Source organism: Streptomyces sp. NPDC093544, assembly GCF_040683495.1.
In the GTDB taxonomy this organism is placed as follows: Bacteria; Actinomycetota; Actinomycetes; order Streptomycetales; family Streptomycetaceae; genus Streptomyces.
Window position 1 is genome coordinate 1 of the sequence record NZ_JBFBEA010000024.1, and the last position, 54,874, is coordinate 54,874.

55 protein-coding genes and 2 pseudogenes (1 of these 57 cut by a window edge) are annotated in these 54,874 nt (G+C 70.3%); 36 read left to right on the plus strand and 21 right to left on the minus strand.

From position 1 onward, the window contains the following. Positions 1 to 199: 199 nt before the first annotated feature. The 11 genes from AB0N66_RS31510 (at position 200) to AB0N66_RS31560 (ending at position 10,886) form a co-directional block, all read left to right on the plus strand. Positions 200 to 1,768, plus strand: a complete 1,569-nt coding sequence (locus tag AB0N66_RS31510; RefSeq protein WP_365441622.1) for an arabinogalactan endo-1,4-beta-galactosidase — start codon at positions 200 to 202, stop codon at positions 1,766 to 1,768. Positions 1,769 to 2,034: 266 nt separating this feature from the next. Continuing rightward, positions 2,035 to 2,322 (plus strand): helix-turn-helix domain-containing protein, encoded by a 288-nt coding sequence (locus AB0N66_RS31515; RefSeq protein ID WP_365441624.1) that lies wholly within the window; start codon positions 2,035 to 2,037, stop codon positions 2,320 to 2,322. A 311-nt stretch (positions 2,323 to 2,633) separates the two neighbouring features. Then, positions 2,634 to 3,068 carry a fluoride efflux transporter CrcB gene (crcB, locus tag AB0N66_RS31520; RefSeq protein WP_365441626.1) on the plus strand — a complete coding sequence of 145 codons (435 nt, stop codon included), beginning with the start codon at positions 2,634 to 2,636 and terminating at the stop codon, positions 3,066 to 3,068. After that, positions 3,065 to 3,439 carry a DUF190 domain-containing protein gene (locus AB0N66_RS31525; RefSeq protein WP_365441413.1) on the plus strand — a complete coding sequence of 125 codons (375 nt, stop codon included), beginning with the start codon at positions 3,065 to 3,067 and terminating at the stop codon, positions 3,437 to 3,439. Before crcB (AB0N66_RS31520) ends, AB0N66_RS31525 begins: the two co-directional genes overlap by 4 nt. Positions 3,440 to 3,441: 2 nt before the next feature. Beyond that, positions 3,442 to 3,816, plus strand: a complete 375-nt coding sequence (gene crcB / locus AB0N66_RS31530) for a fluoride efflux transporter CrcB (RefSeq protein ID WP_365441415.1) — start codon at positions 3,442 to 3,444, stop codon at positions 3,814 to 3,816. 72 nt (positions 3,817 to 3,888) lie between these two features. Further along, on the plus strand, positions 3,889 to 4,722 hold the full coding sequence (locus AB0N66_RS31535) for an undecaprenyl-diphosphate phosphatase (RefSeq protein ID WP_365441417.1): 834 nt from the start codon (positions 3,889 to 3,891) through the stop codon (positions 4,720 to 4,722). 118 nt (positions 4,723 to 4,840) lie between these two features. Beyond that, the gene (locus AB0N66_RS31540) at positions 4,841 to 5,518 is read left to right on the plus strand and encodes a FadR/GntR family transcriptional regulator (RefSeq protein WP_365441628.1); all 678 of its coding nucleotides are present in this window, start codon (positions 4,841 to 4,843) and stop codon (positions 5,516 to 5,518) included. A gap of 118 nt (positions 5,519 to 5,636) precedes the next feature. Then, a complete protein-coding gene (locus tag AB0N66_RS31545) occupies positions 5,637 to 6,656 on the plus strand; it encodes an asparaginase (RefSeq protein ID WP_365441630.1) in 1,020 nt (339 codons plus the stop codon). Between the two features lie 320 nt (positions 6,657 to 6,976). Beyond that, positions 6,977 to 7,909: a glutaminase gene (locus tag AB0N66_RS31550; RefSeq protein WP_365441419.1), complete on the plus strand. Its 933-nt coding sequence runs from the start codon at positions 6,977 to 6,979 to the stop codon at positions 7,907 to 7,909. A 146-nt stretch (positions 7,910 to 8,055) separates the two neighbouring features. Beyond that, the gene (gene mptB / locus AB0N66_RS31555; RefSeq protein ID WP_365441421.1) at positions 8,056 to 9,444 is read left to right on the plus strand and encodes a polyprenol phosphomannose-dependent alpha 1,6 mannosyltransferase MptB; all 1,389 of its coding nucleotides are present in this window, start codon (positions 8,056 to 8,058) and stop codon (positions 9,442 to 9,444) included. Then, positions 9,441 to 10,886 (plus strand): glycosyltransferase 87 family protein, encoded by a 1,446-nt coding sequence (locus AB0N66_RS31560; protein ID WP_365441423.1) that lies wholly within the window; start codon positions 9,441 to 9,443, stop codon positions 10,884 to 10,886. The genes mptB and AB0N66_RS31560 overlap by 4 nt, the downstream gene beginning before the upstream one ends. 11 nt (positions 10,887 to 10,897) lie before the next feature. Here the strand turns inward: AB0N66_RS31560 and AB0N66_RS31565 are convergent. From AB0N66_RS31565 to AB0N66_RS31575, 3 genes and pseudogenes are all read right to left on the minus strand, one after another. Continuing rightward, positions 10,898 to 11,794 (minus strand): annotated as a pseudogene (locus AB0N66_RS31565) (serine hydrolase); the annotation flags it as partial. Positions 11,795 to 11,883: 89 nt separating this feature from the next. Next, positions 11,884 to 13,026 (minus strand): transcription termination factor Rho, encoded by a 1,143-nt coding sequence (gene rho / locus AB0N66_RS31570; protein WP_365441425.1) that lies wholly within the window; start codon positions 13,024 to 13,026, stop codon positions 11,884 to 11,886. Between the two features lie 304 nt (positions 13,027 to 13,330). Beyond that, positions 13,331 to 14,176 carry a class I SAM-dependent methyltransferase gene (locus tag AB0N66_RS31575; RefSeq protein ID WP_365441427.1) on the minus strand — a complete coding sequence of 282 codons (846 nt, stop codon included), beginning with the start codon at positions 14,174 to 14,176 and terminating at the stop codon, positions 13,331 to 13,333. Positions 14,177 to 14,362: 186 nt separating this feature from the next. Between AB0N66_RS31575 and AB0N66_RS31580 the strand changes: the two genes are divergently transcribed. Genes AB0N66_RS31580 through AB0N66_RS31590 form a run of 3 tightly spaced genes read left to right on the plus strand, consistent with a single transcriptional unit; the run spans position 14,363 to position 16,694 of the window. Then, positions 14,363 to 15,100, plus strand: coding sequence for a nuclear transport factor 2 family protein (locus AB0N66_RS31580; protein ID WP_365441429.1), 738 nt, complete (start codon positions 14,363 to 14,365; stop codon positions 15,098 to 15,100). Further along, the gene (locus AB0N66_RS31585; protein WP_365441632.1) at positions 15,097 to 15,438 is read left to right on the plus strand and encodes a YciI family protein; all 342 of its coding nucleotides are present in this window, start codon (positions 15,097 to 15,099) and stop codon (positions 15,436 to 15,438) included. The genes AB0N66_RS31580 and AB0N66_RS31585 overlap by 4 nt, the downstream gene beginning before the upstream one ends. Next, positions 15,429 to 16,694, plus strand: coding sequence for an RNA polymerase sigma factor (locus AB0N66_RS31590; RefSeq protein WP_365441634.1), 1,266 nt, complete (start codon positions 15,429 to 15,431; stop codon positions 16,692 to 16,694). The genes AB0N66_RS31585 and AB0N66_RS31590 overlap by 10 nt, the downstream gene beginning before the upstream one ends. A gap of 76 nt (positions 16,695 to 16,770) precedes the next feature. Here the strand turns inward: AB0N66_RS31590 and AB0N66_RS31595 are convergent. Then, positions 16,771 to 17,064: pseudogene (locus AB0N66_RS31595) on the minus strand (MFS transporter); the annotation flags it as partial. Between the two features lie 157 nt (positions 17,065 to 17,221). On the opposite strand from AB0N66_RS31595, the gene AB0N66_RS31600 reads away from it, so the two are divergent. From AB0N66_RS31600 to AB0N66_RS31615, 4 genes are all read left to right on the plus strand, one after another. Next, the gene (locus AB0N66_RS31600) at positions 17,222 to 17,677 is read left to right on the plus strand and encodes a MarR family transcriptional regulator (protein ID WP_365441431.1); all 456 of its coding nucleotides are present in this window, start codon (positions 17,222 to 17,224) and stop codon (positions 17,675 to 17,677) included. 206 nt (positions 17,678 to 17,883) lie between these two features. After that, positions 17,884 to 18,765, plus strand: coding sequence for a polyphosphate polymerase domain-containing protein (locus AB0N66_RS31605; protein WP_365441433.1), 882 nt, complete (start codon positions 17,884 to 17,886; stop codon positions 18,763 to 18,765). Continuing rightward, positions 18,762 to 19,439, plus strand: coding sequence for a DUF4956 domain-containing protein (locus tag AB0N66_RS31610; protein WP_365441435.1), 678 nt, complete (start codon positions 18,762 to 18,764; stop codon positions 19,437 to 19,439). Before AB0N66_RS31605 ends, AB0N66_RS31610 begins: the two co-directional genes overlap by 4 nt. Then, positions 19,439 to 21,061 carry a CotH kinase family protein gene (locus tag AB0N66_RS31615; RefSeq protein WP_365441437.1) on the plus strand — a complete coding sequence of 541 codons (1,623 nt, stop codon included), beginning with the start codon at positions 19,439 to 19,441 and terminating at the stop codon, positions 21,059 to 21,061. The genes AB0N66_RS31610 and AB0N66_RS31615 overlap by 1 nt, the downstream gene beginning before the upstream one ends. 114 nt (positions 21,062 to 21,175) lie before the next feature. On the opposite strand, the gene AB0N66_RS31620 is transcribed toward AB0N66_RS31615, so the two are convergent. Next, positions 21,176 to 22,765 (minus strand): alpha-amylase family glycosyl hydrolase, encoded by a 1,590-nt coding sequence (locus AB0N66_RS31620; protein ID WP_365441439.1) that lies wholly within the window; start codon positions 22,763 to 22,765, stop codon positions 21,176 to 21,178. 54 nt (positions 22,766 to 22,819) lie between these two features. Between AB0N66_RS31620 and AB0N66_RS31625 the strand changes: the two genes are divergently transcribed. The 3 genes from AB0N66_RS31625 to AB0N66_RS31635 all read left to right on the plus strand — a co-directional run bounded on the left by AB0N66_RS31625 (position 22,820) and on the right by AB0N66_RS31635 (position 26,431). Next, a complete protein-coding gene (locus AB0N66_RS31625; RefSeq protein WP_365441441.1) occupies positions 22,820 to 23,875 on the plus strand; it encodes a methyltransferase domain-containing protein in 1,056 nt (351 codons plus the stop codon). A gap of 152 nt (positions 23,876 to 24,027) precedes the next feature. Continuing rightward, positions 24,028 to 24,987 (plus strand): thioesterase family protein, encoded by a 960-nt coding sequence (locus AB0N66_RS31630; RefSeq protein WP_365441443.1) that lies wholly within the window; start codon positions 24,028 to 24,030, stop codon positions 24,985 to 24,987. Next, on the plus strand, positions 24,977 to 26,431 hold the full coding sequence (locus tag AB0N66_RS31635) for an MFS transporter (RefSeq protein WP_365441445.1): 1,455 nt from the start codon (positions 24,977 to 24,979) through the stop codon (positions 26,429 to 26,431). The genes AB0N66_RS31630 and AB0N66_RS31635 overlap by 11 nt, the downstream gene beginning before the upstream one ends. A 107-nt stretch (positions 26,432 to 26,538) precedes the next feature. On the opposite strand, the gene AB0N66_RS31640 is transcribed toward AB0N66_RS31635, so the two are convergent. From AB0N66_RS31640 to AB0N66_RS31650, 3 genes are all read right to left on the minus strand, one after another. Beyond that, on the minus strand, positions 26,539 to 27,360 hold the full coding sequence (locus AB0N66_RS31640; RefSeq protein ID WP_365441447.1) for an alpha/beta hydrolase: 822 nt from the start codon (positions 27,358 to 27,360) through the stop codon (positions 26,539 to 26,541). Between the two features lie 428 nt (positions 27,361 to 27,788). After that, positions 27,789 to 28,514 (minus strand): GntR family transcriptional regulator, encoded by a 726-nt coding sequence (locus AB0N66_RS31645; protein ID WP_365441449.1) that lies wholly within the window; start codon positions 28,512 to 28,514, stop codon positions 27,789 to 27,791. 182 nt (positions 28,515 to 28,696) lie between these two features. Further along, positions 28,697 to 29,863, minus strand: coding sequence for a serine hydrolase domain-containing protein (locus tag AB0N66_RS31650; RefSeq protein ID WP_365441451.1), 1,167 nt, complete (start codon positions 29,861 to 29,863; stop codon positions 28,697 to 28,699). A 194-nt stretch (positions 29,864 to 30,057) separates the two neighbouring features. On the opposite strand from AB0N66_RS31650, the gene AB0N66_RS31655 reads away from it, so the two are divergent. Then, positions 30,058 to 31,098 carry a phosphatidylinositol-specific phospholipase C domain-containing protein gene (locus tag AB0N66_RS31655; RefSeq protein ID WP_365441453.1) on the plus strand — a complete coding sequence of 347 codons (1,041 nt, stop codon included), beginning with the start codon at positions 30,058 to 30,060 and terminating at the stop codon, positions 31,096 to 31,098. 16 nt (positions 31,099 to 31,114) lie between these two features. Here the strand turns inward: AB0N66_RS31655 and AB0N66_RS31660 are convergent, their stop codons facing one another. Next, positions 31,115 to 32,080 (minus strand): acetylxylan esterase, encoded by a 966-nt coding sequence (locus AB0N66_RS31660; protein WP_365441455.1) that lies wholly within the window; start codon positions 32,078 to 32,080, stop codon positions 31,115 to 31,117. A gap of 236 nt (positions 32,081 to 32,316) precedes the next feature. Here AB0N66_RS31660 and AB0N66_RS31665 point away from each other — a divergent pair, with 236 nt between their 5' ends. Then, complete coding sequence (locus AB0N66_RS31665) at positions 32,317 to 33,210, plus strand: universal stress protein (RefSeq protein WP_365441457.1); 894 nt, start codon at positions 32,317 to 32,319, stop codon at positions 33,208 to 33,210. A 31-nt stretch (positions 33,211 to 33,241) separates the two neighbouring features. Here the strand turns inward: AB0N66_RS31665 and AB0N66_RS31670 are convergent, their stop codons facing one another. Both AB0N66_RS31670 and AB0N66_RS31675 read right to left on the minus strand, forming a co-directional pair. Next, entirely contained in the window at positions 33,242 to 34,009 is a 768-nt protein-coding gene (locus AB0N66_RS31670; RefSeq protein ID WP_365441459.1) for a ferredoxin reductase, read from the minus strand. Next, positions 34,002 to 34,607 (minus strand): sulfite oxidase-like oxidoreductase, encoded by a 606-nt coding sequence (locus AB0N66_RS31675; protein ID WP_365441636.1) that lies wholly within the window; start codon positions 34,605 to 34,607, stop codon positions 34,002 to 34,004. The genes AB0N66_RS31670 and AB0N66_RS31675 overlap by 8 nt, the downstream gene beginning before the upstream one ends. 268 nt (positions 34,608 to 34,875) lie before the next feature. On the opposite strand from AB0N66_RS31675, the gene AB0N66_RS31680 reads away from it, so the two are divergent. Next, on the plus strand, positions 34,876 to 35,796 hold the full coding sequence (locus tag AB0N66_RS31680; protein ID WP_365441461.1) for an NADP-dependent oxidoreductase: 921 nt from the start codon (positions 34,876 to 34,878) through the stop codon (positions 35,794 to 35,796). Beyond that, positions 35,793 to 36,485: a GNAT family N-acetyltransferase gene (locus tag AB0N66_RS31685; RefSeq protein ID WP_365441463.1), complete on the plus strand. Its 693-nt coding sequence runs from the start codon at positions 35,793 to 35,795 to the stop codon at positions 36,483 to 36,485. Before AB0N66_RS31680 ends, AB0N66_RS31685 begins: the two co-directional genes overlap by 4 nt. Here the strand turns inward: AB0N66_RS31685 and AB0N66_RS31690 are convergent, their stop codons facing one another. Beyond that, positions 36,486 to 36,977, minus strand: coding sequence for a MarR family winged helix-turn-helix transcriptional regulator (locus AB0N66_RS31690; RefSeq protein WP_365441465.1), 492 nt, complete (start codon positions 36,975 to 36,977; stop codon positions 36,486 to 36,488). 300 nt (positions 36,978 to 37,277) lie between these two features. Between AB0N66_RS31690 and AB0N66_RS31695 the strand changes: the two genes are divergently transcribed. From AB0N66_RS31695 to AB0N66_RS31705, 3 genes are all read left to right on the plus strand, one after another. Further along, positions 37,278 to 38,060: a putative protein N(5)-glutamine methyltransferase gene (locus tag AB0N66_RS31695; protein WP_365441467.1), complete on the plus strand. Its 783-nt coding sequence runs from the start codon at positions 37,278 to 37,280 to the stop codon at positions 38,058 to 38,060. A gap of 129 nt (positions 38,061 to 38,189) precedes the next feature. Beyond that, positions 38,190 to 40,205: an NADPH-dependent 2,4-dienoyl-CoA reductase gene (locus AB0N66_RS31700; RefSeq protein ID WP_365441469.1), complete on the plus strand. Its 2,016-nt coding sequence runs from the start codon at positions 38,190 to 38,192 to the stop codon at positions 40,203 to 40,205. A 31-nt stretch (positions 40,206 to 40,236) separates the two neighbouring features. After that, the gene (locus tag AB0N66_RS31705) at positions 40,237 to 40,782 is read left to right on the plus strand and encodes a PadR family transcriptional regulator (protein ID WP_365441471.1); all 546 of its coding nucleotides are present in this window, start codon (positions 40,237 to 40,239) and stop codon (positions 40,780 to 40,782) included. A gap of 56 nt (positions 40,783 to 40,838) precedes the next feature. On the opposite strand, the gene AB0N66_RS31710 is transcribed toward AB0N66_RS31705, so the two are convergent. Next, positions 40,839 to 41,372, minus strand: coding sequence for a hypothetical protein (locus tag AB0N66_RS31710; RefSeq protein ID WP_365441473.1), 534 nt, complete (start codon positions 41,370 to 41,372; stop codon positions 40,839 to 40,841). 232 nt (positions 41,373 to 41,604) lie between these two features. Further along, complete coding sequence (locus AB0N66_RS31715) at positions 41,605 to 42,582, minus strand: fibronectin type III domain-containing protein (protein WP_365441475.1); 978 nt, start codon at positions 42,580 to 42,582, stop codon at positions 41,605 to 41,607. Positions 42,583 to 42,968: 386 nt separating this feature from the next. Between AB0N66_RS31715 and AB0N66_RS31720 the strand changes: the two genes are divergently transcribed. Beyond that, positions 42,969 to 43,670 (plus strand): glycoside hydrolase family 75 protein, encoded by a 702-nt coding sequence (locus AB0N66_RS31720; RefSeq protein ID WP_365441477.1) that lies wholly within the window; start codon positions 42,969 to 42,971, stop codon positions 43,668 to 43,670. A gap of 26 nt (positions 43,671 to 43,696) precedes the next feature. On the opposite strand, the gene AB0N66_RS31725 is transcribed toward AB0N66_RS31720, so the two are convergent. From AB0N66_RS31725 to dhaK, 3 genes are read right to left on the minus strand one after another with little or no spacing between them, the layout of a single operon-like run. Then, entirely contained in the window at positions 43,697 to 44,131 is a 435-nt protein-coding gene (locus AB0N66_RS31725; RefSeq protein ID WP_365441479.1) for a PTS fructose transporter subunit IIA, read from the minus strand. Next, a complete protein-coding gene (gene dhaL / locus AB0N66_RS31730; RefSeq protein WP_365441481.1) occupies positions 44,124 to 44,723 on the minus strand; it encodes a dihydroxyacetone kinase subunit DhaL in 600 nt (199 codons plus the stop codon). The genes AB0N66_RS31725 and dhaL overlap by 8 nt, the downstream gene beginning before the upstream one ends. 46 nt (positions 44,724 to 44,769) lie before the next feature. Further along, positions 44,770 to 45,762, minus strand: coding sequence for a dihydroxyacetone kinase subunit DhaK (gene dhaK, locus AB0N66_RS31735; RefSeq protein ID WP_365441483.1), 993 nt, complete (start codon positions 45,760 to 45,762; stop codon positions 44,770 to 44,772). 106 nt (positions 45,763 to 45,868) lie between these two features. Between dhaK and AB0N66_RS31740 the strand changes: the two genes are divergently transcribed. Continuing rightward, positions 45,869 to 46,081, plus strand: coding sequence for a hypothetical protein (locus AB0N66_RS31740; protein WP_365441485.1), 213 nt, complete (start codon positions 45,869 to 45,871; stop codon positions 46,079 to 46,081). 32 nt (positions 46,082 to 46,113) lie between these two features. Here the strand turns inward: AB0N66_RS31740 and AB0N66_RS31745 are convergent, their stop codons facing one another. Both AB0N66_RS31745 and AB0N66_RS31750 read right to left on the minus strand, forming a co-directional pair. Further along, the gene (locus AB0N66_RS31745) at positions 46,114 to 47,664 is read right to left on the minus strand and encodes a carboxylesterase family protein (protein ID WP_365441487.1); all 1,551 of its coding nucleotides are present in this window, start codon (positions 47,662 to 47,664) and stop codon (positions 46,114 to 46,116) included. A 162-nt stretch (positions 47,665 to 47,826) separates the two neighbouring features. Next, positions 47,827 to 48,198 (minus strand): helix-turn-helix domain-containing protein, encoded by a 372-nt coding sequence (locus AB0N66_RS31750; protein ID WP_365441489.1) that lies wholly within the window; start codon positions 48,196 to 48,198, stop codon positions 47,827 to 47,829. A gap of 83 nt (positions 48,199 to 48,281) precedes the next feature. Here AB0N66_RS31750 and AB0N66_RS31755 point away from each other — a divergent pair, with 83 nt between their 5' ends. After that, positions 48,282 to 49,190, plus strand: a complete 909-nt coding sequence (locus tag AB0N66_RS31755) for an NAD(P)-binding domain-containing protein (protein ID WP_365441491.1) — start codon at positions 48,282 to 48,284, stop codon at positions 49,188 to 49,190. Between the two features lie 35 nt (positions 49,191 to 49,225). On the opposite strand, the gene AB0N66_RS31760 is transcribed toward AB0N66_RS31755, so the two are convergent. Next, complete coding sequence (locus AB0N66_RS31760; RefSeq protein WP_365441493.1) at positions 49,226 to 50,161, minus strand: DUF3152 domain-containing protein; 936 nt, start codon at positions 50,159 to 50,161, stop codon at positions 49,226 to 49,228. Positions 50,162 to 50,322: 161 nt separating this feature from the next. Here AB0N66_RS31760 and AB0N66_RS31765 point away from each other — a divergent pair, with 161 nt between their 5' ends. From AB0N66_RS31765 to AB0N66_RS31785, 5 genes are all read left to right on the plus strand, one after another. After that, positions 50,323 to 51,021, plus strand: coding sequence for a response regulator transcription factor (locus tag AB0N66_RS31765; RefSeq protein WP_365441495.1), 699 nt, complete (start codon positions 50,323 to 50,325; stop codon positions 51,019 to 51,021). Between the two features lie 43 nt (positions 51,022 to 51,064). After that, on the plus strand, positions 51,065 to 52,582 hold the full coding sequence (locus AB0N66_RS31770) for a HAMP domain-containing sensor histidine kinase (RefSeq protein ID WP_365441497.1): 1,518 nt from the start codon (positions 51,065 to 51,067) through the stop codon (positions 52,580 to 52,582). Continuing rightward, positions 52,579 to 53,250, plus strand: coding sequence for a hypothetical protein (locus AB0N66_RS31775; RefSeq protein WP_365441499.1), 672 nt, complete (start codon positions 52,579 to 52,581; stop codon positions 53,248 to 53,250). The genes AB0N66_RS31770 and AB0N66_RS31775 overlap by 4 nt, the downstream gene beginning before the upstream one ends. 10 nt (positions 53,251 to 53,260) lie before the next feature. Further along, entirely contained in the window at positions 53,261 to 53,683 is a 423-nt protein-coding gene (locus AB0N66_RS31780; RefSeq protein WP_365441501.1) for a PPOX class F420-dependent oxidoreductase, read from the plus strand. Positions 53,684 to 53,876: 193 nt separating this feature from the next. Then, the gene (locus tag AB0N66_RS31785; protein WP_365441503.1) at positions 53,877 to 54,767 is read left to right on the plus strand and encodes an NAD(P)-dependent oxidoreductase; all 891 of its coding nucleotides are present in this window, start codon (positions 53,877 to 53,879) and stop codon (positions 54,765 to 54,767) included. A gap of 90 nt (positions 54,768 to 54,857) precedes the next feature. Here the strand turns inward: AB0N66_RS31785 and AB0N66_RS31790 are convergent, their stop codons facing one another. Further along, on the minus strand, positions 54,858 to 54,874 hold the final stretch of the coding sequence (locus tag AB0N66_RS31790) for a type 1 glutamine amidotransferase domain-containing protein (RefSeq protein ID WP_365441505.1). 679 nt of this gene lie beyond the right edge of the window; only the last 17 of its 696 coding nucleotides appear in the window; the start codon falls outside the window, past its right edge; its stop codon occupies positions 54,858 to 54,860.

Consider the following 54,874-nt stretch of genomic DNA (forward strand, 5'->3'; position numbering starts at 1 on the left):
ATCTCCGTACCTGGGGGCTGCCGCCCCCAGACCCCCGCTGTCGGCCTGAACGGCCTCGTCCTCAAACGCCGGACGGGCTGAAACGGGGCGTAGCCCCGGAAGTACGGGACGGGCAGGGGCGGCGGGGGCGAAGAACCCCTCCCGAAGCCCCAACCCCGGGGCACCCATCCCCATCACGTCGAAGGGACGACGGACGATGATGTTCCATCCCAGACGCACACTCAGGGCCCTGCTGCTGCCGCTGGCCGCCGGGCTCGCCCTCACCGCCCTGCCCGCGCAGAGCGCCCACGCGGCGAGCACGCTCACCAACAGCGGTTTCGAGTCGAACGGCGCCGCCACGGCGACGCCGACCGGCTGGTCGACGTACTCGGCGGCCGGGCAGAGCGCCGCCTCGTTCACCGAGTCCGGTGGCCACGGCGGGAGTTACCGACTCACCCACTGGTCGGCCTCCGCCTACAAGGTGGAGACCTACCAGTACCTCTCCGGGCTGACCAACGGGAATTACACCCTCACCGCGTGGGTGCGCTCGGGCGGCGGCCAGAACTCCGCCTACCTCGCCCTGAAGAACTGCGGCAGCGCGGAACAGCGCACCGACCTGCCGGTCTCCGCCAGCGGCTGGCTCCGGATCGTCACCTCCATCGCCGTGACGAACAACCAGTGCACGATCAGTGTCAACTCCGACGCTGAAGCGGGCAATTGGATCAACGTCGACGACGTGACATTCACGTCCGGCTCGACAGGCCTCGCCATCAAGGGTTCTGACGTCTCGTCACTCGCCAAGAGCGAGGCCCTCGGCGGCGTCTACAGGACCAGCTCCGGCGCGACCGGCGACGCGCTCGGCATCCTCAAGTCCGCAGGGCAGAACTACGCACGCCTCAAGGTCTGGGTGAACCCCGTCGACGGTTACAACAACAAGACGCGCGTGCTGGCCATCGCCAAGCGGGTCAAGGCACAGGGCATGAAGCTGCTCGTCGACTTCCACTACTCGGACACCTGGGCCGACCCCGGCGCCCAGACCAAGCCGGCCGCCTGGTCCGGACACTCGTACAGCCGGCTCAGGACTGACGTGTACAACCACACGTACGACGTCCTGGGCGCCCTGAAGGCGCAGGGCACCACGGCCGACATGGTGCAGGTCGGCAACGAGATCAACGGCGGCATGCTCTGGTCCGAGGGCTCGACGAGCAACTGGTCGCAACTCGCGGGGCTGCTGAACTCCGGCTACGACGCGGTGAAGGCGGTCAACTCGTCCACCACCGTCGCGCTGCACCTCGCCAAGGGCGGCGACCTCGCGGGCACCCGCTGGTGGTTCGACAGCGCGGTCGCGGGCGGTGTGAAGTTCGACGTCATAGGCCTGTCGTACTACGGCTACTGGCACGGCACGCTCACCGACTTCCAGACAACCCTGGACGACGCGGCGGCACGCTACGGCAAGCCGGTCTACCTCGCCGAGACGGCCTACCCGTTCCGGCTGGACAGCGAGGACTCGACCGAGAACATCATCGACCTCAGCAGTGAGCTGGTCTCCGGCTACGCGGCCTCGACGGCCGGGCAGACGAAGTGGATGAAGGACGTGGCGAGCATCGTGGAGGCCGTCCCGAACGGTCGCGGCCTCGGCATCTTCTACTGGGAGTCCACCTGGACCGCCGTCACCGGCAACGGCTGGGATCCGACGGACTCCGCGTCCGGCAACGGCTGGGAGAACCAGGCACTCTTCGGCTACGACGACAAGGCCCTGCCGGCCATGTCGTGGTTCAGCCACCGCTGAGCAGCTGAGACAGCGTCGGCTCCCAGGACCACAACCGGGTCCTGGGAGCCGACGTCAGCAAGAGGACATCTGCGACGTCCGAGTGGAGAAGTCGCTTCGGCGGAATTCGCCGACAACGTCCCGCGGTAGCCGACAACATCCCGCGGGAACCGGGCCCCCGGGCTTTCCCGGAGGCGTTCGGCCTTCGCGAGCGTTGCCGAAGCCCGTGCGCGTCGCCCCGGGCTGCGGGACAGTTACGGGAGACCGCCGTGACGGAGGGGGACGAGATGCTGAAGGTTCCCGTCAGTGGACAACGCCTGGAGATCCTGGAGTGGCTGCGGGACCCTGTCGCGCACTTTCCTCGGCAGCGGCACGGCGACCTCGTCGAGGACGGCGTCACCCCGGCGACCCTCGCCGCCAAGCTCGGTGTGAGCCGTGCCGTCGCGCGCACCCACCTCGATCTCCTCACCGGGATCGGGCTGCTGCGCACCAAGAAGATCAGACGTCGCACCTTCTATCGCCGCGACGAGTACCGCATCGCCGAGGTCAGCCACTTCTTCGAGAAGGGCTGGTAGGAGCCGCCGGCTTCCACGGAGCCGCCCGTTTCTACGGAGCCGCCGGTTTCCACGCGTTCGGTCCGGTCGGTTTCCACGGGTCCGGCCGGGCGTGCGGGGCCGGTTCCCCCGGCGTTACGCTGTTCACCGGCCGCGATCTTGCCTCGCGGCGCGGCGGTGGGGCCCGCCGTACCCGAACCGCGGCGACAGCGCCGCCAACGGTCCCTACTTGCGATGGAGTGTGCTCGGGCGACCGGGCCCCGGCGAGTAGGAGACGTACGCACATGACAGCCCCGCAGCCAGAGCGAGCCGATCGAGCCGATCGAGCCGGGATGCCCGCGCGGCCGGTGTCCCCGTGGCAGGGCCAGGGACCGGTCGTCGCGATGGTCGCGCTGGGCGGCGCGATCGGCGCCACGGGCCGCTACGGCGCGTCGCTGTTGTGGCCGTCCCAGGCGGACGGATTCCCCTGGACCACGTTCTGGGTCAATGTCGTCGGCTGCGCGGTGATCGGCGTCTTCATGGTGGTCATCACCGAGGCGTGGGCGGCCCACCGGCTGGTGCGGCCGTTCTTCGGCACCGGAGTACTCGGCGGATTCACCACGTTCTCGACGTACGCCGTCGACATCCAGAAGCTGGTCGACGAGGGCCACCCCGGGACCGGCCTCGCCTACCTCGCCGCGACCCTGTTCGCGGCGCTCGCGGCGGTATGGCTGGCGGTATCGGCGGCACGTCGTGCCCTGGCGTGGAGCAGACGGAGGCAGCGATGACAAGGCTGACGGGCCGCGCCCTGCGCGTGACCATCTTCATCGGCGAGAACGACATCTGGCACCACAAGCCGCTCTACTCGGAGATCGTGCACCGCGCCCGCGCGGCGGGCCTCGCGGGCGCGAGCGTCTTCCGCGGTATCGAGGGCTTCGGTGCCTCCTCGCTGATCCACACCTCGCGGCTGCTCTCGCTCAGCGAGGACCTGCCGGTGGCCGTCGTGATCGTGGACACCGAGGAGCGAGTACGCGCCTTCCTGCCGCAGCTCGACGACCTTGTCTCCGAGGGGCTGGTGATCCTCGACGACTGCGAGGTCATCCGATACGTCGCACGGGAAGCGAAGCAGGGCGAAACGGGCAAGGAAGGTAAGAAGTAGTTGTGAACTGGCTGCTGGTGATCATCGGTGCCGCAGTCGGCGCGCCCCTGCGCTATCTGACCGATCGTGCGGTGCAGGTGAAGCACGACACGGTCTTCCCCTGGGGCACCTTCGCCGTCAACGTCACGGGCTGTCTGATCCTGGGCCTCCTGACCGGCGCGGCCTCGGCGGGCAACGCCTCCTCCCACCTGCAACTGCTGATCGGCACAGGCCTGTGCGGGGCGCTGACCACGTACTCGACCTTCTCGTACGAGACGTTGCGGCTGACCGAGACCGGCGCCGGGTTCTATGCCGCCGCGAACGTGATCGCGAGCGTGACAGCGGGCCTCGGCGCGGCGTTCGCCGGGGTCTCATTGGCGCAAGCTGTGTGGTCGTAGACCGCGGGCACTCACCCGTGCGCTGTAAGACGGTCTACAGCACTGTCGATCAACTCCACAGAACTGGATCACATGAGCGTCATCAACGTCGGGCAGGCCGTCGTCCTCGGAGCCGTCGAGGGAGTGACCGAGTTCCTTCCCGTCTCTTCCACCGGCCATCTCAAGATCACCGAGGGGCTGATGGGCATCCCGGTCGACGACAACGCGGTGGTCGGGTTCTCGGCGGTCATCCAGGTCGGCGCGATCGCCGCCGTGCTCGTGTACTTCTTCAAGGACATCGTGCGGATCGTCTCCGCCTGGGGGCGTGGCCTGCGCCATCGCGAGGAGCGCTACCACCACGACTACAAGTTCGCCTGGTGGGTCATCTACGCGACCATCCCGATCGTGATCGTGGGCCTGGCGGCGAAGCCGCTCATCGAAGGGCCGCTCGCCTCGCTGTGGGTGGTCGCGGCCTCGCTGATCGTCGGCAGTGGCGTGATGTGGGTGGCGGACCAGATGGGCCGGCACAAACGCGGTGAGGACGACACCACGTTCAAGGACGCGATGCTGGTCGGCGGCTCCCAGATCCTCGCCCTGCTCTTCCCGGGCTTCTCGCGCTCCGGCGCCACCATGTCCACGGCGCTCATCCTCGACCTCGACCGCGTCGCCGCCACCCGGCTCTCCTTCTTCCTCGGCATTCCCGCCCTGACCGGCGCCGGGCTGTACGAGCTGAAGGACGCCCTGGGTACGGGTGTCGGGGCCGCCCCGCTCGCCGTCGGCACCCTCGTCTCCTTCGTGGTCGCGTACGGCTCCATCGCCTGGCTGCTGAAGTTCATCGCCAGGCACTCCTTCAACGCCTTCGTGATCTACCGGCTCGTGATCGGCGTCGCACTGTTCGGCCTGCTCGGAGCGGGTGTGCTCAGCTGAAGCCGCCCCGGTGAATCTCTCCGACGGTTGACAGCCGCCTCCCGTTCCGCGGAGGATCACACCCGTGAACCTGTCAGACAGCCAGACAGGTGGTTCGGTACCGCGGCGCGTCAGCGCCATGGAAGCGGTGCTCACCCACCTCCGCGGCGCCATCGAACGCGGCGAGTACGCCGTCGGCGACAAGCTCCCCTCCGAGGCGGAGCTCTGCCGCCGCCTCGAAGTCAGCCGCCCCGTGCTCCGCGAGGCGCTGCGGGCCCTCCAGGTCATGGGCCTCACCGTGTCCCGCACCGGCAAGGGCACCTTCGTCCTCGCCAACGCCGTCGAGGAGCCCACCTTCGGCGACTACGCGGCCAGCGACCTCATCGAAGTCCGCCGCCATGTCGAGATCCCCGTCGCCGGGTACGCGGCGGTGCGCCGTACCCCGGAGAACCTCGACCACCTCGCCCAGCTCCTGGAGCGCATGGAGGGGGAGACCGACACCACCGCCTGGGTGGCGATGGACACGATCTTCCACATCGCCATCGCCGAGGCCTCCCAGAACCCGGTCTTCCGCAAGGTCATCGAGGAGATCCGGGACGCACTGGCCCGCCAGTCGGCCTTCCTGAACGAACTCGGCGGCCGCCGTGAGCAGTCCAACCGTGAGCACCGCGCGATCGTCGAGGCGCTGTTCGACGGCAGCGAGCGCGACGCGGTGGAGGCCATGTCCCATCACCTGGACCGCGTCGAAACCACCCTCACTTCCATCGTGCATCCCGGGCGCACGGACACCCCCACGAAAGGCGGACCCGAGGCGTGAGCAAGCAGTCCCTGAAGCAGGAAACACCGGCGACGTCCGGCCATGTCGGCGTCGGCCGGTACGGAGTGCGCACCCGGGTCTCCGGGATACCTACCGGAGTGGACGCGTGAACCTGCCCATGACGTACGGCAGTTCACTCGCGGCGGCTCCGGTGATCCGCGAGCCCCTGCACGCACCCGTCGCCCATCTCGTACGCGGCGGTGTCATCGAAGGCATCCACTACGGCTCGGTGGTCGTGCTGGCCGCCGACGGCACCGTGGACCTCCAGATCGGCGACATCGAGGCCGCCTTCTACCCGCGCTCGGCGGTCAAACCCCTCCAGGCGGCGGCGATGCTGCGGGCCGGGCTGCCGCTCGACGGCGAGCTGCTCTCGCTGGCCGCGGCCAGCCACTCCGGCGAGGAACGGCATCTGGCCGGGACCCGGCGGATCCTGGAGCTGGCCGGAGTTCCGGAGGACCGGCTGCGCAATGTCCCGGACCTGCCGTTCGACCCGGTCGTCCGCGAGGCCTGGATCCGCGAGGGACGGCTGCCCTCCCGGCTCGCGCAGAACTGCTCGGGCAAGCACGCCGCCATGCTGTACACGGCCAAGCTCAACGGCTGGTCGCTCGACGACTACCTCGACCCGGCGCACCCGCTCCAGCAGGCCATCGCGGAGATCGTCGAGGACCTCACCGGGCAGGCGATCGCGCGGGTGACCGTCGACGGGTGCGGGGCGCCCCTGTTCTCCATCTCGCTGCACGGACTCGCGCGCGCCGCCGCCAGGATCACCACCGCCGCCCCGGGCACCCCCGAGGCGCAGGTGGCCGACGCGATGCGTGAGCACGCCGAGATGGCCTCCGGCTCCGGGCGCGACGTCGCCGCGTTGATGAGGGCCGTGCCGGGGCTGCTCAGCAAGGACGGCTTCGAAGGCGTGCAGTTCGCGGCACTGCCGGACGGCCGGTCCGTCGCCGTGAAGATCGCCGACGGCGCCGACCGGGCGCGGGTTCCGGTGGCCGCGGCGGCGCTCGCCCGCGCCGGCGTCGAGCCGACGGCGCTTGCCGGGTTCGCGGGGGAGCCGTTGCTCGGCGGCGGCAAGCCGGTCGGCAGCATCCGGCCCGTCCGCTCGCTCGACCCGCTCACCCGGCCCACGTACGCCTGACGCCGCGACCGAGCGATCCAGGGACTGTCCCCAACCCGCACACCGGATCACCCGGCCCACGTACGCCTGACGCCGCGACCGAGCGATCCAGGAACTGTCCCCCAACCCGCACATCGGCTACACGCCGCCACCGACATCGCCAACGAGGCACTCGGCGCGAAGGCCGCGGAGTCGTCGAACTCGTCCTGGAGAAGGGCCTGTTGCTCGCCGAACGCCTTGCGGCCTGCGCCGGCCCGGGGGCGCTCGCGGGCAGCGGCATTCCGTGGACGACCCATTGGGCGCTCTGAGCTGAGGAGCACCAGGACCGGTCGGGCGGCACAATGGTGATCATGTCCCCGTCGCTGACCTTTCAGCCGGTCCTGGAACGCATCGCCATCGAGATCGCGCAGACCCCCGGGCGCGGGAGGCCCGCCGACTACATCCCGGCGCTCGCCGCCTGCGACCCGCGCCGCTTCGGCATGGCCGTCGCCGAGCTCGACGGCACGGTGTACGGCGTGGGGGACTGGCGCCAGCCCTTCTCCACGCAGTCCATCACCAAGGTCTTCACCCTCGCCCTCGACCTGGCCCGCGAGGGCGACGAGTTGTGGGAGCACGTCGGCCGTGAGCCCTCCGGCAACGCCTTCAACTCCCTGGTGCAGCTGGAGTACGAGAACGGCATCCCGCGCAATCCGTTCATCAACGCGGGCGCCCTCGTCGTCACCGACCGGCTCCAGACACAGACCGGAGACGCGGCCGGGTCCCTGCTCAACTTCCTGCGCGCCGAGAGCGGCAACCAGAGCCTCACCTTCGACAAGGAGGTCGCTGCCTCCGAGGCCGCGCACGGCGACCGCAACGCGGCTCTCGCCCACTTCATGGCGTCGTACGGCAATATCGACAATCCCGTGCCGGTGCTTCTGGACCAGTACTTCCGGCAGTGCTCGATCGAGGCTTCCTGTGCCGATCTGGCACTGGCCACCGGATTTCTGGCCAGGCACGGCATCCGGTCCGACGGTTCTCGGCTGCTCACCCAGAGCCAGTCCAAACAGGTCAACGCGGTGATGCTCACGTGCGGCGCCTACGACGCGGCAGGCGAGTTCGCGTACCGCGTGGGGCTGCCGGGCAAGAGCGGTGTCGGCGGCGGGATCATCGCGGTGGTACCGGGACGGTGCACGCTGTGCGTGTGGAGTCCGGGCCTTGACCAGCGCGGCAACTCGGTGGCGGGCGTCGCGGCTCTGGACCGTTTCACGACGCTGACAGGGGTGTCCGTTTTCTGATCCGCCACCGCGGCGGGGGCTGTCCGCGCCAGGATCCGGCCCCCGTGGCGCGGACCGCACACGGAGGTCACGCGTAGGCCGCCGTGCGGAGAGAAGTACGTCGCTTTACGGCCACCCGGCATTGACACGCTTCCCGAGTGTTGGCCATGGCCTTTCCCGTCGATCTCCGCCGCTGTCAGGCCCTCGGTCTGGCCGGCTCCGCCTTTCTCGCGCTGGGCGGTGAGACGGCCGGAGCCCTGCCCGCGCGGGAGTTCCTCGCCCCCGAGTCCGCTCAGGCCGTACTCGGTCTGGTCGGCGTGTACTTCGGCGTCGTCCTGCTGATAGCGGCGTGGGTACTCCTTGGCACCGTCGTGCGGGGCCCCGAACCGCCGACTCCGCGGTCCCTGCTGCTGGTTCTGGCCGTCTGGGCGGCGCCGCTGCTGCTCGCGCCGCCGCTGTTCAGCCGGGATGTGTACAGCTATCTCGCACAGGGCGCGATGGTCGACGCGCACATCGACGTGTACGCGCACGGGCCCGCTCAGCTCGGCGGTCCGCTCGCCGACGAGGTGGCGCCGGTGTGGCAGCAGAGCATGACGCCGTACGGACCGGTCTTCCTCGCCGTCGCCTCCGCGCTGTCCGGACTCACGCGCGGGGAGATCCCCGCCGGACTGCTCGGCATGCGTCTGGTCGCCCTGCTCGGCGTCGCGCTGATGGCGGCGGCGCTGCCCCGCCTCGCCCGGCACAGCGGTGCGGATCCGGCCGCCGCGCTGTGGCTGGGCGCCCTCAACCCCCTCGTTCTGCTGCACCTGGTGGCCGGCGCGCACAACGACGCCCTCATGCTCGGACTGCTCGGCGTCGGACTGGTGGCCGCGCGCGGCCGGTGGCCCGTTCTGGGCGTCGTGCTCGTCACCCTCGCGGCGCTGGTCAAGGCTCCCGCCGCGCTAGGCCTGCTGGCGGTGATAGCGCTGCGCGGGCGGCGGGGGCTCGTGCCGTCCACCCTGACCACCACCGCCGGCGCCCTCGCCACCACGGCCCTGGTGACCGCCGTCACCGGTACGGGCTACGGCTGGATCGCGGCCCTCAAGACCCCCGTCTCCCCGCACAACTGGTCGCTCACCAGCCTGCTCGGCCGTGCCACCGGCACCCTGCTCGAAGAACTCGGCAGCGGGCTCGCACCCCTGGCCGTCCCCGCCTGGCACACGGCCGGACTCGTGGTGACCGTGCTCATCGTCCTCTTCATATGGCTGCGCCTCAGGCCCGGACCGATCTACGCACTGGGCCTGAGCCTGGCCGCCGTGGCCGTGTTCAGCCCGGCGATCAGGCCCTGGTACGCGCTGTGGGGGCTGTTCCTCATCGCCGCCGCGGCGCCCAGCGGTTCGGTACGCCACCGGGTCGCCGCCGCGAGTGGAGTGCTCGCCCTGGCCGTGCTGCCGAGCGGGTATGCGCCGGACGCCCAACAGGTGGTCCTGGCCGTCTCGGGCGGACTCCTCGCCCTCGTCGTGCTCTGGCAGGCCCATCAAGCGGCGCGGGCGCCGGTACTGGAGCGCACCGCATGAGACGCCCCCGCACCTTTCCCGGTTCCTATGGCCTCTCTCCCAGACTTCCCCGCACGGACCGGGGCCGCCTGTTCCTGGTTCTGGGACTCGCCGCCGCCGTCACCGGGTTCACCGCCACCGTGCCGCTCCTGCGCGACTGGTTCGACCTGCGCGTCTACTACGGGACGATCGACGCCTGGGCACACCACGACGGCCGGATCTACGACTACCTCGTGCCCGGGACGACGTACGGCTTCACCTATCCGCCGTTCGCGGCCCTCAGCATGCTGCCGATGGCGCTGGTCGGATTGCACACCGCGATCGCCATCGGGCTGTTGCTCAACCTCGCGGCGCTCGCCGCCGTGGTGTGGATCCTGGTCGGGCCCGCGCTGCGCCGGTACGGCTGGTTCGGCTTCGCCATGGCGGCCTGCCTGCTTGCCCTGTTCGAACCGGTCCGCGACACCTTCAGCTTCGGGCAGGTGAACCTGCTGCTCCTGGCCCTCGTCCTGAGCGACGCGTGGCTGCTGTCCACCGGCCGGGGCCGCCGGGCGGGCGTCGGCATCGGGCTCGCCGCCGCCATCAAGCTCACCCCCGCGATCTTCATCGGCATGTTGCTGCTCGCCCGTCGCTGGCGCGCCGCCGGCGTCGCGACCGCCGTCGCCGCGGCGGCCACCGTCCTGGCAGCCAGGGTGGCGCCGGACGCCTCGCGCTTCTACTGGACCCACGCGCTGTGGGACACGGACCGCATCGGGCGCCTCGGCTATGTCTCCAACCAGTCCTTGCAGGGCGTCCTGGCCCGGCTCGTGGCACCGGGCGAACCGAGCAAGGCCCTCTGGGCGACGTCCGCCCTGGTGGTCCTGTGCGTCTGGGCCTGGCGGACTTCGCGTGCCGTGGCCGACGAGGACTGGATCGCCGCGTTCGCCCTCACCGGCCTTACCGCGTGTCTCGTCAGCCCGATCACCTGGGTGCACCACCTCGTCTGGCTGCTGCCGTCCTTCGCCGTGCTGCTGCGAAGGCACCGGCCGCGCATCGCGGGAATCCTCTACGCGATCCTGTGCAGCAGCGTGGTGTGGCTGTGGTTCCAGGACGCGTCCGGCCTCGACGCTTTCGTCGGCAGCAACGCCTATACGTGGATCACGCTCGGGCTGCTCCTGTGGCTGCCGGTCGGTCAGCCGGGCGTCGGCCGTCCGCCTCTGTTCCGCAGGGCCAGGGCCACGCATCCCGCGCCCAGACAGGCCGCGCCCGCGATCGCCGCGGCAGCGGCGGGCCACCCGAGTCCGCCGGGTCCATCGGCCGTGGGCAGCGCGGCCGGCCGGGCGGCCGACAGCGCGGCCGGTCCTGCCGTCGGCACGGGACGCGTGTCGAGGAGCGAGCCGACCGGATCGACGCGCCCTGACGCCTTGAAACCCCAGTCCAGCAGTGAGCGGGCCTCCTCGTACACCGCGAACCCGCCGCCCTCCTGAGGGTTCATCACGGTGACGATCACGGTGTGCCCGCCCCGGCGCGCGGCGGCCACGAGTGTGCTGCCCGCGTTGCTGGTGGAGCCGTTCTTGACCCCGATCAGGCCCGGGTACGGCTCCACCCCGTCGGCGCCGGTCAGCAGCCGGTTGGTGTTCTCGATCTCGTACGACCAGCCGCCCCCGCCGGGGAACCTGGCCTCGGCGGTGGAGCAGTAGCGCGCGAATTCGGCGTTGCGCAGCCCGGCCCGGCCGAACACCGCCAGGTCGTACGCCGACGAGACCTGCCCCGGCGTGTCGTATCCGTCGGGGGAGCGGACATGCGTGTCGAGGGCGCCCAGAGCCCGGGCCTTGGCCTGCATGTGGGCGGCCGTGACGCGCCAGCCGCCGTTCATGGAGGCCAGCACATGGACGGCGTCGTTGCCGGAGTTCAGGAAGACACCGCGCCACAGGTCCGCCACCCGGTAGGTGCGCCCCTCGGCGACGCCCACCAGGCTGCTGCCGTCGCCGATGCCCCGCAGCTCCTTCTCGGTGACGGTGTGCCGGATACCGCCGGGCAGCACCGGGAGGACCGTGAGGGCGAAGAGGGTCTTCAAGGTGCTGGCGGGCGGCAGTTCGCGGTGCGCGTTGTGGGCGGCGAGTACTTTGCCGGTGCGTGCGTCGGCCACCAGCCACGACAGTGCGGAGACGTCGTCGGGGATCTCGGGCGCTCCGCGCCGTGGCCGTACCTGCGTGCCGGCCCGGTACAGCGGCGGCTGTGAGGCCGAGGCTCTGGGTGCCCCCGGGTCCGTGCCGGCCCGGGCGGCGGCCGCACTCGGCGCGAAGGCCGCGGCGCTCGGCGCGAGGGCCAGGGCCCCGGCCGCACAGACGGCGGAACAGCAGACGGCGGCGCGGGAAGAGAATCCGATGGTCATTCCGCAAAAGTAGGAACCGACACGCCCTGAGCCGGGCTGCCAGGCCACAGCGGCGGGATCGAGCACCCGGATGCCGCACGTGGGAGAAGTCAGGAGGGCAGCGTCGGGTGGACCTGGCGGAGGAAGGCCGCGTTGTCCGGAGTGGCGCGCATCCGCTCCAGAAGGGTCTCCAGGCCGGCCTGGCCGTCCCGGGTCTGGAGGGCGCGGCGCAGTCCGCGTACGGTGCTCAACTCGGCCGCGGGTACGAGGAGTTCCTCGCGTCGGGTGCCGGACGGAGTGATGTCGACGGCCGGGAACACCCGCCTGGAGGCCAGGGTGCGGTCGAGGCGGAGCTCCATGTTGCCGGTGCTCTTGAGCTCCTCGAAGAAGTAGTCGTCTGCACGGGAGCCGGTCTCCACCAGGGCGGTGGCCAGGATGGTGAGGGAGCCGCCCTCCTCGGCGAGGCGTGCGGCGCCGAAGAACCGCTTGGGGCCGTGCACAGCGGCCGCGTCGACGCCGCCGCTGAGGGTGCGGCCACCGGAGGCGGCCGCGTTGTTGTGCGCCCGGCACAGCCGGGTGAGCGAGTCCATCAGGATGACGACGTCCTCGCCCTGCTCGACGAGCCGCTTGGCGCGCTCGATGACGAGTTCGGCGAGTGCGATGTGCTGCTTGGGCGTCTGGTCGAAGGTCGAGGCGAAGACCTCGCCCCGGACGGAGCGCCGCATGTCGGTCACTTCCTCCGGCCGCTCGTCGAGCAGCAGCACCATCAGATGGCACTCGGGATGGTTGCCCGCGACAGCCGCGGCGATCTGCTGGAGCAGTACCGTCTTGCCGGTCTTGGGAGGGGCGACGAGCAGTCCGCGCTGGCCCTTGCCGACCGGTGCGACCAGGTCGACGACGCGCCCGGCCAGGCCGCTCGCCGGGTGTTCGAGGCTCAGCCGGTCACGTGGGTGCAGCGGGGTGAGGTCATGGAAGTGCGGGCGGCGGCGCAGTTCTTCGGGCGTGCGCCCGTTGATCCGCTCCACCTCGGCGAGGGCGCGGGGCCCGCCGCGTACGCCTTCGACGGTGTCGCCCTTGCGCAGGCCGTAACGGCGGATCAGCGCGGCGGACACCTGGACGTCGTTCGGGGTGGGCAGGCAGCTCGTGGCGGCGCGCAGGTACCCCTGCCCGTTGTTCGCGATGTCGAGGACACCGTTGGCGTGCGCCGGGAGCTGCTTCTGTCGTACTGGAGGGTGTTCGAGTGTGGTGGTCATGATGGGGGTCCTTTCGAGGACGGGTTCATGAGGTCATGAGGAAGGGAGGGGGGGTGTGCCGGGGGAGGCGGCGTGCTCACGCCTCCGTGCGGCGGGGAGACATCACCTCGTGTTCGGCGGACGGCAGGAACTGCCTGTGGCCGAGCTCAAGAGGTGATGTGCTGGGAAGCTGTTCCGCCGGTCGGAAAGCGACGGGCGTGTCAGCGAGAAGAAGTGGAACAAACACCGGCGCCCGAGACGGGGCGTACACAAGTGCTGATCGCACTGTAGCACCCTGTGGCCGGGTTCGGCTGTGATGTGTGTCTCAGCGGCTCGCGAGCAGGCCGTACAGCAGCGGGATCCGCGGTTCGGTCTCCGGCAGTCGCCACCACCTGGACGGGGTACGGGTCATCTGCGGCCACCGGGGCCAGGGAAGCTCGTCGCTCTCCCGCAGCCGCCGAATCCGCAGACCTGCCCCGATCAGCGCGTTGATGACGTCGTCCAGTCCGTGCATCCACTCGTAGCTGTCGGTCGCGCCGCGCACGGCCGGACCGTCCGTGTAGGTGTACGTCGCATCCCGGTGGACGGCGTCCCGGCCACCCAAGTAGTCGTGCCGCAGGAGAAGTTCACCGCTCTCGTCCTGGGCCGGTTTGGGGCCCAGCGAGTTGAGCAGGGGATGGAACTCGGCGATGTACAACAACCCTTCGGGGCGCAGGAGTTGGGCGATGGTGGTGGCCCAGCGGTCCAGGTCGGGCAGATAGCACAGGGCGCCCTTGCCGGTGTACACGACGTCGAACTGCCGCCCTCCCAGGGCCTCGACGGCGTCGTACACATTGGCCCGTACGTACGCGATGTCGGCGCCCGCCCGTGCCGCGATTTCGGTCGCGGCCGCCACGGACGCTTCGGAGATGTCGAGTCCGACGGCGCGGGCACCGCGCTCGGCGAAGGCGATCGTCTCGGTACCGAGATGGCATTGAAGGTGGAGCACGTCGAGGCCGGCCAGCTCACCGAGGTCCTCCCACTCGAAGGCGGCGAACCAGCGGGCCGGGTCGAGGTCCTCGTGCAGCCCGTAGAAGCGGCTGGCGACGTGGATGGGAGTGCGCGAGTCCCAGTTGGCCTGGTTGGCCCGCATCATCCGCTCGTGCTCGTGCCCGTCGGTCGTCTCGGTCATGGGGACATCCAATCGTGCGCGGCGGGGGAGCCGTGGGAAGAACGCCGGATCGGCGCGAGCCGGGCCCCGCGCCCCGGCTCCCTCGTGTGTCCGGCGGTGGGCAGGAGAACCTGGAAGGGTGTCGATTCGGCGCCGGCCCGTTCGTCGGTGGGGTGTAGGAAGTTCATGAGCATCGGGAGGAACCCCATGAAGTACATGCTGCTGGTCTGTGGTGACGACACCGCGGACGCCTCCGGCATGGCGCCCGTCGAACCCTGGGTCGAGGAGCTGGGTGTCGCGCGCGGCGTACGGCTGCACGGCCACCGGTTGCGGCTGCCCGCCGACGCGGTCACCGTCCGGGTACGTGACGGCGAAGTGCTGCGCACCGACGGGCCGTTCGCGGAGACCAAGGAGTACATCGCCGGTTACGACATCCTCGAGTGCGACACCGTGGAGGAGGCGGTGGAGGCGGCCGCCAAGCATCCCGTGGCGGCCATAGGGGCCATGGAGGTGCGCGCGTTCTGGGACGACGAGGACGCCGAGGCGGAGATCCGCCGGATCGACGCGGAGCTCACCGCGGCCGGCCGGGAGCGGGACTTCGACCGGGCGATGGCCTGTTACGCCCCGGACGTCGAGGTTTTCCACCCCGTGAGCGGTCTGGATCAGAGCGGCATCGAGGCCCTCCGTAAGGCGGAGGAGTTGTGGTTCTCGACGCTGACCGGACCCGTGGAGCGCGAGGTGCTCGACTTCCGCGTCCGGGTCGACGAGAGCGTCGCGTTCAGTCACGCGCTCGTGCGGATGCGCGCCACGCTGGCCGGCGGTGAGTCGCTGGACACCACGGCGCGGGTCACCACGGGCTACCGTGCGGCCGGCGACCGCTGGCAGATCGTCCACCAGCACACGTCAGTGCCGTTCGACGCCGGAATCACGGGGGGCCAGTCATGAAGTACGCGCTGTTCATCTGCACCCCCGTCGGCGGCGACGAGCTCAGCCCCCAGGAGATCGCCGACGACCCCCGTTTCCTCTCGTACATCGAGGAGGTGCGCAGCCGCGACATCGTGAAGGGCGGAGCGCGGCTGCGGCCGTCCACGGACGCCACCACCGTGCGTGTCCAGGGCGACGAAGTGCTCCTCACCGACGGGCCGTTCGTGGAGTCCAAGGAGTACGTCGCGGGCATCGACATCGTCGAGGTCGCCGACCTCGACGAGGCCATCTCGCTCGCCTCGCGGCACCCCGCCGCGCTGGGCGGCGGCTCGGTCGAAGTGCGTCCGGTCTGGGAGTGAACGATGTGGAGGCGGCCGTCGCCGCCGCCTTTCGCGAGGAATGGGGCCAGGTCGTCGCCACCCTGATCCGGGTGACCGGCGACTGGGACCTGGCCGAGGAGTGCGCGCAGGACGCCTTCGCGCGGGCCCTGGACCGGTGGCGGCGCGACGGCGTGCCGCGCCGCCCCGGCGCCTGGCTGACCACGACGGCGCGCAACCGCGCCCTGGACCTGTTGCGCAGGGAGGCGGCGGGCGCCGCGAAGCTCCGGGAGGTGGCCGTGCTGACACGGGACGAGGACCCGTACGACCCCTGCGACCCGTACGACTCGGACCACGAGAGCGGAGTGGAGGACGACCGGCTGCGGTTGATCTTCACCTGCTGCCACCCGGCGCTGCCGGTCGAGGCGCGGGTGGCCCTGACGCTGCGTACCCTCGCCGGGCTGACCACACCAGAGATCGCCCGCGCCTTCCTCGTCCCCGAGGCGACGATGGCGCAGCGCCTGGTCCGCGCCAAACGGAAGATCCGCAACGCCGGCATCCCCTACCGCGTACCGCCCGCCCACCTGCTGCCCGAACGCACGACGGGCGTCCTTGGGGTGGTGTACCTGCTCTTCAACGAGGGATACGCCGCCACGTCCGGCGCCGATCTGCTGCGCACGAACCTGTGCGCGGAGGCCGTACGGCTCGCCCGCGTTCTCGCCCGCCTGATGCCCGACGAGCCCGAAGTGCTCGGCCTGCTCGCGCTGTTGCTGCTGCACGACGCCCGGCGCGGCACGCGGGTCGACGCGGCGGGCGAGCTGGTGACGCTGGAGGACCAGGACCGTACGGCGTGGGACAGGGCCGCGGTCGACGAGGGCGCAGCCCTGCTGGAGACGGCCTTGCGCCGGGGGCGTCCGGGGCCTTACCAGATCCAGGCAGCCATCGCGGCCTGTCACACCACCGCCGCCGCGGCCGAGGAGACGGACTGGGCCGATATCGCCGCGCTGTATGGGGAGTTGGCGCGCTTCGTGCCCTCCGCCGTGGTGCGGCTGAACCGTGCGGTGGCGGTGGGCATGGCGGAGGGGCCGGAGGCGGGCCTGACCCTGGTGGCGGAGTTGGAGGGGGAGGGGGAGCTGGACGGCTATCACCTGCTGCCGGCCACCCGTGCGGATCTGCTGCGCCGCGGCGGGCGTACGGCGGAGTCGGCCGAGGCGTACGGCAGGGCGCTGGAGCTGGTGGAGAACGAGGCCGAGCGGCGGTTCCTGGAGAAGCGGCTCGCGAAGTGTCGGTCGGCGTGAGAGCTGTACGGCCCGGACGACAGGGAACCAAACGGGTCGGCCGCCCCGCGGCGGCCGACCCGGTGGAAGGGGCAGGTCAGGCCCTGGCCGCGGATGCTTCGGGGACGGCCGGGGGTGCGGTGTCCGGCTCCGGCTGAGCCGCTGCCGCCCGGACGGGGATGAGGAAGGCGAGGATCGACGCCCCGATACCGACGCCGCAGCCGATGAGCATGGCCACGCGGAATCCGCTTTCGGCGGGCAGCGCGATGCCGCCGAAGTCAGTGGTCATCTGGGCGAGGACCACGCCGATCACCGCGGCCGAGACCGAGCCGCCGATCGAGCGCATCAGGGTGTTGAAGCTGTTGGCCGAGGCGGTCTCCGACCGGGGAACCGTACTCCCTGTTGCTCTTCCGGATCATGGCGAGCTGCACCATACAAACGATGTGCATCATGGATGGCGAATGCATCATGCACATCGTGCCTGATAAAAGTTCTGGGGAGGTGGCTTCCCCGAGGGGAGGCGAGCCAGGAGCCGAAGGAAGCGTTGCGTGGACAAGCCCCTTGACCTGATCGAGTTCGAAACCATGCTGCTCGGGCGGTACATGACCCTGCTCACCGCGCGCGGACGGGCCGTGGAGGGGCGCCTCGACCGGAGCGCCTATCTCCTGCTCAGCCGCATCCAGGTCGAAGGTCCGCTGTCCATCGGCCAGCTCAGCGAGGCCTTCGGCCTGGACACCTCCACTCTCAACCGGCAGACCGCCGCCATGCTCCGGACCGGCGTCGTCGAGCGCATGCCCGACCCCGAAGGGGGCATCGCCCGCAAGTTCGCCATCACCGCCGAGGGTGAGCGCCGTCTGGCCGCCGACCGGTCGCAGAACATCGGCGGCCTGGAGAAGGTCATGGTCGACTGGTCGGCCGACGAAGTGGTCGACTTCGCCGGCCATCTCAGTCGGCTGAACCGCGACATGGAGCGCCTCGACGAGCGCCCCTGGCCGCGCGACTGAAGTCCCGGCCACCCCGGGGTGTGGCCGTCACCGCGCGTCGAGCGCGTTCGTGATCGCGTCGCCGATGCCCGGGAGGACCTGACGTCCTGCGTTCACCGCGAATTCACCTCATGGTTTTAGCGCGTTCAGAGCAGCCCTTCATGGGGCCTTCATCTCTTACCTGTTTCTTACCGGGAGATGCACGGCCCACCGCACGAAGGGAAGCCATGACTGAGGCCCTACAAGTGGCCAGCAGACTCCACGCGTTCAACCGGTATGAGCTGAAGTACCTGGTCCCCGTGGATCAGGCCGCGGCCATCCGCGACGAGCTGGCCGAGCGGATGGATCAGGATCTGCACAGCCCGCCCGGCGGATACGGGGTGTGGAGTCTCTACTACGACACTCCCCAACTCCGGTTCTACTGGGAGAAGCTCGAAGGCCTGAAGTTCCGCCGCAAACTCCGCATCCGGCACTACGGCGACCTGGCACAGGTCACCGACGAGACCCCGGTCTGTGTGGAGATCAAGCAGCGCGTCAACCGCGTGACGCAGAAGCGCCGGATCACGCTGCCGTACGCCACGGCCAGAAGACTGTGCGACGAACGGGAGTTGATCGACCACTCCGCCAAGGAGAAGGCCTTCGTCGAGGAAGTACTCGAACTCGTCATACGGCTCAACCTCCAGCCCACCGCCATCACCGGCTATCAGCGAGAGGCACTGGTCGGCCGGGCGGAGGACACCGGTCTGCGCGTCACCTTCGACCGCAGGATCCGAGGGCGCGACCGCGATTTCCACTTCGGCACGCAGGGCGTGGAGAACCGCTTCACCATCCCGCCCCACATGTCGGTGATGGAGATCAAGGTCAACGAGCGTGCCCCGTACTGGATCACCGATCTGACCGCCAGACGCAATCTCAACCTGATCCGGGTCTCCAAGTACGTCCAGTCCATCGAGGCGTTCGGTCTGGCACCCCGCTCCGTCTTCCACGTCCGTGAGGAAGACCTTCCGCCGGCCCCGGTCGAAGGACTGCCCGCGCAGCGCACCACCCTCGTCGCCACATCCCCCACATCCCCCACAGCACCTCGCGCCACGGAGGCACTCCAGCCGTGAATCTCGACCTTCAGGACCTGAGCGGCACGTTCAGCGTCACCGACATCGTCATCGCGATGACCCTGTCCTTCGTACTCTCCACAGCGATCGGATACGTCTACCGGGCGACCCATCGCAACGTCTCCTACAGCCAGTCGTACGTCCAGACCCTGGTCATCGTCGGCATGATCGTCGCCCTGATCATGCTGGTGGTCGGCTCGAACCTGGCCCGCGCCTTCTCGCTCGTCGGCGCGCTCTCCGTGGTCCGCTTCAGGAACGCGGTCAAGGAGACCAGGGATGTCGGCTTCATCTTCCTGGTGATGGGTCTCGGCATGGCCTGCGGTGCCCGGTTCTACACGCTCGCCGCGATCGCGGGCGCGGCCATCTGCCTGATCATCCTCGTGATGAACCGGTTCAACTGGTTCGCGCTCAACGTCCAGCGCCAGGTCGTCAAGGTCCAGGTGCCGGCCGGTGAGGACTACTCGCAGACCATCCAGGACGTTCTGATCCGCTACACCGACGAGTTCGAGCTGGTTTCCACCGAGACGATCCGAGGCGGCGCCCTCACCGAAGTCTTCTATACGGTCCGCATCAAGAAGGGACATGAGCCGGGCGAACTGGTCGCCGCACTGTCGGAACGCACCTCCGGTCAGCGCGTGACCGTCCTGACCGGTTACGACCAGACGGACCTCTGATGGCCGCCGCCCCGACACGGCTGGTGCACCGCATCCCCGTGCGGCTGCGCCACCAGTGGAAGCCGGCCGCCCTGCTCTGCGTGGGCCTGGCCGTCCTCCTGGTCTTCTTCGGCGACGCCCGGATCTCGCCCTGGGTCACCAGCGCCTCGGCCGAGGACAGCGACACCATCACGGAGAACATCCTGGGCACGGTCGATCTCTACGACGAGAGCACCTCGCACTCGATCCAACTCGAGTACGACCAGGACGACTTCGACGAGATGATCGACAGCTACGTGGAGGACGGCAGCAAGGAGTACATCGAGGCCGACCTCACGATCGACGGCACCTTCGTGAACAGCGTCGGCATCCGGCTCAAGGGCAACTCGACGCTGCGCAGCCTGGCTTCGGGCAGCGGTCAGCAGGGTGGCGCCAACCGGCAGCAGGGCGGCGGGAACGGCGGCGGGGCTGCCGGCGGCATGGGCGGAGGTGGAGGCGCAGGCATGGGCGGAGCTGGAGGCGGCGGCATGGCCGGCGGAGGCGGAGGCGGCATGATGAACATCCAGCTCTCCCGGGAGAAGCCCGAAGAGCTGCCGTGGCTCATCAAGATCGACGAGTACGTGGAAGGCCGCGCGTACCAGGGCGAGCGGCAGATCGCCGTGCGCCCCGGCAGCAACGCAGGCCTGCCGCTCAACGAGGCCGTATCGCTGGCCTTGGTCGACGAGTCCGACCAGGCGGCACAGCGCTACTCCTTCTCGACGCTCAAGACCAACAACCGCCCGGCCGCCACCCGGCTGATCGTGGAGAACCCCTCAAAGGAGTACGCGGAGAACACGGTCGGCACGGACGGCGTCCTCTACAAGTCGCTGAGCACCGGCTCGTTCACCTACCAGGGCGACGACCCGACCGAGTACGAGACGGATTTCAAGCAGCTCACGAAGGAGGGCAGCCAGGATCTCCAGCCCGTCATCGACCTCATCAAGTGGACCGAGGACGCCACGGACAAGGAGTTCGCCGAAGAGCTCGACGAGTACGTCGACGTGAAGTCCTTCGCCCGCTACGTGGCGACGCAGAACCTGCTGCTGAACTTCGACGACATGAGCGGTCCGGGCAAGAACTACTACCTCTGGTACGACCTCGACACCAAGAAGTTCTCGGTGCTCGGCTGGGACTACAACCTCACGTTCAGTGGAGACGCCACGGCGGGCCCCGACGACGCCATGGGTATGGGAGGTGCCGGCGGTATGCGCGGCGGCGCGGCCCAGGGCGGCGACACCGCCGAGCCGGGCGGCACCCAGGGCGCGCCGGAAGGGATGCCTTCGGGGATGCCGTCCGGGATGCCGCAGGGCGGCGCCCAGGACGGTGCTCGGCAGGGCGGAGGAGGTATGGCCGGCGGTCATCAGCTGAAGGAGCGCTTCCTCGAACTTGATGCGTTCGACGACGTCTACCACGAGGCCTACCAGGACCTCTACGAGCAGTTCTTCGGCTCCGGCTCGGCGCTGGACGCCCTCGATGGCATCGTGGCCGACGCCAAGAAGGCAGGCGCACCGACGGCCGGGCTCGACACGGCCGCCAAGACGCTGCGCTCGACGATCACTTCGCGGACGCAGAGCCTCGCGAAGGATGAGGTGATCACTGGCTGACGTACGGCGGCAGAGTACGTCGGCACGGCTCGGAGCGCGCCGGATTCCCCAGGGCATCCGGCGCGCTCAGCCACTGCCGCACCTTCGTGGCGCACCTTCGCGGCGCAGGCCGAGCTATCGGCCCAGGTCGAAGATCCCGTACGCGAAGCCTTCCGCGGTGAGGGTTCTTCCGTCGACACGAACGCCGGACACCTCCAGCGGCCGTGGTTCCGCCGGGCTGTCGTACGTGTAACTCACCGCATTCCGCTGCGGATTGACGACGACGAGGTACCGCCCGCCCCGTACATATACGAACGGGTAACCGGCGTGCAGGACTTCCACCGAGCCGCCGGAGCCGAGTTCCGGTGCCGCTCCGCGCAGGGCGATGAGGCGGCGTACGAAATGGAGCAGCGAGGTGTCGTCGGCACGTTGTGCGGCGACCGTGGGGCGGTCGGGCGCCGGATCGATCGGGAGGTAGAGGCGGTCGGCGGGGACGGTGGAGAAACCGGCGTTCGGGCCGTCGTCCCACTGCATGGGGGTACGGGAGCCCGCGCGGTTGTAGCGGGGGCCCAGCACACTGCCCTCTTTGTCGGGGAGGCCCGGGACGTAGCGCATGCCGATCTCGTCGCCGTAGTAGATCGCCGGAAGGGTCGGCCAGGTGAGCTGAAAGGCGAAGGCGGCGGGGAGCTGTTCGGCCGAGCGGGGGCCGCAGTTGAGGCGGGAGAAGTCGTGGTTGGCGGTCGGGAGGGAGATGAAGCCGCTGCCGGCCACGGCGGCTGACGCCGCACGCCAGGCTTCCACGAACGGGCGGGGCGAGCCCTTGCCGCTCGGGTCGAAGAAGCAGTCGAGCGGGTCCCAGGCCTCGTTGACCGTGCCGTCCGTGTTGCTCCACAGCGACCGCAGGGCGCGGCCGTCGGTGGGGCCGCCGAACTGGAGGAAGAAGTCGGTGTGGAAGCCCGCGGGAACGGACACCTCCGGTTCGCCCCACTCGGAGAGCAGTACCGCGTCCGGATGTGCGTCGTCGAGCCAGTGGCGCAGTTCTGTCCAGATGTTCGCCGTCTCGGTCTTGCCCGGGTCGTCCTTGACGAGTGATGCGGCCATGTCGACACGGAAGCCGGACAGGCCCAGGCCGAGCCAGTGGTCCATGATCGAGCGGAGCGCGGCGCGGTTCGCTCGCGGGCCGTCGGCGTCGACCGGCTGACGCCAGGGCTCTGCCGGATCCTCGCGCGCGTAACCGAAGTTGAGGGCGGGCTGAAAGGCGAAGAAGTTCGGGAGGTACGCGCCCGGGCGGGTGCCGGGGGAGACGACGAAGCCGTCCTGGTGGGCGTCCGGCGCCCAGATGTACCGGTCGTCCGCCGGGTCGTTCGCGGAAGCCGTGAACCACGGGTGCTCGTCGGAGGTGTGACCGGCCACGAGATCCAGTAGTACGCGGAGACCGCGGCGGCCCGCTTCCTCGACCAGCTTGGCGAAGTCGTCGTTCGAGCCGTAGCGGGGCGCGACGCTCAGGTAGTCGGAGACGTCGTATCCGGCGTCCCGGAACGGTGAGACGAAGCAGGGGTTGAGCCAGACGGTGTTGACGCCCAGCCACGCGAGGTGGTCGAGGCGCTCGGCGATGCCGTTGAAGTCGCCGATGCCGTCGCCGTTCGAGTCGGCGAACGACTGCGGGTAGATCTGGTAGAAGACGGCGTCGGCCAGCCAGGCGGGGGCGGGGCGGAACGAAGTCATGAAGTGGACCATAAGGCAACGCACGGGGCGCACGCTGCCCCTAAGCTGGGCCCGATGTTCACCGCGCAAGGTCCCACCCTCCGCGAACTGGCCGTACAGGCCCTTTCGTCCATCGAGCACGGCTACGACCTGCTCGCGCCGAAGTTCGACCACACGCCGTTCCGGACACCGGACTCGATCCTTGACGCCGTGGTGTCGGCGCTGGACCGGATCGGCCCCTTCGACCACGGACTCGACCTCTGCTGCGGAACCGGCGCGGGGATGCAGGTACTGCGCGAGCTGTGCCGGGGGAGCGTCACCGGCGTGGACATCAGCGCGGGGATGCTCGCTGTGGGACGGGAGCGTGCGGGTGCCGCTCGTGCGGAGGAGTATGCGGGGGCCGAAGGGGAGTCCGAAGGAGCGGGGCACGCACGCTCCGCGGGGCAAGAGTGGGTGGCGGGCGCCGGCGGGCAAGGTGGCGCCCGCGTGCAGGGGCACGGGAGCTCCGGTGGGCAGGTCCCCGATGGTAGGGGTGTGAGCCCCGGTACGCAGGGTCAGGCGAGCCCGGGTGCGCAGGGACATGCGAGCCCGGGTGCGACGGGGCAGGTGAATCCCGGCGTGCGAGGGCACGTGAGCGCCGGTGGACGGCAGCACGCGAGCCTTGGTGAACGCGGGCGTGCGCGCCCCGACCGCGCGCCCGACGTCATGTGGGTACGCGGTGACGCACGCGCCCTGCCCTTCGCGCCCGTTTTCGACCTGGTGGTGAGCTTCGGCGCGTTCGGCCACTTTCTGCCGCGTGAGCTGCCGGGGCTGTTCACCCAGGTCCACTCCGTGCTGAGGCCTGGCGGGCGCTTCGCGTTCCCGATCGTGGCTCCGCCCCGGCCGAGCTCGCCCTGGTACTGGGCCCTGCTGGGCTTCGACGCGGCCATGCGGGTGCGCAACGCCGTGTGGCGGCCGCCGTTCGTCATGTACTACCGGGCGTTCCGGCTCGACGAGGTACGCCGGGAACTGGCGCGGGCCGGGTTCGCGGTCGAACTGCAGCCCCTGTCCGAGTTCGGCACGCGGCCGGACGGCAGCCCGCGGTGCCGGATGGTCGTGGCCACGCGGGAAAGCACCCCGACGCCCGCGTAGAGCCCCCAGGTCCACCGGTCATGGCGGACGCTTGTCCACGAGAGCGTTTGTTTCTCCAACTCGCTCGGCTAAGGTGAGTCTGCTTTCCAAACCAAGCACCTCGAGACCCAGTCTCAAGGCTCACCCCAGAACCGACTGTGCGAGGAACCGCGATGACGGCCGCACCACCCGACAGCACGCACGCCACGAGCAGCACGCACGCCACGAACATCACCCATGCCACGAATGACGCCGTGGCCCGTATCGACCCCCTGTGGTGGTCCTGGGAGGGCGCACACGGTGGACATGTAGCGGCCACCGCGCTAGCCGCCGTACGGGATCGTGCCACCGACGGAGGGATACGCCCCGCGCGTGCCCTGACCACCCACTTCCTGGCGCCGGTCGACGCGCGCCCGATCGCCCTCTCCATGACCCTCCCGTCGGCCGGACGTCGCGTCTCGACCTGCGCGTTCACCGGCCACCAGGACGGGAAACCGGTGCTCGTCGGCTCGGCGGTGTTCGGCCCGGGCCGCCCGGGACCGTCTTACGAGGGCCGGACCGCCCCCGAAGTGCCGAGACCTGGGGACTGCCCGCTCCTCGACCTGCCCGTCGGGCTGGCGCCCTTCGCCAAACAGGTGGAGCTGCGCCCCGCCACCGAGGACCTGCCGCTCGCCGGAGGCGAGAAGGCCGAACTCCTCGCGTGGGTGCGGTTCGCCGACGACCGGCCCCTGGACGCGGGCGCGGTCGTGACCCTCACCGACGTCCTGCCGCCCGCCCTCTACGCGCGCTGGCGCACCCCGCGCCCCGTGCCGACCGCGGAGCTGACCGTCCATTTCACCGACGCGTTGGATGCCGGCGCTTCGGAGGGCTGGGCCCTGGTCCGAATCCGTACCGAGCAGGCCGGCAGCGGCTGGGCCATCGACGACAGCGCGGTGTGGTCGGCGGACGGCCGGCTGCTGGCCGTAGCCAGGCAGGCCCGTGTGGTTCAGGGCGCGCAGGGCAAGGGCGTGCAGGGCGAGGGCGTGCAGGGCGAGGGCGTGCAGGACAAGGACGTGCAGGACAAGGACGTGCAGGACAAGGATCCCGGAGACGAACGGGCCGCGCTGTCGGGTGGGCTGAACCATGGCAACTGACCTCCGCGAGCAGTCCGGTCCGCAGGTCACGCACGGCAGCCATACGTTGCCGGTCCTGATCGCCGCCTGCCTGGGCCTGTTCACCGTCTTCCTTCAGACCACGCAGACCATCGGTACCCTCAGTGCCGTACAGGACGACCTCCACATCGCTTCGGCAGACCTGGTGTGGGTCGCCAGCATGTACACGCTGGTGGTCGCGTCCTGCGTGCTGGGAGCGGGCGCGCTGGCCGACCGTTGGGGGCGGCGACGCGTCTTCCTCGTCGGGGCCGCCGCGATGGCGGTGGGCGGTGTGATCCTGGTCTTCGCCGGAAGCTTGGCCATCGTTCTCGTCGGGCAGGCGGTCGCGGGCCTCGGCGGCGCGCTGATCACGCCCAGTTCCCTCGCGCTCATCACGCACGCCGTGCCCGACCCGAGGCGCCGCGCCGGAGCGATCGCCGCCTGGGCGGCCACCTCCGGGCTCGGCCTCGCCATCGGCCCCGTCACCGCGGGCCTCGCCCTGCGCTGGTGGAGCTGGCACACCGCGTTCTGGCTCAACCTCGTCGTCGCCGCGCTCGGGGCCGCGGTCGCACTCCGCTATGTGGAGGAGTCCCGGAACCCGGCTCAACGCTTCGACTGGGCAGGACAGTTGACGTCCATGGGCGGTCTCGCTCTGATGGTCTTCTGGCTGATCGACGGCGGCCACCACGGCTACGGCTCCGGCCGGGCGCTCACGGCCGCCGCCGCAGCGGTCGTGCTCCTCGCCGCCTTCGCGGCGATCGAACTGCGCCGCACCGCCCCGATGATCGACCTGCGCCTGCTGCGCGACCCCTCCTACGCCGGCTCGCTGCTGCTCGCCGCGACCGTCCTGTTCGCCTTCGTCGGCCTCGCCGTCCTGGAGGTGCTGTGGCTGCAACGGGTCCGGGGGCTGAGCGCGCTCCAGGTGGGCACTCAACTCCTCGTGGAATTCGGCACGTTCATCGCTGCCTCGGTGCTCGCGGGACTGCTCGTACGCCGCCTCGGACCGCGCACGCTGATCACCGTGGGGCTGCTGACCGCGGCCATCGGAGCCACGCTCTTCGCACGCGTGGAGGCCGGAACGACGTTCGGCGGATACGCCGCCGCCCTCGCCCTCTTCGGCCTCGGCTGCGGTCTCGCCAACGCCCCGTCCACCGCACTCGCCGTCAGTCACGTCCCACGGGGCCGCGAGGGCGAGGCGGGAGGCACGGTGAACGCCGCCCGGCAGATCGGCGCCGTCCTTGGCACCAGCATCCTCGGCACGCTGATGACCACGCGCTTCGACGACCGTGTCACCCAGGTCAGCGACCCACGGGTCGCCTTCAGCGACGCGGTCGGTTACGCGGCGTGGGTCGTGGTGGCGGTGCTGGTGGTCGGCACCGCACTGTCGCTCGGGCTTTCCGGATGGGCCCGGCGCGCCGCCGCACCAGGGCCGGTCGGGCAACTCTGACAACAACGGGCCTGCCCCCGACCGTCGGCTCGGGGCAGGCCTGCCCAGATGTGGACGTTGCGGATGTTGCGGACCGTCACGCCGCCGTCGCGTTCCGCGTCGTTCGATCAGCTGCGGATGAAGTCGAGGAGGTAGCCGTTGAAGGCCTGCTCGTACGCGCCTACGATGCCGTGCGAGCCGCCCGGGTAGACCTTCAGGGTCGCGTCCTTGACGAGCTGGGCCGTCTTGAGGCCCGCCGCGGCGATCGGCACGATCTGGTCGTCGTCGGCGTGCACGACGAGAGTCGGTACGTCGATCCGGGCCAGGTCCTCGGTGAAGTCGGTCTCCGAGAACTGCTCGACACAGTCGTACGCCGCCTTCAGCCCCACCTGCATACCCTGGAGCCAGAACTCGTCACGCTTGCCCTGCGAGACCGTGGAGCCCTCGCGGTTGGCGCCGTAGAAGGGCGAGCTCAGCTCCTTGAAGAACTGCGAACGGTCCGCCGCGACCCCGGCGCGGATCTCGTCGAACGCCTCGATGGGCGTGCCCTCCGGATTGGTGTCCGTCTTCAGCATCAGCGGCGGGACCGCGCCCACCAGCACCGCCTTGGCGACCCGCGCGGAGCCGTGCCGGCTGATGTAGCGGGCCACCTCGCCGCCGCCGGTCGAATGCCCCACCAGGATCGCGTCGTTGAGGTTGAGCGACTCGATGAGCTCCGCCAGGTCGTCGGCGTACTGGTCCATGTGGTTGCCCTGCCACGGCTGCCCGGAGCGGCCGTGCCCGCGGCGGTCGTGTGCCACGGCACGGAAGCCGTTGTCGGCGACCAGCTTCAACTGCCCGTCCCACGCGTCCGCGTCGAGCGGCCAGCCGTGGCTGAACACGACGGGCTGACCGGTGCCCCAGTCCTTGTAGTAGATGTCGGTGCCGTCAGAGGTGGTGAACGTGCTCATGAGGCTTCCCTTTCGAGAGTACGCCGGTTCGCCTCGGTCCACGGGCCGACAGGGGCGAGCCCGCCTGCTCGAGTGCGCGTCCCACCGGTCCCAGCCGTTCGGGAGCAGCCACAGACCGTGGACGAGGACGACCGGGACACGGCCGGTGGCGTTGGCGCCTCTGATCTGCTGTGCGTCGTTGGTGGTCATGCCTCGACGCCGACGATGTGTGGTGTTTATGGAATCGGTCCGATGACTGCATCTTTACCTCGCACATTTATGTGCTTATGTCATAGTCCCCAGGAATCCTGGAGTGCGCAACGCGTCCCGCAACGCCGGACGCGAGGGGATGCCCAGTTTCGGGAAGGTCCGGTACCGGCGTACGGTCCACGGCGACCACGGCGACCACGGCGACCCTCAGCTCCTGCTTCCGTCGCCCCGGGGGCTCCTCACCCGGCCGCCGGCAGGGTGAACTCGTAGACCAGTGCGTCCTGTTGGGCGTCCACGACAAGGTCGGTGATCTCCAGTGGCCGGTCGTACTGGTCGTGCACGCGCCGGGTGACCTTCACCGACTGGGGGAGTTGGGTGATCGAGTCCCGGTGGTGCAGGGCCAGCCCCGCCTTGCGCATCCAGTCGTAGGCGCGCCCCAGTTGCGCCGAAGCGGTGCCGTCGGCGCGGTCGCGGTAGCGGGCCAGCTCCTCGACCTCGGTCACCGCGACGGCGGAGAAGGACGTCACGGCCATACGCTGTCCGCTCCCGTCCGCCGCGGCCCACTCGTAGCGATGCACCAGGGTCGGCAGCCGCGGGGCGAGTCCCAGGGCGTTCGCGTGTTCCGGTGGGGGAGTCTCCCACGTCACCGTGGTCCGTTGGACGGTGCCCGGTTCGGTGGTGTGCGCACCCAGGGGAAAGTCCAGTGACGGGACGTGCTCGGCCGTGCTGCCGGGCAGGGTCGCGTGGCTGCCGCGCCGGTCGGTGGAGACCAGACCGCCGCGCCGCAGCATATTCAGCGCCTGTCGTACGGTCTCGCGGCTCACGCCGAACCGACTGGCCAACTCCCTTTCTCCCGGCAGGCGTTCGCCGGGCGGTATGGTCCCGTCGCGTAGATCGCCGAGCAACTGTGCGGCGATCCGCGAGTAACGGGGCTCGTGGTCGGATGGGTGGGCGGTGCGGGCCATGTCCGCGCCCCTCCTGCGTGTGAAAAGACAAACGTGTAGTGACAACCCAGACGTGGTGACGAAACGTAGCCGTGCGGGCTCATTGCGCTACCAGATCTAAGCATTGGTCTAAACCACCGGGGAAGGGTGGTCGGGTAGTTCGGCCGATTTCAGCCCGCTGCCCCCGGGCGGCGAGGGCGCGTTCAGAGGGCGCTGTACAGGGCGTCCACAAGCGCCATCTTCCTTGGGTCGTCGGCGATGTGCGGGCCCATGCGGTTCATGACGTACCCCAGTGAGATGCCCGCCTCCGGGTCGGCGAGACCGCAGGAGCCACCGGAGCCGTCATGTCCGAAAGCCCTCGGGTTGGGCCCGTACAAGCCGTTGGGTCCGCTCAGCCACACCCCGAGCCCGATCTCCGTCTCGTACTTGAACCCGGCACCCACCACCAGGTCACGGCAGCTGCCCTGTCCTTCGCGCACCCGCTCGGCGGCCTTCGGTGAGAGCACCCGCGGTGAGCCGTACGGGCCCCGCCCGGCAAGGATCCCGTACAGCGCGGCGATCGCTCGCGCCGTGCCATGGCCGTTCGCGGCCGGGATCTCGGCGGCCCGCCACTGTGGAGTGTTGGCGTCGGTGGCGCTGACGGGCGGATTGGTGAGGGCCGCCAGCGCCGCGGGCGCCAACTGTGCGTAGTCCGCAGCCCGTTTGCTGGTCGAAGCGGTCGGCGGCCGCACCAGCTCGGCCGCCCGCTCCGACTCCTTCTCCGGCAGTCCGATGGTGAAGTCGATCCCGAGCGGCCCGGTCACCTCCCGCTCCAGGAACGCGCTCGGCAGCAACCCCGAAACCCGCCGCACCACTTCGCCCACCAGGTGGCCGAACATGATCGCGTGATACCCGGACCGCGACCCCGGCTCCCACCAGGGTTCCTGCGTCGCAAGACGCTCGACGGTCAGCTCCCAGTCCAGAAGCTGCGCCAGAGAGTGCGGCTCACGCAGCCCGGAGAGCCCCGCGCGGTGCGACAACAAGTGCCGTACCAGCACCGACTCCTTGCCCGCCGCCGCGAACTCCGGCCAGTACGCGGCCACCGGGGCATCGAGGTCGAGCAGCCCGTGATCGGCCAGGATGTGCGCGCACAGGGCAGTTGGACCCTTCGACGCCGACCACACGTTGACCAGGGTGTCTTGCTCCCAGGCCCGGGTGCGTGCCCTGTCCGCCCAGCCGCCCCACAGGTCCACCACGGTCTCGCCGTCTAGCGTGACCGTCACCGCCGCGCCCAGCTGGTCGCGGTCACCGAAGTTCGACTCGAAGGCGGTGCGCACCGCCGAGAAACGCGGGTCGCAGTGGCCTTGAGCGTGCGGCGCGTGTTGGGACATGGGACCTCCGTCGCCCATAGGGAGGCCCGGAGTCGGATCCGGGCGGGTCGACCGTACCGCAGGCGACGTACCGACTGGTCGGACGGGGTAGTGGCGCCCGCATCGCATTCGTCATCGCGTGATCTCCCGAAGTCCACCCAACACCCGTACTGTGCTGCTCAGTTGACCGATGAGACGCAGGAGGCACGGGAACAATGCGGAGACATGTGAAGGTGTTGGCACGTACCGGCATCGCGGTGGCGACAGCGAGCGTGCTGGCCCTGGCCACGGGCCCCCAGGCGACAGCCGCCGACCTGTCGTACTCGTCCAGCACCTCCGTGGGCGTCCACAACGCCTACGAGAAGACGAAGTACCCGTACTTCGCCGACGCCCTCGACTCGGGCGCAGGAATGCTCGAACTCGACGTGTGGACCAATGTGTTCGGCGCCTCCTGGCGGGTCGCGCACGACAACCCGTTCGGCAACGACAACAACTGCGTGAACGCGGCCAACGCGTCCGAACTGCGCACCAAGGCCACCAACAGCAACCTCTCGGGCTGCCTCGCCGACATCAAGGCCTGGCACGACGCGAACCCCGGACACCGGCCCATCCAGCTCAAGATCGAGATGAAGGACGGCTTCCTGGGCACCAGCGGCCGCGGTCCCGCCCAGTTGGACGCCCTGCTCACCTCGAAGCTCGGTGACGCCCTGCTCCGGCCCGCCGACGTCGTCGGTTCCCACCCGGACCTCGACACGGCCGTCCGCGCCGACGGCTGGCCCGCGCGCTCGGCCCTGGCGGGCAAGTTCATCGTCGAGCTGATCCCCGGCACGGTCGAGGAGGGCAACCCCTTCGACACGCTGTGGACGGACCGCGAGTACGCCACCTACCTGCGCGACCTCGCCGCCGCCGGACGCCTGCGCGAGGCGGCCGCCTTCCCCGCCGTGCACAACGCGGCCACCGGCGACCCCCGCACCCGCTACACGGATGCCACGATCCGCCCGTGGCTCGTCGTGTTCGACGGCGATGCCGCGACCTACGCGAACGGCACGATCGACACCGCCTGGTACGACGACCGCCACTACCTCGTGGTCATGAGCGACGCCCAGAACGTGCCCCCGGCCATCGACGGCACCAACCCCACCCAGCAGCAGGCCCTCGACCGCCTTGCCCTGCTGGCCGGACAGCACGCCACCGTAGTCTCCGCGGACTGGTACCCGCTGCCTGCCGTTCTGGCCACGGTCGTACCGCGGGGGTAGGCGGGCCGGGACGTCCTCAGAGGTAGGACTGCAGCCAGCGCAGTTTGGCGGCCTCCTGGTAGGTGCCGCCGCCCTCGTGGTCGTTGAAGTCGTACACCTCGATCGCCTTGTCCGTGGCCGCCCACGCGTTGAACGCCGCGAAAACCGTGGAGGGCGGGCAGGTCTGGTCCTCCAGGGCGGCCGAGAAGAGGGCCGGCGCCCGGCCGCGCGCGGCGAAGTGCACGCCGTCGAAGTAGGAGAGCGTGCGCAGCACTTCGTCGGTGCGGCCGCGATACGTCTTGAGGTAGTTGCCGATCTCCCGGTACGGGTTGCGGTCCGTCAGCCTGATCGCGTGGGGGAAGTCGCACAGGAACGGCACGTCAGGCGCGACCGCCGCCAGGTCGGGAAGCAGACCACCCACCGCGATGGAGATGCCGCCGCCCTGGCTGCCGCCGACCGCCGCCGTGCGCGCCGCGTCGACCAGGTCGTGCGAGCGGGCCGCCTCCACGGCGCGCACCGCGTCCGTGAACACCCGGCGGTAGTAGTAGTTCTCGGGGGCGTCGACACCCCGGGTCATGTATCCGGGGTACGCGGACGCGCTGCCCACCGGATCAGGCGTCCCGCCGCCGCCCCAGGCACTGCCCTGACCGCGCGTGTCCATCACGAGGTGCGCGAATCCCGCCGACGCCCACAGCAGATGCGTGTGCGGAAGGCCGCGTCCGCCGCCGTACCCGACGAACTCGACGACCGCGGGCAGGGGTGAGTCCGCCCAGGCCGGCAGCGTCAGCCAGCCCTTGACCGGGTGCCCGCCGAACCCGGCGAACGTGACGTCGTACACCTTGACCGTCTTCAGGTGTGTCTCGACAGGCTCGAAGCGGGCGGCGAGCTCGTGTTCGCGGGCCTCCTGGAGTGTTTTGGCCCAAAAAGTGTCGAAACCCTCGGGCTCGACGGACGCGCTCCGGTAGTCGCGGAGCTCGTCGAGGGGGAGGTCGAACAGGGCCATGAAGGACAACCTTTGGTATCGGGGTGCGGATGATCACACCGTACGTGAGCGATCGCCAGGGCCGCCAGACTCTGTTTTCCGGCGGCCGCGCATCACGGGAGAATCCGTCCCCGCACGACTGATCGGCGCCCGCTGTGGAACCCGCCCAGCACCGGCGGGGCCTGGCAGACGGCCTTGCCCGCCACCCGCCCCGATATCCGGGAGCCGCCTGCTCCGACATCCGAAAGGCACCCGCCATGAACTCCTGCATCCGCACCATCACGGTAGGCATCGACGGTTCGCGGGCGAGTCTCGACGCGGCGGACTGGGCCGCCCGGGAGGCCCAGCGCCGCCGCCTCCCGCTGCGTCTGCTGCACGCGGCGCCGGCACCGGCTGTGCGTGTACGGATCCCGGACGTCGACGTTCCGGCCGCGTACACCCGTCCGGCACTCGACCGGGCCGCGATCCAACTGGCTTACGCCCACCCGTCGTTGGACATCATCGCGCGGAGCACCGACACACCCGCCGTGCCGGCATTGCTCGCGGCGGCCCTGGAGGCCGAGACCCTGGTTCTTGGTTCACGCGGTCCGACCGGGTTCGCGGGTTTCCTGGTCGGCTCGGTCGCTCTCGTTGTCACGGCCCGCGCCGAAGGACCGGTCGTCGTCGTGCGGGCGGGCGAACTCCCCGAGGACGAACGGATGCCGACGGTCGACGGCACACCGCCGAGCGCGGCTCCCTATCTGCCGGTGGTCCTCGGCCTCGATCTGAGTCACCCGGCCGACGACCTCATCGGGTACGCCTTCGACAGGGCCGCCGTGCGCTCCGCCCCCCTGCACGTCGTGCACACCTGGACCGTGCCTCCGCCGCGCGGCCACGCGCCCGGCATGCCGCTGTCCGGTGCCACGGCGGAGCGGGAGGACGGCACCTGGCACGTGCTGACCAGCACGTTGCAGCCATGGCGCCACAAGTTCCCGGAGACGACCGTCTCCGAACAGGTGATCTACGGCCACCCCGGGCACCATCTGCTGAAGGCCTCCACCCGGGCCGGCCTGCTGGTCACCGGGCGCCGGTCGGGGGAAGGCCTTGGCCGAGCCGCGCACTCGCTCATCCAGCACGCCATGTGTCCGGTGGCGGTGGTGCCGCACAGCTGACGGCGGGCCACCAGGTCACAGCAAGAGTGCCTCAGCCGAATCGCTCGATACGGATCCGGTCCACCGGCTGACCGGCCTCCACCAGCAACCGCGACACGTGCTCCGCGAACCCGTTGGAGCCGCACACATAGGCTTCCCAGCCACCAGGCGGCTGCTCGGCCAGGAGCGGCGCCACATGTGCCGCAGCCATACGTCCTACCGGCACACCGTCCGGCGCACCGCGCGTGAAGACGGTCGTCGTCTCCTCGCCGTACTCCCGCGCGTAGATCAGCTCCTCGGGACCGCGCGCCGAGACGAGCAGGCGCAGCGGCACATCCAGACCGCGCGTGCGGTGGTGCCGCAGCATCGACATCAGCGGTACGACGCCGGAGCCGGCGCCGATGAGCAGCGCGGGCCGGTCACCGGGCCAGGCGAAGAAGCCGCTGAGCGGGCCGCGCACCTGCACCGAGTCGCCGGGTTCGGCCACGGTGTGGAACCAGCCGGAGACCTCGCCGCCCTCGACATGGTCCAAGGTCAGTTCGACGTGTCCGTCGTCGTCGGGCGGAGAGGCGATGGAGTAGTGGCGCTGCGCCACATAGCCGTCCTCGGCGGTCAGCCGCAGCATCAGATGCTGCCCGGGCAGATGCCCCATCCACTGCGGCACCGCGAACCGGAACGTGGAGGCGTAGGGCGTCTCCCGGCGGATCCCGGTGAGCGTCGCGGTCTGCCAGGTTGCCGCGGCCCGGTCGCTCACGGCGATCCGACCGGGCACGGCGAAGTCGGTGCGCGGCACGAAGGTCTCGGTCGTCGTCTCAGTCACCGGAGTAGCGCTGCTCTTCCCAGGGGTTGCCGCGTGCGTGGTAGCCGTTCTGCTCCCAGAAGCCCGGTTCGTCGTGGTCGAGGAGCCGCAGGCCGGCGATCCACTTGGCGCTCTTCCAGAAGTACAGGTGAGGCACGATCAGCCGCGCCGGGCCACCGTGTTCGGTGGGCAGCGGCTTCCCGTCGTACTCCCACACGATCCAGGCGCGGCCGCCGGTCAGGTCGGCGAGCGGGAGGTTCGTGGTGTACCCGGTGTGCGAGTAGGCCACCGCGTGCGTGGCGGTCGCGTCCGGGCGTACGACGTCCAGGAACGTGTCCAGGGACACCCCGCCGAAGCGCACGCCGAACTTCGACCAGCTCGTCACACAGTGAATGTCACCCTCGTACGCCGACGCGGGCAGCGCGTGCGCCTCGTCCCAGTCCCAGCTGCGCGGCCCGGCCACCAGTCCGTCGACCCGGAAGGTCCAGTCGGCGGGCGCCAGGCCGGGGGTGACCTCGGCGGACAGAACGGGCCAGTCGTCGCCCGCGTCGTACTGGCCGGGCGGCAGTCCGGTGTTGTGGACGCGCGGGCGCCCGGCGAAACCTCGGGTGACGTTCACTCGGGTGGCGTTCATACGGGTGGTGCCTCCAGGCCGCCGGGGGCGACGAGCGCGATCAGTGCTTACGGATTCAACCGTACGTGGCCGTCGACCATGCCCGGGCCGCCGAGGGCCCCGATCATTGCGGACATATGAACTCTGCCAAGGCCCGGGAATAGTCGCGCCGTGATCTTCCTTGCCGCTATTGCCGATGCCGGTGGCCCTTACTGCTGCAGCAGGTGACAGTGGTCCCGGCAACCGGTGACAGCGAAGGAGAGTGAGAGAGCACATGCCCAAGGCGTACGTCTTCACGCGGTACGGCGGCCCGGAGGCCGAGGCCCTGGTGGAGCTGGACCGGCCGACGCCGGGCCCCGGCCAGGTACTCGTCGCGGTCCGCGCGGCGGGCGTCAACCCCGTCGACTGGAAGCTGCGGACGGGCTACGGCCCCGCAGGGGGCCCGGCGCGCGAGCTGCCCGCAGTGTTCGGCAACGAGGTCGCGGGGGTCGTCGAGGAGGTCGGCGCCGACGTGACCGGCTTCGCCGTGGGGGACGAGGTCTTCGGGAACCCAGTGGCCGGCGGATACGCCGAGTACACCCTGCTTCCCGTGGCCGTGACCGCGCACAAGCCCACTGAGTTGGCGTACCCGGACGCCGCGACCCTGCCCGTCGCGGCGGCGACCGCGTACGACGGAATCCACCAGCTCGCACTGCCCTCCGGCGCGACGCTGTTGATCACCGGAGCGGGCGGCGGCGTCGGCGTCGCGGCCACCCAGATCGCGCGCGCCCTCGGGGTGCGGGTCATCGCTGTCGCGAGCGACAGCAAGAAGGACTTCGTCGAGTCGCTCGGCGCCGTGCACGTCCCGTCGGGGCCGGACCTCGCGGAGCGCTTGCGCGGGGCGGCGCCGGACGGTGTGGACGCCGTCTTCGACCTGGTCGGGGGCGAGGTCCTGGAAGCCGCGGCGACGCTGCTCACGGACCCCGCGAAGCTGATCACCGCTGCCGACCGGCGGACCGTCGCACGGCTCGGAGGTGTGCCCGTCGAACGGGCCCGCAACGCCGCCGTGCTCGACGAGGTGGCGAAGCTCGTGGTCGACGGCAAGCTGAAGCCCTTCGTCACGCAGACCTTCCCGCTCGACCGCGCCGGCGAGGCCCTGCGCACGGTCGAGGAAGGTCATGCGCGCGGCAAGATCGTGATCGAGGTCGGCGCATGAGCGCGCATCCCCTGGACAATCCGGCGCTCGGCGCGCTGACCGGCCCGCACGCCCACTTCGCCGAACGCCGCGGACGTGTCCTGCGCTACCCCTTGGACGTATCGCCGTGGCTGGCCCTCCCCGACGACCCGGGTGCCGACGACTGGGCGGACCTCGCAGCGCTGGTCGGCCCGGGCGGCGACGCCCCGCTGGCCGGCTATACCGGGCAGACCCCGGACGGCTGGGAGGTGACCCTCAGCATCGAGGGCGTCCAGCTGGTGGACGACGGGATCGCCGCGGCGCCGGACCCCGAAGCGGTACGGCTCGGCGCCGCCGACGTACCCGAGATGCTGGACCTGGTCGAACGGACCAGGCCCGGCCCCTTCCTGCCGCGCACCGTCGAGCTCGGCACCTACCTGGGGATACGCCGGAACGGCGCCCTGATAGCCATGGCGGGGGAGCGGTTGCACCCGCCGGGCTGGACCGAGATCAGCGCGGTCTGCACCGACCCGGACTTTCGCGGCGAGGGCCTGGCCACCCGGCTGATCCTGGCCGTCGCGCACGGCATCCGCGAACGCGGCGAGACCCCGTTCCTGCACACCGCCGCGAGCAACACCAACGCCATCCGCCTCTACCAGTCACTGGGCTTCCGGCTCCGTCGCAACACCCTCTTCTCGGCGGCGCGCGTACCGGAGCACGCCGAGGCCTAACTAAGCGCGCGCGGGCGAGTCGCCGTCCGGCTCGTCCGTCGCCGCCGCGTTGTAGCGCAGCAGATACGAGGCGAACCGCGCGAGATCCTCCTCGGGCCAGCCCGCGAGCCGCTCACGGAAGGCCACCCGGCGGCTCGCGGTCACCTGGGCGAGGATCTCCGTGCCCGTCTCCGTCAGATGCAGCACCTGCACGCGGTGGTCCTCCGGGTCGAGCCGCCGCTCGATGAGTCCGGACCGCTCCAGCGCGGCCACCTGCCGGCTCACCGTGGACTTGTCCAGCGCGTAGTGCGTCGCGAGGTCGGTGGCACGGCAGCCGCCCTGCTCCTCCAGATGGCCGAGCAGGGTGTACGAGACCAGGGACAGCTCGGGGTGCATACGGCCGGCCGACGCCCTGGCCCGCCGGGCGAAGGCGGTCATCTCGCGCTGGATGGTCTCGACGGCCGTGTCGGCGGCGGTGACAACGGGCTCTTCGGGCTCTTCGGCCACCTTCATGGGAACCTCCCTCGCGCTACTAGTTGCACAGTACAACCTGGAGTGGGAGTTGCATCTGTCAACCAGTGGAGGTTCCGGTGGTCGAGGAAGAGCCGGCGGAGACGGTTGCCGTCCGACCGATCCTGTTAGTGTTTGCCGCGTCGGCTGCGGATCTCCCCAGCCACTGAGTTGCCCAGGAGGTGAGACCCATTACCGCTAGGTCAGGTCGGGTGCTCTCACCTCAAGGCAACGCGGCTCACCGCCCGTAGGCGGCGGCCGCGAGAGAGCGCCCTTCGGCTCACCGAAAGGCCCTCGGCTTCCATGCCTCTTCTGCCCCCCGTTTTTGATTCCGTTGTCGCCGCACTCCGCTCCGCCGGCTGTGTCTTCGCCGAGGACGAGGCGGAGTTGATCCTCTCCACCGCCGGTACTCCGGACGACATCGCCACCATGGTGGACCGGCGCGTCGCGGGACTTCCCCTTGAACACGTCCTCGGCTGGGCCGGGTTCCACGGTCTGCGCATCGCCGTGGATCCGGGCGTCTTCGTGCCTCGCCGCCGCACCGAGTTCCTCGTCGACCAGGCGGTCGCCCTCGCGCGGGGCGCGTCCCTCGTCGTGGACCTGTGCTGCGGCTCGGGCGCGGTGGGTGCCGCCCTGGCCGCCTCCCTCAGTGAGCCGGAACTGCACGCCGCCGACATCGACCCGGCCGCCGTGCGCTGCGCCCGCCGCAACGTCGCCCCCTTCTCCGGTCACGTCCACGAGGGCGACCTCTTCGCGGCGCTGCCCGACACCCTGCGCGGCCGCATCGACATCCTGGCCGCCAACGTGCCGTACGTCCCCACCGACGAGGTCGGCCTGCTGCCCGCGGAGGCCCGCGACCACGAACCCCTCGTCGCCCTCGACGGTGGCTCCGACGGGCTCGACGTCCTGCGCCGCGTCGCGGCCGAGGCCCCCCAATGGCTGGCTCCCGGCGGCTGCCTCCTCGTCGAGACGAGCGAACGCCAGGCGTCCCGGGCCGTCGAGGTCTTCACCCGCAGCGGCCTGACAGGCCGACTGGCCGTCTCCGAGGAGCTGTACGCCAACGTCGTGATCGGTACCAGGCCCTAGTCACGCCCTTCGGTTCCTCCGCCATCCGGCGCCTGGGAGAAGTGAGCTACGGCATTGTGCAACTAGTTGCACAAGATGTGCCCCGTCGTCTACAACAGACACAAGACGCCGCGCACGAAGGGCCGCCCCATGAGCCGATACCCGCACCTGCTGACCCCGCTCGACCTGGGCTTCACCACACTGCCCAACCGCGTGCTCATGGGCTCCATGCACGTGGGCCTGGAAGAGGCCGAGCGGGGCTTCGAGCGGATGGCGGAGTTCTACGCCACCCGGGCCCGCGGCGGTGTCGGCCTCATCGTCACCGGCGGCATCGCGCCCAACGAGGCGGGACGGCCGTACGAGGGCGGCGCCAAGCTGACCACCGAGGCGGAGGCCGGGCAGCACGCGGAGATCACCGCCGCGGTGCACCGCGAGGGCGGGAAGATCGCCATGCAGATCCTGCACTTCGGGCGGTATGCCTACCACCAGGACCTGGTCGCGCCGAGCGCCCTCCAGGCGCCGATCAGCCCCTTCCCACCGCGCGCGCTCACCGACGCCGAGGTCGAGCAGACCATCGACGACTACGCGCGCGCCGCCCGGCTGGCGCGGCAGGCCGGCTACGACGGCGTCGAGATCATGGGCTCCGAGGGCTACCTGATCAACGAGTTCATCGCCGCCCAGACCAACAAACGCGAGGACCGCTGGGGCGGCTCGTACGAGAACCGCACGCGCTTCCCGCTGGAGATCGTCCGGCGGGTGCGGGCGGCGGTCGGCGAGGATTTCATCATCATCTACCGTTTGTCGATGCTGGACCTGGTGCCGGGCGGCTCCTCCCTGGCGGAGGTGATCACGCTCGCCCGGGCCGTCGAAGCCGCCGGAGCGACGATCATCAACACCGGCATCGGCTGGCACGAGGCCCGTATCCCCACCATCGCGACCTCGGTGCCGCGCGGGGCGTATGCCTGGGTGACCAAGAAGGTCATGGGCGCCGTCTCGATCCCCCTTGTCACCACCAACCGCATCAACACCCCTGAGCTTGCCGAGCAGTTGCTCGCCGACGGCCATGCCGACATGGTGTCCCTGGCCCGCCCGATGCTCGCCGACCCCGACTTCGTCGCCAAGGCGCGGGCCGGGCGGCCGGAGGCCATCAACACCTGCATCGGCTGCAACCAGGCCTGCCTCGACCACACCTTCAGCGGCAAGATCACCTCCTGCCTGGTGAACCCGCGTGCCTGCCACGAGACGGAACTCGTCCTCTCACAGACCAAGCTGCGCAAGCGAGTTGCCGTGGTGGGTGCGGGTCCCGCCGGACTCGCCTGCGCGGTCTCCGCCGCCGAGCGCGGCCACCACGTCACGCTGTTCGACGCGGCGCGGGAGATCGGCGGACAGCTCAACGTGGCCCGCAAGGTCCCCGGCAAGCAGGAGTTCGACGAGACGATCCGCTACTTCCGCACACAGCTCGAACTGCACGGCGTGGACGTGCGGTTGAACATCCGCGTCACCGCCGAGGACGTCTCCGGATACGACGAGGTCGTGGTCGCGACCGGCGTCGGCCCACGCACCCCCGAGATCCCCGGCGTCGACCACCCCAGCGTCGTCGGCTACTTGGACGTGCTCCGCGACGGCGTCCCCGTCGGCGACCGTGTCGCGATCCTCGGCGCCGGCGGCATCGGCTTCGACGTCGCCGAGTACCTGACCGACAGCGGCGACAAGGCGAGCGAGGACCCGGCGGCGTACTTCCGGAACTGGGGTGTCGACCTGGACTACCGCCTGCCCGGCGGTCTCGCCGCCCCCGAGCGCCCCGCCCCGCCCCGCACCGTCCACCTCCTTCAGCGCAAGGCCTCCAAGGTCGGTGCCGGACTCGGCAAGACCACCGGCTGGATCCACCGCGCGGAGCTCAAGCACCGTGGCGTCACCATGGTCCCGGGCGTCCAGTACGACCGGATCGACGACGCCGGGCTGCATGTGACCGTCGAGGGGCACAGCCAACTCCTGGAGGTCGACACGATCGTGCTCTGCACCGGGCAGGACCCGCGCCGTGACCTGTACGAGGAACTGCTCGCCGCGGGCGTGAACGTGCACCTCATCGGCGGCGCCGACGTGGCCGCCGAACTGGACGCCAAGCGCGCCATCAAGCAGGGCACGGAGCTGGCGGCGGCGCTGTAGGGGCCCTGCGACCCGTCCCTAGGATGACCCCATGTCACTCCCGCACGCGATCCTCACCGCCCTGCTAGAGAGGCCGTCATCGGGCCTCGAACTGACCCGGCGGTTCGACAAGTCGATCGGCTACTTCTGGTCGGCGACGCATCAGCAGATCTATCGCGAGCTGGGAAAACTGGAGGCCGAGGGCCACATCCGCGCCCTGCCGTCCGAGCAGCCGGCCCGGGGGCAGAAGAAGAGCTACGAGGTTCTGCCCGCGGGCCGTGACGAACTCGCCCGCTGGACCGCCGCGTCCCAGGACCCGAAGCCCCTGCGCGACACGATGCTGCTGCGCCTGCGCGCCTCGGCCGTCGTCGGCACCACGGGCATCGAGACGGACCTGCGCCGCCATCTCGGCCTGCACGAGCGGCAGTTGGCCGAGTACGAGGAGATCCAGGCGCGTGATTTCCCGCCCGGCAAGGACACCCCGCAGGACCGCCTGCGGCACCTCGTCCTGCGCGCCGGAATCGACCTGGAGACCTTCTGGACACAGTGGCTGACCCACGCACTGGAGGAGTTCGAGCAGTTGCCCGCGCACGAGTAGACGGCCGCCCCGCCGACCGGAGTCGGTGGACGGCCGCCGTGGTGACGAACCCCGGATCAGAGCCGGTGCGGCTTGGCCCGGCGGCGCAGGAACCAGGCCCCCGCGATCGTGCCCGTGGCCACCAGCGCCGCGCCGCCCACCAGGGTGACGGCGCCGTAGTCCTTGGCGGCTCCGCCGAGACCGCCCATGACCCCGAGCGACGGCGTCGCGGAGACCCTGGGCGTCGAGGCGGCCGACGCGACGATGGACTGGGTGCCCGCCGTCGTCCCGTCCTGGCAGACCACGATGACCGTGTAGGTGCCGGCACTCACAGTCGACCAGGACGCCGCCTGACTGGTGCTCGTCCCGGTCAGGGCCACCTGTTTCCCCTGGGCGAAACTTCCCTGTCCACTGGAGAGCAGCGAGGCATTGCCGAAGCTGCTGCCCTTGCTGGGACAGGCACTGGTCGTGACCGAAACCGTGGAACCGCTGGTGCTCACCGAGATCCCCGAACCCACTGCGACGGCCGACGAAGCGGCCAGGGTGAGCGGAAGCGCAGCGGCGGCGGCCACGGTCAGGCCGGAGCGGAGAAGTATCTGAGTAGTACGCATAGGACTGCCCTCCAGCGGCACGGTTGGCGGTACATCCGATGCGCCGCCGAGGATTGGAAAGGCCCGTGCTGCCTTCAAGGAGAGCCAACGTGTTTTTGGCCCGGCCCGCATGCGGACGGGGACCGGGCAGGTGACGGATTCCATCGTCCGGCCGACGGCCGAGCACCGCAGGAAGGGTGGATGACGCGGTAGCGGCGTCCCTCTGGGTCGTATGGGGAACCCCAGGTCGCGGCTATCCCTTGCTGCCCGTCGTCACCGTCCGCTCCACCGAGTACCCGCCCCAGGTGCCGTCCGGCAGCTTCGCCCGCATCCGCACCCGGTACGTGACTCCGGCGTCACGTCCCACATAGAAGCTGTACGTCGCCTCGTCGCTCGGCGCGGTGCCACCCCAGACGAGGGAGGTCGCGTCCTGCCCGTCGAGATCGATCTGATACTCCGTGATCACCCCGCCCGCGTCCGGCGGAACCCAAGCCAGATCGAGGTAGTACGCCCCGTCGGCGAGATGGGTGGCGACGCGGAAGTCGGTCGGCGCGGTGCCCTTCCCGTCGTCCGAACCGGGCGCGGTGGTGAGCCGGACAGCGCCGCTCGCGGGCGAGACGTTGTCCGCCGCGTCACGCGCCTTCACGGTGAAGGAGTAGCTGGTGCCGGGCCGCAGCCCGGTCACCACGGTCGCGGTCTGCCCGCCGCCCACGCTGTGGATCTTCGAGCCGCCCTGATAGATGTCGTACGAGGCCACGCCACGGTTGTCCGTCGACTTCTCCCAGGACAGCTGTGCCGCTCCGCTCCCGACCGCTTTCCCGCTCGGACTGCCGGGGCGGGACGGGGCCTTGTCGTCGGCCGCGACGGCTGCCGGTGTGGTGGCGCGGACCTGCTTGCTGGGCGGCCCGGGATTCCCGTCGGTGTTCAGCGCGCGGACCGTGAAGACGTACGTCGTGGACGGCTTGAGCCTGGTGATATCCACCATGTACTCCGCACCCGGTACTTCCTTGAGCTTCGTCATGCCGTGATACACCACGTACTGGGAGACCTCGGGATCCCCGGAAGCCCGGTTCCACATGACGTGCACGCTGGTAGCGCTGCCCGCCGCGGCGGTGACGCCCATCGGTGCCGAGGGCAGCTTTCCGCCCTGGATGCCGCTCTGTCCGCCCAGCCCACAGGACGTCAGGACGAGCAGCGAGCCGCAGATCAGCGCGTGGGGGACGCGTCGCACGGTCCTGCCTTCCCTCGACGGGATTGGTCTGTACCTATAAGACACCGCTGGCGCGATCACATCAAGAGGGCGGCGGCTGTCGTCGGACCGGCATGGGGTACGTATGCTGATTCTTGACGCGGCGTGAACTCGGCCCTTTCTCAGGGTAGTTCGCGTCCACGGCGCGGACCGCTGTCGTCGCTGTTCCCGCGCCGGCGAAGGCGGTCGAGTGGCCGGAGCCGACTGCGGCTCGGGCCCTCGGCCGCACACCGCCTGTCGCGGAGCCCGCATACCGCCTGTCGCGGCGGCTGTGCACCGTCCGGACCCCTCCCAGTGGACGGACCGTCAGATACGCACCAAATTTGGGCGAGTGACCGTCAATGTCCCCCAGGAGAGGGTCTCTCATCGTGCGTGTCCAGTCGCTGACGCTGGCCGTGGCAGGCGCCGCCCTGCTCGCTCCTGCCCCCGGCTCCGCGGCGCTTCCCGCCGCCGCCCGCCCGAGCACTCCCGCAGTGGTGCGTGAGGGGGATGTCCAGGCCGCCGACCTGCTGGCGAAGCTACGCAGCTGTGCGCAGATCTCGAACGGGCGCTACCGCAGCGACGACGGTGCCCGCGCCGACATCCCGGTCTGCGGAAAACAGGGCGCGGTGTTCTGGAAGGCCGACATGGACATCGACTGCGACGGCCGCCCGGGCGCCCGCTGCAACAGCCGTACCGACCCGCTCTTCTCCGACGCCACCGCCTACCAGCAGTCCGACGGACGCCAGCTGGACGCCGAGACGCTCCCGTACATCGTGGTCCCCGGCGTCAGCCGAATCTGGAACCACCGGGACCACGACGTCCGCGCCGGTTCGGTGGCCGCCGTGATCTACCGGGACCGCGTCCAGTACGCGGTCGTCGGCGACATCGGACCGCGTCACATCATCGGCGAGGCCTCGTACGCCACCGCCAAGGCCCTCGGTATCCGCCCCGACCCGACGGGCGGCGGGACCGGAGCCGGGGTCACCTACCTGGTGTTCAAGGACTCCCGGGTCTCGCCCATCGAGAGCCACCGGGCGGCGGTGACGCTGGGAGAGGGCCTGGCGCGCAAGTTCCTCAAGGAGAACTGAGCCAAGGGGACGGGCGGGGGCCGACGTCATACCTTCCGGTACGAGTACGCCTCCGCCGCGGCCGCCTCCACCGCGGCGAGGTCCGCGCCGGCCGAGGCCGTGACGACCGCGGCCACCGCGCCCTCGACGAAGGGCGCGTCCACCAGCCGGGTGTTCTCGGGAAACTCGTCGCCCTCGGCGAGCAGGGCCTTCACGGTGAGGACCGCGCTGCCGAGGTCGGTGAGGACGGCGACCCCGGCGCCGCGGTCCACGGAGGCGGCCGCGGCGCAGATCAGCTCGGCGCTCGTACCGAGGCCGCCATCCATCGTGCCGCCCGCCGGGGCGACGGGAGCCGTCGTACCGCCGCCGGCCAGGCCCGTCGCCAGCTGGGCGACCGAGGCGGCTACGGCCGCACTGTGGGACACGAGGACGATGCCGACGAGCTGAGGGCCGGCGTCGGCGGAGGCCGTTGCGTCACTCACCGGCTGCCTCCTCCAGTGCGCCGATCAGCAGTGCGGACGACGTGGCACCGGGATCCTGGTGCCCGATGCTGCGCTCGCCCAGATAGCTCGCCCTGCCCTTGCGGGCCTGTAGCGGGATCGTCGCGGCGGCGCCCTCGTCGGCGGCGGCCTTCGCCGCGGCGAAGGACTCGGGAAGCGCGTCGACGGCGGGCACCAGCGCGTCGATCATGGTCTTGTCGCCGGGCGCGGCCCCGCCCAGCGTCCGCACGGCGTCCACGCCCGTGCGCAGCGCCTCGGCGAACTGTTCCTCGGTGACCTCGGCGGCGTCCCCGAGTGCCTTGCCGGTACGGCGCAGCAGAGTGCCGTACAACGGTCCGGACGCGCCCCCGACTGTCGAGATCAGCTGCCGTCCGGCGAGCGTGAGGACGGCGCCCGGCGTATCCGGGGCCTCCTTCTCCAGCGTGGCCGCCACGGCGGTGAACCCACGCCTCAGATTGCTGCCGTGGTCGGCGTCGCCGATCGGCGAGTCCAGGGCGGTGAGCCGCTCCGCCTCGCGGTCCACGGACGCGGCGGTGGCCGTCATCCAACGACGGAAGAAATCGGCGTCGAGCACGGAATCTCCTTGCGTGGTACGAACGTTGACCGGACCGGCGTTGGTGTCAGACACCCCAGCGCAGACCCGGTGTCTTCACCGGCGCGTTCCACAAGCGCAGCAGCTCCTCGTCGATCTGGCACAAGGTCACCGAGGCGCCGGCCATGTCGAGCGAGGTGACGTAGTTGCCTACGAGGGTGTGCGCCACGACGACCCCGCGCTCGGTCAGCACCCGCTGCACCTCCGCGTTGAAGCCGTACAGCTCCAGGAGCGGAGTCGCGCCCATGCCGTTGACCAGGACCAGCACGGGATTGCGCGGATCGAGGTCCTCCAGGATGGCGTGCACCGAGAAGTCGGCGATCTCCCGCGAGGTCATCATCGCGCGTCGTTCCCGGCCCGGCTCGCCGTGGATGCCGACGCCCAGCTCCAGCTCCCCGGGCGGCAGGTCGAAAGTGGGGCTGCCCTTGGCCGGGGTGGAGCAGGCGCTGAGGGCGACGCCGAAACTCCGCGAGTTCTCGTTGACCTGGCGGGCCAGCGCCTCGACCCGCTCCAGCGGCGCGCCCTCCTCGGCGGCGGCGCCCGCGATCTTCTCCACGTACAGCGTCGCGCCCGTGCCGCGTCGCCCGGCCGTGTAGAGGCTGTCGGTGACGGCGACATCGTCGTTGACGAGGACCTTGGCGATCCGGATGCCCTCGTCCTCGGCGAGCTCGGCCGCCATGTCGAAGTTCAGCACGTCACCCGTGTAGTTCTTCACGATGAACAGCACGCCCGCGCCGCTGTCCACGGCGGCCGCGGCCCGCACCATCTGGTCCGGCACCGGCGACGTGAAAACCTCGCCGGGACAGGCCGCCGACAGCATTCCGGGACCCACGAAACCGCCGTGCAGCGGCTCATGCCCCGACCCGCCGCCGGAGACGAGGCCCACCCTTCCGGCCAGCGGGGCGTCCCGCCGTACGATCACCCGGTTCTCCACGTCCACCGTCAGCTCCGGATGCGCGGCCGCCATACCCCGCAGGGCATCCGCGACCACGGTCTCCGCCACGTTGATGAGCATCTTCATGGGGTGCCTCCAGCTCTTGCAGGTGGGCGGGCCGAGCGGTCCACTCTTGAAGTATCGGCGCTCAGGGTGTGGGGGTCACCTGTAGCGGCACTGAGAACCCCACTCCATGGTCGGTTCGGGCGCCATAAGGGTGGATGGCCTGCGGGACAGTGCGCAGATCGGGCCACGGCCCTCGGCGGGCAGGTCGGGACTGCTGCTCGGCATGCGCCGCCGGGTCGCCGCGTTCGACGGAGCGTTGTTGCTGGAGCGAGTGGGCCGCGACAACACCGCCATCGCCAGGACCCTCGTCCATCGCAGCGTGCGAGAACGATCACCGTGACCGGGCCCATGGGCGGAGTGCGCCACGTTCTGTCAGCTGATCAGCGGTAGCGCAGCGAAGGTGTGGTCCTGCCAGAGGCGTCGGGAGGTTTCCTCCGGGTAGGCGGTGACCTGCGGGTTCGCGTCAAGGACCTGGACCGGTCGCCGTTCGGTGTCGTACGAGGGCCAGCCCGGGTCGCCGGTCGTGGCGAACGCCGTCCAGGCCGTACGGAAGCGGGACGACAGCGCCTCGGCCTCCGGCGCGGGTGCGGCGCCGGCGAACAGCAGCAGGCCGAGATCGGCCTCGAACGTGCCGAACAGCAGCGGTACGTCGAGGCCGTGGCAGGAGCCCAGGACGCCGCCGTTGCCCGGGGCCGGCCAGGTCAGCTCGTACACGTGGGCGCGACCGCCCCCGGCGAGCTGGGCCTCGGCGAGGTGCAGCGAGGGCATGCTGAACAGCCAGTCGGTGTGGACCCGTTCGTACAGCTCGCCGGGCGAGGCGTCCGGGTAGGCGGTGCGGTAGGACCGTTCGCCGTCCGCCCCAGGACCGAACGTGCGCAGTGCCGACGCCGCTTCCTCGTCGGTGATCTTCCCGAGCCGCCCGCCGAGGGCGAGGAACAGCCTGAACTCGTCCCTGTTGTGACCGACGATCAGCTCCACGTCCCGTGCCGCGCCGACTGTCAGCGCCTGCCAGGGAGTTGTCGGAAGGACGTCGCCGTCGACGACGGGGGAGAAGGGGGTCAGCGTGTGGACGACCTGCCCCCACTTTTCCTCGTACTGGTGCATCTTCGTGCTCAACGCCCCGCCCGCGGCGGGCAGTCGGCGTGGATCCACGGTGGACAGATCGGCGACCGTCGGTCGCAGACCCGCCTCGGCGGCGATGGCGGCCGCGATGTCCCGGGCCAGCTCGTCCGAGAAGTACGTGCCCGGCACGCTCTGCGCGATGGCCCGCCGGAACAGTCCCGCCGCGCTCGGCATGGTGAGCAGCGAGGCGACCGAGCCGGCTCCGGCGGACTCGCCGAAGACGGTGACCTGACCGGGGTCGCCGCCGAACGCCGTGATGTTCTCCCGTACCCATTCCAGGCCGGCGACCTGATCGAGCAGGCCACGGTTGGCGGGGGCCCCGTCGATGCTGGTGAATCCCTCGATGCCTACCCGGTAGTTGAGAGTGACCACGACCACGTCGCCATCGAGGGCGATACGCCGGGCGTCGTAGCCGGGGCTGCCGGAATGGCCGAGTTTGTAGGCGCCGCCGTAGATCCACACCATCACCGGGCGGTGGGCGGCCGGGTCCGGGTCGGGGGTCCAGACGTTGACCGTCAACCAGTCGTCGCCCGTTGGTGCGTCCAGCAAGAGGGCGCGGCCCTGGATTCCCGCCTCCTGCGGGGGCGGCGGGCCGAAGGTGAACGCGTCGCGTGTTCCGTCCCAGGCGCGCAGGGGGCGCGGCGCCTGGAACCGCGCGTCCCCCACCGGTGGTTCGGCGAACGGGATGCCGCGGAAGACGGCCAGGCCGCCCTCCCGGCGCCCGCGTACGGCGCCGGCGGCAGTACGCACCACAGGCTGGACGGAACTGCTTGTCGACTCGCGTGATGTGCCTGTCGTCATCGATGACTCCCCAGTGGTCGCCGGTGGAACGGGCGGAACGGTGCGGGTGAGGCTGGTTGTTGCGGCCCGACACGTTGCTGACGCCCATGTGCGGATCGGTGCCCCGCAGCTTTTCAGCCCTCAGGAGGGGCGCGCACAAACAGGGTTGGTGGCCGGGGATGCCTAGCTGTGTGATGTCTCGGCCACGTCGACCACTTCGGAGCCTTCGCGACGCATCCGCTCAACGCCCCAGGCGCCGAGCGGCCCGAGCGCCTCATTGAGCGTGCGCCCGTGCTCGGTAAGGGAGTACTCCACCCGGGGCGGCACCTCGGCATATACCTGCCGGTGCACAAGTCCGTTTTCCTCCAGCTCGCGCAGATGCTGCGTCAGCATCTTCTCGCTCACTCCCGGCATACCGCGACGGAGCTCAGCGAAGCGGCGTACGCCATGGGTGTCGAGTTCCCAGAGGATGAGTCCCTTCCACTTGCCGCTCACCACGTCGAGCGCGGCGTCGATGCCACAGATGTAAGGCCCGCGTCTCGGCGCCCTGGCCATCACTGAACCCCTTACTAAAAGGTAAGTACCGCAGAAAATAGTGGGTACTTCCAAGAATAGTGGCGCTCTCCGAGCATGGAGAGGTGAACGAACAACAGCACGACACCACAAGGCAGGACAGCGCAGTCACCGTGATCGGGCTCGGCCCGATGGGCCAGGCGATGACCCGCACCCTCCTCGCCGCCGGCCACCCGGTCACCGTCTGGAACCGCACCGCCGGCCGGGCCGACGGCGTCGTCGCCGACGGAGCAACGCTCGCGGCGACACCTGGCGAGGCGGTCGAAGCGAGTGACCTCGTGATCCTCAGCCTCACCGACTACCAGGCGATGTACGACATCCTCGACAGCGCCACCGCATCACTCGCCGGCCGGACACTGGTCAACCTGAGCTCCGACACCCCCGACCGCACACGCAAGGCAGCAGCCTGGGCAGCGGGCCACGACGCCGCATTCCTCAGCGGTGGTGTCATGGTCCCGGCGCCGATGGTCGGTTCGGAGGCGGCCCATGTCTACTACAGCGGCCCCGACGAGGTGATCGAGAACCACCGGGCGGCATTGGCACTGTTCGGCACGCCGAGGCATCTCGGCGAGGATCCGGGTCTCGCCCAGATGATGTACCAAGCCCAACTCGCGGTGTTCCTCACCACCCTGTCGGGACTGATGCACGCCACCGCGATGCTGGGTACCGCAGGAATGAAAGCGAAAGAAGTGCTGCCGGAGTTGCTCTCCTTCGCCGACTCGATCGGCGACATCCTGAGGGCCGGTGAAGAGAACCCTGGTGCCGCGCTTGATGCCGGTGAGCATCCCGGCGACCTCAGCACGGTCAACATGATGGGCGCGACGTCCGACCACATCGTCGAGACCAGCACGTCACTCGGCCTCGACCTCGCGCTCCCCCTGGCCGTGCAGGCCCACTACCGGCGCGCGACCGAGAACGGACACGGCAGCGACAACTGGACCCGCATCATCGACGGCATCCGAGAGCCGCGCTGACCGAACGCGGACCTGACAAGGCGCGCCAGGTCAGGTCAAGGTACGGCAGGCCCGGTGATGAGACGGCCCTTGGTGTCGTACGGCCAGACGTTGGGGGTGCAGCCGTGCATGCCCTTGATCTGCTGCATCATCGCAGGCGCGGGCTTGCCCGCGCCGGGGCAGGTCACGTGGCCGTGGCCGAGGAAGTGGCCGACCTCGTGGTTGATGATCAGCGCCCGGTAGGCGTCCACGTCGTCGGCGTACACCGGAGTCGCCAGCAGCCAGCGTTTGAGGTTGACCACGACGTCCTTGCCCACGCTGCAGTTGACCTCGCCGCCGGTGTCCAGCCCGTATCTTCCGCAGATCTTGTCCACGGTTGCCGGCGTGGCGAGCCGTACGACGAAGTCGGGCGTACCACCCGAGACGCGCCGGAACGAGGACTCGCCGTCGGCGGTCCAGCCGCGCGGGTCGGCGAGTATGCCCTCCACCTGCCCGGCGACGTCGGCGGCCGACTGCGTGAGGCCGTCCTCGACGACGACCTCGTAGCGCAGTAGTCGGCTGCCCTGCCCGACGGTCTTGCTCCCGCCTGTGGCGGTGGTGAACGTGCCGGGGCCCGAGGGCGGGATGGAGACCGTGGAGGAGGCAGAAGAAGAGGGGCCCGGAGACGGGTCGTCCGTTCCGCTGGGATTGACGTCGTCCTTCTCGCTGTCCTCGGCGCCGGTCGTCGTGACGCTCGGCTTCGCGGACCGGTCCGGTGCTTGTTGGGAGGGCGGTGTGGCGGCCGCGGCGGGTCCGTCGTCGCCTTCGGAGGTGCCGGCCGGTGTCCAGTGCACGGCCAGGGCGGTGGCGGTGGCGAACACGGCGAGCGCGGTCAGGCCTCCCGGCAGCAGCCAACTCCTCTTCCGGCCATGCCCGTTGGCGTGCGCGGGGCCTCTACGACGACGATGGGAACGCGAGGTCGAAGGCGTAGCACGGTCGTGGGTCGTGGTCATGGCCGTCAAGGCTGTGGGCGCGATGTGATGGGATCTGGCCCGCGGGATAACGAAACAATATCGGCCAGGTCTCGGCCGGGCTATGTGATCGTCCCGTAACAGTTCCCCGGTCGGACGTCGTCCCCGCCTCAAGTCCTCTGAGTCGTACGGATACTGAGCGCATGCCACGTGTCCTGCTGATCGAAGACGACCGCGCCGTGCGGGAAGGTGTGCTGCTCGCGCTGCGCCGTCAGGGGCACGACGTCAGCACCGCCGGGACCGGCGAGGACGGACTGGCCAGACTGCGGTCCTTCCGGCCGGACGTCGTCGTGCTCGATCTGATGCTGCCCGGCCTGAGCGGGCTCGACGTGTGCCGCCGGATCCGTACCGAGGACCAGGTGCCGATCATCATGGCGACCGCCCGGGGTGACGACACGGACATCGTGGTCGGGCTCGAAGCCGGAGCGGACGACTACGTCGTGAAGCCGGTGCAGGCACGCGTGCTGGAGGCCCGGATCCGTGCGGTCCTGCGCCGGGTGGGCGGCGCGTTCGCGGACGGCGGGATACCGAAGATAGAAACCCATGGCGAAAGGGGCGAACTGGCCATAGACCGGGCCGGGTTGACCGTCACCCGGCAGGGCGAGCCGGTCTCCCTCGCCCCGTCCGAACTTCGGTTACTGCTGACACTCTCGGCCTCGCCCGGCCAGGTGTTCACCCGTCAGCAGCTGCTGGAGGCGGTCTGGGAACACAGCTACCACGGTGACTCACGGCTGGTGGACGCCTGCGTCAAGCGGCTGCGCACCAAGATGGGCGAGCCGGCGGGGCAGCCGCGCTACATCCAGACCGTGCGCGGCTTCGGCTACCGGTTCCAGTCCCGGTGAACGTGAACCTGGCGTGTGGCCGCACGGACGAACGGGTGATCCGGTGAAGCTGCCATTGCGCGGCCTGCGCGGCCGCCTGCTCGTGGCGTTCGTGCTCGTCGCCGGCGTCGCCACCCTGACCACGGGTGCCCTGACCTTCCGGGAAGCCCGCACCGGGGTGCTCCAACAGAGTCAGGACGCCGTGATCAAACGCCTCCGGTATCACGTCAATGTCCTTGCGGAGGGCATGAGTTACCCCCCGAGCCGGGCCGAGCTGGAGTGGGTCGCCTCGGAGGTTGCCCGCGCCGAGCCGGCGCAGAACTGGCGCGTGCTGGCCACCTATGGCGAATTGCGCGGCACCTCCACGCCGCAGGACAGATTCACCGAGCTGAAGCCCGCCATGCGGACAGCCGTGGCATCCCGCCGGGCCGCGGTCTTCCAGCGGGTGTCGACGGACGGTCGCTCCTCGCTCGTCGTCGGCCTGCCGGTCACCTTCAAAACCCCCAGTGAGCACCCGGCGTCCGGCGTCGCGGTCTTCCTGACGGTGCCGCAGACCGGCGAACAGGGGTACGTCGACGCCCTGGTCACCGCCATCGTCCGCGCCGTCGTGCCCGCGCTGGTCCTGGCCGTGCTGCTCGCTCTGCTGGCCGCCCGGGGCGTGCTGCGCCCGGTACGGGAGCTGCGCCGCGCCACCCGGAGGATCGCCGAGGGGCACCTTGACACCCGGCTGGCGGTCAATGGCTCCGACGAACTCGCCGATCTGTCGCACACGTTCAACGAGACCGCCGCGGCGCTGGAGGAGTCCGTGGCCGAACTGCGCCGCATGGAAGCCCGCGCCCGCCGCTTCGTCGCGGACGTGTCGCACGAGCTGCGCACTCCGCTGGCCGCGATGTCGGCGGTCACCGACATCCTCGACGAGGACGCGGCGGGCCTGGCCCCGGACACCGCCACGGCCGTACGGCTCATCAGCGGGGAGACCGTGAAGCTGGCCCGCCTGGTGGACGACCTGATGGAGATCTCCCGCTTCGACGCGGGCGCGGCCGGCCTCCAACTCGACGACCTCGACCTCGCCGAGTCCCTTCGCCGTACCCTCGCCTCCCGCGCTTGGCTGGACACGGTGGACACCCGGCTTCCCCTGGCCGGCGAGCTGCGCGGCCGGGTCGACCCGCGCCGCCTCGACGTGGTTGTCGCGAACCTGGTCGGCAACGCACTCAGGCACGGGGCACGGCCCGTACAACTGCGCCTGTACGCGAGGGAGATGGCGCATGCGGACGAATCAGGGTGGGCGGTCATCGAGGTGCTGGACAGCGGGCCGGGTATTCCCCCCGATGTCCTGCCGCACGTCTTCGACCGCTTCTACAAGTCGGACACCGCCCGGACCAGAACGGAGGGCAGCGGCCTCGGACTCTCGATCACGGCCGAGAACGTCCGTCTGCACGGCGGGACGGTCCGGGCGGCGAACCGGGCGGAGGGCGGTGCCGTGTTCACCGTCGAGATCCCCCTGCAACGACCTGCGCACGGGCCTTTGCAACGGCCTCTCGGGCAGCCTCGGGAACAGCCCCGAGAACAGGAGGAGTCATGAGACCTCGACTCCGGGTTCTCCGGCCCGCGCTGCTGTTAACGACCGCCCTTCTGCTCTCCTCCTGCGGTATCCCAGAGACCGGTGTGGTCGAGGCCGGAGAACCCGCCACCGGCATCCGGCCGGTCCAGGTCCTCTACTTCGTCAGCGCGGGCAAGCCGTTCGCCGTCCACCGCCAGACCTCCGGCCGGGTCGGTATCGAGACGGCCGTGGAGATGCTGTTCGGGGGCCCGGACGTCCTGGAACGCAGCCGTGGCATGACCACCGAGCTGCCGTCGCTGACGGGCGCTCCAACGGTCCGGACGGACGGCGGGGAGGTGTCCATCGAACTGCCCTGGGGCACCGGGCCACTGACCGGAACAGCCATCACCCAACTGACCTGCACAGCCGCCGAGGCCGACCTCGACCCCGCCTCCGTCACTGGCACGGCGATGACAAAGGTGACCATCACGGTCCCCGACGCCTGGTCCGCCGAAGGCTCCAGCGAGACGTGCCCATCCGCAGCGGGCGCCGGCTCACGGCCCAACCCCTCGCCGACGTCCAGTGGGGCGGTGCGGAATCCCGATCCCGCTATGTGGCAGCGTGGACGTGTGCCCCGTGGATCAACCCCCGAGATCCGCGGGAGCGGCACTGTGCGCAACCGCTACGGGGCCGCGCGCAAGACGACGTAGAGGAGAGCCCATGTCCAAGCCGCCGCTTCCCGAGGCCGCGGTCGCCATGCTGGGCAAGCCCAACCAGGCGGTCATCACCACTCTGCGGTCCGACGGGCAGCCGGTGTCCACGGCCACCTGGTACCTCTGGGACGACGGGCGGGTGCTGGTCAACATGGACGAGGGCCGCAAGCGGCTCGACCACCTGCGCAACGACCCCCGCGTCACGCTGACGGTGCTCGACGAGGCCGACTGGTACACCCACGTGACGCTGGTCGGACGCGTCGTCGAGATGCGCGACGACGAGGGGCTGGCCGACATCGACCGGCTGTCCCGGCAGTACCTCGGCCAGCCGTACGCGCAGCGGGACCGGCGCCGCATCAGCGCGTGGATCGAGGTCGACCGCTGGCACGGCTGGGGCGGCTTCCGGGACAGCGGCCAGACGTCCGGTTAGACGGGCACCACCTGCCGGGCACCGGCGACAACTTCGTCTCCGACGAGGTCGTCGTGGCCGCCCCGAGCACCGCCTACGAGAAGTCGTGACGTCCCCGGCCGTACAACCGCGACCTCCGCGGATCGGCAGCAACCACCGCACCGCGTGGATCACAAAAGTTCCACCGCACCGTATGGATCAGGAAGTTGATGACATGACCGACAAGCTCACCGTGAGTGTCCTGGGCACCGGAATCATGGGGGCCGCGATGGCCCGCAACCTCGCCCGCGCCGGGCACACCGTCCGCGCCTGGAACCGCAGCCGGGACAAGGCCGAGCCGCTGGCCGCAGACGGCGTGCACATCGTCGGTACTCCCGCCGAGGCGGTGGAGGGCGCCGACGTCGTCCTCACCATCCTGTACGACGGCCCCGCCGCACTGGACGTGATGCGGCAGGCCGCGCCCGCACTGCGCCCCGGCACCGCCTGGGTGCAGTCGACGACCGCCGGGATCGAGGCCATCGGAGAGCTGGCCGACTTCGCCCGCGAGAACGGGCTGGTCTTCTTCGACGCCCCGGTGCTCGGGACCCGGCAGCCCGCGGAGGCCGGACAGTTGCTCGTCCTGGCCGCGGGCCCGAGTCAGGGCCGGGACGTCGTGACGCCCGTGTTCGACGCGGTCGGCGCCCGCACGGTGTGGACCGGCGAGGACGGTGCGGCGGGCAGTGCCACCCGGCTCAAGCTCGTCGCCAACAGCTGGGTCATCGCGGCCAACAACGCGGCCGGCGAGATCCTGGCCCTGGCCAAGGCCCTCGGCGTGGACCCGCAGAGTTTCTTCGACGCCATCGCGGGCGGGCCGCTCGACATGGGCTATCTGCGCACGAAGGCCGGGCTCATCCTGGACGGCCGACTGACCCCGGCCGCCTTCGCCGTCTCCACCGCGGCCAAGGACGCCCGGCTGATCGTCGAAGCCGGCGAGCAGAATGGTGTCCGCCTCGACCTCGCTGCCGCCGGCGCCGAACGCCTCGCCCGCGCCGCAGCACAGGGACACGCCGACGAGGACATGGCAGCCGCCTACTTCGCGAGCTTCGACGAGGGGCGTGAGTCCTGACCTCGGAAGGCGACAACTGGTGAGCGGGCGGCCTTCTCGGCACGAGTGCGGTCGATCGACCTGCTCCTCGAACCGGTCGCCGCCCGTCGCTCAACCCAGCTTCTTGA

Bases quoted from the DNA above. Each gene is read 5' to 3' on its own strand.
- AB0N66_RS31685 (WP_365441463.1), top strand. From the start codon at position 35,793: ATGAGCGCGCATCCCCTGGACAATCCGGCGCTCGGCGCGCTGACCGGC.
- AB0N66_RS31690 (WP_365441465.1), bottom strand. From the start codon at position 36,977: ATGAAGGTGGCCGAAGAGCCCGAAGAGCCCGTTGTCACCGCCGCCGAC.
- AB0N66_RS31605 (WP_365441433.1), top strand. From the start codon at position 17,884: ATGACTGAGGCCCTACAAGTGGCCAGCAGACTCCACGCGTTCAACCGG.
- AB0N66_RS31640 (WP_365441447.1), bottom strand. From the start codon at position 27,360: ATGAGCACGTTCACCACCTCTGACGGCACCGACATCTACTACAAGGAC.
- crcB (WP_365441626.1), top strand. From the start codon at position 2,634: ATGCCCGCGCGGCCGGTGTCCCCGTGGCAGGGCCAGGGACCGGTCGTC.
- AB0N66_RS31625 (WP_365441441.1), top strand. From the start codon at position 22,820: ATGTTCACCGCGCAAGGTCCCACCCTCCGCGAACTGGCCGTACAGGCC.
- AB0N66_RS31630 (WP_365441443.1), top strand. From the start codon at position 24,028: ATGACGGCCGCACCACCCGACAGCACGCACGCCACGAGCAGCACGCAC.
- mptB (WP_365441421.1), top strand. From the start codon at position 8,056: ATGGCCTTTCCCGTCGATCTCCGCCGCTGTCAGGCCCTCGGTCTGGCC.
- AB0N66_RS31650 (WP_365441451.1), bottom strand. From the start codon at position 29,863: ATGTCCCAACACGCGCCGCACGCTCAAGGCCACTGCGACCCGCGTTTC.
- AB0N66_RS31620 (WP_365441439.1), bottom strand. From the start codon at position 22,765: ATGACTTCGTTCCGCCCCGCCCCCGCCTGGCTGGCCGACGCCGTCTTC.
- AB0N66_RS31710 (WP_365441473.1), bottom strand. From the start codon at position 41,372: ATGCGTACTACTCAGATACTTCTCCGCTCCGGCCTGACCGTGGCCGCC.
- AB0N66_RS31515 (WP_365441624.1), top strand. From the start codon at position 2,035: ATGCTGAAGGTTCCCGTCAGTGGACAACGCCTGGAGATCCTGGAGTGG.
- AB0N66_RS31775 (WP_365441499.1), top strand. From the start codon at position 52,579: ATGAGACCTCGACTCCGGGTTCTCCGGCCCGCGCTGCTGTTAACGACC.
- AB0N66_RS31680 (WP_365441461.1), top strand. From the start codon at position 34,876: ATGCCCAAGGCGTACGTCTTCACGCGGTACGGCGGCCCGGAGGCCGAG.
- AB0N66_RS31785 (WP_365441503.1), top strand. From the start codon at position 53,877: ATGACCGACAAGCTCACCGTGAGTGTCCTGGGCACCGGAATCATGGGG.
- AB0N66_RS31560 (WP_365441423.1), top strand. From the start codon at position 9,441: ATGAGACGCCCCCGCACCTTTCCCGGTTCCTATGGCCTCTCTCCCAGA.
- AB0N66_RS31740 (WP_365441485.1), top strand. From the start codon at position 45,869: ATGGTCGGTTCGGGCGCCATAAGGGTGGATGGCCTGCGGGACAGTGCG.
- AB0N66_RS31660 (WP_365441455.1), bottom strand. From the start codon at position 32,080: ATGGCCCTGTTCGACCTCCCCCTCGACGAGCTCCGCGACTACCGGAGC.
- AB0N66_RS31665 (WP_365441457.1), top strand. From the start codon at position 32,317: ATGAACTCCTGCATCCGCACCATCACGGTAGGCATCGACGGTTCGCGG.
- AB0N66_RS31695 (WP_365441467.1), top strand. From the start codon at position 37,278: ATGCCTCTTCTGCCCCCCGTTTTTGATTCCGTTGTCGCCGCACTCCGC.
- AB0N66_RS31750 (WP_365441489.1), bottom strand. From the start codon at position 48,198: ATGGCCAGGGCGCCGAGACGCGGGCCTTACATCTGTGGCATCGACGCC.
- AB0N66_RS31545 (WP_365441630.1), top strand. From the start codon at position 5,637: ATGACGTACGGCAGTTCACTCGCGGCGGCTCCGGTGATCCGCGAGCCC.
- AB0N66_RS31780 (WP_365441501.1), top strand. From the start codon at position 53,261: ATGTCCAAGCCGCCGCTTCCCGAGGCCGCGGTCGCCATGCTGGGCAAG.
- AB0N66_RS31585 (WP_365441632.1), top strand. From the start codon at position 15,097: ATGAAGTACGCGCTGTTCATCTGCACCCCCGTCGGCGGCGACGAGCTC.
- rho (WP_365441425.1), bottom strand. From the start codon at position 13,026: ATGACCACCACACTCGAACACCCTCCAGTACGACAGAAGCAGCTCCCG.
- AB0N66_RS31705 (WP_365441471.1), top strand. From the start codon at position 40,237: ATGTCACTCCCGCACGCGATCCTCACCGCCCTGCTAGAGAGGCCGTCA.
- AB0N66_RS31645 (WP_365441449.1), bottom strand. From the start codon at position 28,514: ATGGCCCGCACCGCCCACCCATCCGACCACGAGCCCCGTTACTCGCGG.
- AB0N66_RS31540 (WP_365441628.1), top strand. From the start codon at position 4,841: ATGGAAGCGGTGCTCACCCACCTCCGCGGCGCCATCGAACGCGGCGAG.
- AB0N66_RS31575 (WP_365441427.1), bottom strand. From the start codon at position 14,176: ATGACCGAGACGACCGACGGGCACGAGCACGAGCGGATGATGCGGGCC.
- AB0N66_RS31635 (WP_365441445.1), top strand. From the start codon at position 24,977: ATGGCAACTGACCTCCGCGAGCAGTCCGGTCCGCAGGTCACGCACGGC.
- AB0N66_RS31745 (WP_365441487.1), bottom strand. From the start codon at position 47,664: ATGACGACAGGCACATCACGCGAGTCGACAAGCAGTTCCGTCCAGCCT.
- AB0N66_RS31700 (WP_365441469.1), top strand. From the start codon at position 38,190: ATGAGCCGATACCCGCACCTGCTGACCCCGCTCGACCTGGGCTTCACC.
- AB0N66_RS31550 (WP_365441419.1), top strand. From the start codon at position 6,977: ATGGTGATCATGTCCCCGTCGCTGACCTTTCAGCCGGTCCTGGAACGC.
- dhaK (WP_365441483.1), bottom strand. From the start codon at position 45,762: ATGAAGATGCTCATCAACGTGGCGGAGACCGTGGTCGCGGATGCCCTG.
- AB0N66_RS31535 (WP_365441417.1), top strand. From the start codon at position 3,889: ATGAGCGTCATCAACGTCGGGCAGGCCGTCGTCCTCGGAGCCGTCGAG.
- AB0N66_RS31615 (WP_365441437.1), top strand. From the start codon at position 19,439: ATGGCCGCCGCCCCGACACGGCTGGTGCACCGCATCCCCGTGCGGCTG.
- AB0N66_RS31655 (WP_365441453.1), top strand. From the start codon at position 30,058: ATGCGGAGACATGTGAAGGTGTTGGCACGTACCGGCATCGCGGTGGCG.
- AB0N66_RS31765 (WP_365441495.1), top strand. From the start codon at position 50,323: ATGCCACGTGTCCTGCTGATCGAAGACGACCGCGCCGTGCGGGAAGGT.
- AB0N66_RS31760 (WP_365441493.1), bottom strand. From the start codon at position 50,161: ATGACCACGACCCACGACCGTGCTACGCCTTCGACCTCGCGTTCCCAT.
- AB0N66_RS31525 (WP_365441413.1), top strand. From the start codon at position 3,065: ATGACAAGGCTGACGGGCCGCGCCCTGCGCGTGACCATCTTCATCGGC.
- AB0N66_RS31580 (WP_365441429.1), top strand. From the start codon at position 14,363: ATGAAGTACATGCTGCTGGTCTGTGGTGACGACACCGCGGACGCCTCC.
- AB0N66_RS31510 (WP_365441622.1), top strand. From the start codon at position 200: ATGTTCCATCCCAGACGCACACTCAGGGCCCTGCTGCTGCCGCTGGCC.